The 57671-nt window shown below is 38.4% G+C and carries 47 protein-coding genes and 1 pseudogene (1 of these 48 running past the window's edge); 24 read left to right on the top strand and 24 right to left on the bottom strand.

The genetic code is table 11. From position 1 onward, the window contains the following. Window positions 1-449, bottom strand: partial view of a hypothetical protein gene (locus JI667_RS19030; protein WP_206857875.1) — the 5' portion only. 364 nt of this gene lie to the left of the window's left edge; only the first 449 of its 813 coding nucleotides appear in the window; it begins with the start codon at window positions 447-449; the stop codon falls past the left edge of the window. 26 nt (window positions 450-475) lie between these two features. Beyond that, window positions 476-1381, bottom strand: coding sequence for an endonuclease domain-containing protein (locus JI667_RS19025; RefSeq protein ID WP_206857874.1), 906 nt, complete (start codon window positions 1379-1381; stop codon window positions 476-478). Window positions 1382-1599: 218 nt separating this feature from the next. Here JI667_RS19025 and JI667_RS19020 point away from each other — a divergent pair, with 218 nt between their 5' ends. From JI667_RS19020 to JI667_RS18960, 13 genes are all read left to right on the top strand, one after another. Then, complete coding sequence (locus JI667_RS19020) at window positions 1600-2190, top strand: recombinase family protein (protein WP_206857872.1); 591 nt, start codon at window positions 1600-1602, stop codon at window positions 2188-2190. A 1-nt stretch (window position 2191) separates the two neighbouring features. After that, on the top strand, window positions 2192-2827 hold the full coding sequence (locus JI667_RS19015; protein WP_206857870.1) for a hypothetical protein: 636 nt from the start codon (window positions 2192-2194) through the stop codon (window positions 2825-2827). A gap of 197 nt (window positions 2828-3024) precedes the next feature. Next, entirely contained in the window at window positions 3025-3819 is a 795-nt protein-coding gene (locus tag JI667_RS19010; protein ID WP_206857869.1) for a ParA family protein, read from the top strand. Beyond that, entirely contained in the window at window positions 3791-4165 is a 375-nt protein-coding gene (locus JI667_RS23220; RefSeq protein WP_206857868.1) for a CopG family ribbon-helix-helix protein, read from the top strand. The genes JI667_RS19010 and JI667_RS23220 overlap by 29 nt, the downstream gene beginning before the upstream one ends. A 242-nt stretch (window positions 4166-4407) precedes the next feature. Beyond that, complete coding sequence (locus JI667_RS19000) at window positions 4408-5958, top strand: hypothetical protein (RefSeq protein WP_206857867.1); 1551 nt, start codon at window positions 4408-4410, stop codon at window positions 5956-5958. Window positions 5959-6112: 154 nt separating this feature from the next. After that, window positions 6113-6295, top strand: coding sequence for a hypothetical protein (locus JI667_RS18995; RefSeq protein WP_206857866.1), 183 nt, complete (start codon window positions 6113-6115; stop codon window positions 6293-6295). A 65-nt stretch (window positions 6296-6360) separates the two neighbouring features. Then, window positions 6361-7266, top strand: a complete 906-nt coding sequence (locus JI667_RS18990; RefSeq protein ID WP_206857865.1) for an McbB family protein — start codon at window positions 6361-6363, stop codon at window positions 7264-7266. Then, window positions 7259-8080 (top strand): hypothetical protein, encoded by an 822-nt coding sequence (locus tag JI667_RS18985; protein ID WP_206857864.1) that lies wholly within the window; start codon window positions 7259-7261, stop codon window positions 8078-8080. The genes JI667_RS18990 and JI667_RS18985 overlap by 8 nt, the downstream gene beginning before the upstream one ends. A gap of 6 nt (window positions 8081-8086) precedes the next feature. Further along, window positions 8087-9115 carry a YcaO-like family protein gene (locus JI667_RS18980; RefSeq protein WP_206857862.1) on the top strand — a complete coding sequence of 343 codons (1029 nt, stop codon included), beginning with the start codon at window positions 8087-8089 and terminating at the stop codon, window positions 9113-9115. Between the two features lie 11 nt (window positions 9116-9126). Next, on the top strand, window positions 9127-10254 hold the full coding sequence (locus JI667_RS18975) for a YcaO-like family protein (RefSeq protein WP_206857861.1): 1128 nt from the start codon (window positions 9127-9129) through the stop codon (window positions 10252-10254). A gap of 26 nt (window positions 10255-10280) precedes the next feature. Beyond that, on the top strand, window positions 10281-11036 hold the full coding sequence (locus tag JI667_RS18970) for a hypothetical protein (RefSeq protein WP_206857860.1): 756 nt from the start codon (window positions 10281-10283) through the stop codon (window positions 11034-11036). 11 nt (window positions 11037-11047) lie between these two features. Then, on the top strand, window positions 11048-11782 hold the full coding sequence (locus JI667_RS18965; protein WP_206857859.1) for an ATP-binding cassette domain-containing protein: 735 nt from the start codon (window positions 11048-11050) through the stop codon (window positions 11780-11782). After that, window positions 11760-13028 carry a M16 family metallopeptidase gene (locus JI667_RS18960; RefSeq protein ID WP_206857858.1) on the top strand — a complete coding sequence of 423 codons (1269 nt, stop codon included), beginning with the start codon at window positions 11760-11762 and terminating at the stop codon, window positions 13026-13028. The genes JI667_RS18965 and JI667_RS18960 overlap by 23 nt, the downstream gene beginning before the upstream one ends. 131 nt (window positions 13029-13159) lie before the next feature. On the opposite strand, the gene JI667_RS18955 is transcribed toward JI667_RS18960, so the two are convergent. Then, window positions 13160-13786 carry a VC0807 family protein gene (locus JI667_RS18955; RefSeq protein ID WP_206857857.1) on the bottom strand — a complete coding sequence of 209 codons (627 nt, stop codon included), beginning with the start codon at window positions 13784-13786 and terminating at the stop codon, window positions 13160-13162. Between the two features lie 626 nt (window positions 13787-14412). On the opposite strand from JI667_RS18955, the gene JI667_RS18950 reads away from it, so the two are divergent. Then, a complete protein-coding gene (locus JI667_RS18950) occupies window positions 14413-14580 on the top strand; it encodes an aspartyl-phosphate phosphatase Spo0E family protein (RefSeq protein WP_206857855.1) in 168 nt (55 codons plus the stop codon). Between the two features lie 347 nt (window positions 14581-14927). On the opposite strand, the gene JI667_RS18945 is transcribed toward JI667_RS18950, so the two are convergent. From JI667_RS18945 to JI667_RS18935, 3 genes are all read right to left on the bottom strand, one after another. Continuing rightward, the gene (locus JI667_RS18945; protein ID WP_206857854.1) at window positions 14928-15563 is read right to left on the bottom strand and encodes a hypothetical protein; all 636 of its coding nucleotides are present in this window, start codon (window positions 15561-15563) and stop codon (window positions 14928-14930) included. A gap of 273 nt (window positions 15564-15836) precedes the next feature. Next, a complete protein-coding gene (locus JI667_RS18940) occupies window positions 15837-16337 on the bottom strand; it encodes a hypothetical protein (RefSeq protein ID WP_206857853.1) in 501 nt (166 codons plus the stop codon). 383 nt (window positions 16338-16720) lie between these two features. After that, complete coding sequence (locus JI667_RS18935; RefSeq protein WP_206857852.1) at window positions 16721-16900, bottom strand: hypothetical protein; 180 nt, start codon at window positions 16898-16900, stop codon at window positions 16721-16723. 1137 nt (window positions 16901-18037) lie between these two features. On the opposite strand from JI667_RS18935, the gene JI667_RS18930 reads away from it, so the two are divergent. From JI667_RS18930 to JI667_RS18905, 6 genes are all read left to right on the top strand, one after another. Then, a complete protein-coding gene (locus JI667_RS18930) occupies window positions 18038-20548 on the top strand; it encodes an MBL fold metallo-hydrolase (RefSeq protein WP_206857851.1) in 2511 nt (836 codons plus the stop codon). Beyond that, window positions 20545-22119 carry a hypothetical protein gene (locus JI667_RS18925; RefSeq protein WP_206857850.1) on the top strand — a complete coding sequence of 525 codons (1575 nt, stop codon included), beginning with the start codon at window positions 20545-20547 and terminating at the stop codon, window positions 22117-22119. The genes JI667_RS18930 and JI667_RS18925 overlap by 4 nt, the downstream gene beginning before the upstream one ends. Continuing rightward, window positions 22112-23902 (top strand): Hsp70 family protein, encoded by a 1791-nt coding sequence (locus JI667_RS18920; protein WP_206857849.1) that lies wholly within the window; start codon window positions 22112-22114, stop codon window positions 23900-23902. Before JI667_RS18925 ends, JI667_RS18920 begins: the two co-directional genes overlap by 8 nt. Before the next feature lie 63 nt (window positions 23903-23965). After that, on the top strand, window positions 23966-25630 hold the full coding sequence (locus JI667_RS18915; protein ID WP_206857847.1) for a HEAT repeat domain-containing protein: 1665 nt from the start codon (window positions 23966-23968) through the stop codon (window positions 25628-25630). 12 nt (window positions 25631-25642) lie between these two features. Next, a complete protein-coding gene (locus JI667_RS18910; RefSeq protein ID WP_206857845.1) occupies window positions 25643-27025 on the top strand; it encodes a hypothetical protein in 1383 nt (460 codons plus the stop codon). A gap of 111 nt (window positions 27026-27136) precedes the next feature. Beyond that, entirely contained in the window at window positions 27137-28033 is an 897-nt protein-coding gene (locus JI667_RS18905) for an HNH endonuclease (protein ID WP_206857844.1), read from the top strand. A gap of 577 nt (window positions 28034-28610) precedes the next feature. Here the strand turns inward: JI667_RS18905 and JI667_RS18900 are convergent. Beyond that, window positions 28611-29114, bottom strand: a complete 504-nt coding sequence (locus tag JI667_RS18900; RefSeq protein WP_206857843.1) for a hypothetical protein — start codon at window positions 29112-29114, stop codon at window positions 28611-28613. Between the two features lie 251 nt (window positions 29115-29365). Then, window positions 29366-29809, bottom strand: a complete 444-nt coding sequence (locus JI667_RS18895) for a JAB domain-containing protein (RefSeq protein ID WP_206857841.1) — start codon at window positions 29807-29809, stop codon at window positions 29366-29368. A gap of 744 nt (window positions 29810-30553) precedes the next feature. Here JI667_RS18895 and JI667_RS18890 point away from each other — a divergent pair. Together JI667_RS18890 and JI667_RS18885 are read left to right on the top strand one after the other, a co-directional pair. Then, a complete protein-coding gene (locus tag JI667_RS18890; protein ID WP_061810470.1) occupies window positions 30554-30868 on the top strand; it encodes a hypothetical protein in 315 nt (104 codons plus the stop codon). A gap of 493 nt (window positions 30869-31361) precedes the next feature. Then, a complete protein-coding gene (locus JI667_RS18885; protein WP_206857840.1) occupies window positions 31362-33713 on the top strand; it encodes a cold shock domain-containing protein in 2352 nt (783 codons plus the stop codon). A 119-nt stretch (window positions 33714-33832) separates the two neighbouring features. Here the strand turns inward: JI667_RS18885 and JI667_RS18880 are convergent, their stop codons facing one another. The 5 genes and pseudogenes from JI667_RS18880 to JI667_RS18860 all read right to left on the bottom strand — a co-directional run bounded on the left by JI667_RS18880 (window position 33833) and on the right by JI667_RS18860 (window position 42671). Beyond that, a complete protein-coding gene (locus JI667_RS18880; protein ID WP_206857839.1) occupies window positions 33833-36988 on the bottom strand; it encodes a type I restriction endonuclease subunit R in 3156 nt (1051 codons plus the stop codon). Between the two features lie 23 nt (window positions 36989-37011). Beyond that, complete coding sequence (locus JI667_RS23215) at window positions 37012-38241, bottom strand: restriction endonuclease subunit S (protein WP_206857838.1); 1230 nt, start codon at window positions 38239-38241, stop codon at window positions 37012-37014. Beyond that, a pseudogene (locus JI667_RS18870) lies at window positions 38231-38575 on the bottom strand (N-6 DNA methylase); the annotation flags it as partial. The gene JI667_RS23215 and the pseudogene JI667_RS18870, both read right to left, overlap by 11 nt. A 195-nt stretch (window positions 38576-38770) precedes the next feature. Then, complete coding sequence (locus JI667_RS18865) at window positions 38771-40507, bottom strand: GTPase (RefSeq protein ID WP_206857837.1); 1737 nt, start codon at window positions 40505-40507, stop codon at window positions 38771-38773. A gap of 13 nt (window positions 40508-40520) precedes the next feature. Beyond that, window positions 40521-42671, bottom strand: a complete 2151-nt coding sequence (locus tag JI667_RS18860; RefSeq protein ID WP_206857834.1) for a GTPase — start codon at window positions 42669-42671, stop codon at window positions 40521-40523. A gap of 286 nt (window positions 42672-42957) precedes the next feature. On the opposite strand from JI667_RS18860, the gene JI667_RS18855 reads away from it, so the two are divergent. Both JI667_RS18855 and JI667_RS18850 read left to right on the top strand, forming a co-directional pair. Continuing rightward, window positions 42958-43515 (top strand): recombinase family protein, encoded by a 558-nt coding sequence (locus JI667_RS18855; protein WP_206857883.1) that lies wholly within the window; start codon window positions 42958-42960, stop codon window positions 43513-43515. A 114-nt stretch (window positions 43516-43629) separates the two neighbouring features. Continuing rightward, entirely contained in the window at window positions 43630-43944 is a 315-nt protein-coding gene (locus JI667_RS18850) for a hypothetical protein (RefSeq protein ID WP_206857830.1), read from the top strand. Window positions 43945-44575: 631 nt separating this feature from the next. Here the strand turns inward: JI667_RS18850 and JI667_RS18845 are convergent. From JI667_RS18845 to JI667_RS18795, 11 genes are all read right to left on the bottom strand, one after another. Further along, a complete protein-coding gene (locus JI667_RS18845; RefSeq protein WP_206857828.1) occupies window positions 44576-45109 on the bottom strand; it encodes a hypothetical protein in 534 nt (177 codons plus the stop codon). Between the two features lie 16 nt (window positions 45110-45125). Continuing rightward, the gene (locus tag JI667_RS18840) at window positions 45126-46163 is read right to left on the bottom strand and encodes a lysozyme family protein (protein WP_206857826.1); all 1038 of its coding nucleotides are present in this window, start codon (window positions 46161-46163) and stop codon (window positions 45126-45128) included. Window positions 46164-46251: 88 nt separating this feature from the next. Then, window positions 46252-48282 (bottom strand): CD3337/EF1877 family mobilome membrane protein, encoded by a 2031-nt coding sequence (locus JI667_RS18835; protein WP_206857824.1) that lies wholly within the window; start codon window positions 48280-48282, stop codon window positions 46252-46254. Window positions 48283-48293: 11 nt separating this feature from the next. Continuing rightward, the gene (locus JI667_RS18830) at window positions 48294-48725 is read right to left on the bottom strand and encodes a hypothetical protein (RefSeq protein ID WP_206857822.1); all 432 of its coding nucleotides are present in this window, start codon (window positions 48723-48725) and stop codon (window positions 48294-48296) included. After that, window positions 48725-51175: an ATP-binding protein gene (locus JI667_RS18825; RefSeq protein WP_206857821.1), complete on the bottom strand. Its 2451-nt coding sequence runs from the start codon at window positions 51173-51175 to the stop codon at window positions 48725-48727. Before JI667_RS18825 ends, JI667_RS18830 begins: the two co-directional genes overlap by 1 nt. 15 nt (window positions 51176-51190) lie before the next feature. Continuing rightward, the gene (locus JI667_RS18820) at window positions 51191-51580 is read right to left on the bottom strand and encodes a TcpE family conjugal transfer membrane protein (RefSeq protein ID WP_206857819.1); all 390 of its coding nucleotides are present in this window, start codon (window positions 51578-51580) and stop codon (window positions 51191-51193) included. Beyond that, a complete protein-coding gene (locus tag JI667_RS18815; protein WP_206857817.1) occupies window positions 51577-51807 on the bottom strand; it encodes a TcpD family membrane protein in 231 nt (76 codons plus the stop codon). Before JI667_RS18815 ends, JI667_RS18820 begins: the two co-directional genes overlap by 4 nt. 5 nt (window positions 51808-51812) lie before the next feature. Then, on the bottom strand, window positions 51813-52841 hold the full coding sequence (locus JI667_RS18810) for a conjugal transfer protein (RefSeq protein WP_206857815.1): 1029 nt from the start codon (window positions 52839-52841) through the stop codon (window positions 51813-51815). Beyond that, window positions 52838-54802 carry a type IV secretion system DNA-binding domain-containing protein gene (locus tag JI667_RS18805; protein WP_244668397.1) on the bottom strand — a complete coding sequence of 655 codons (1965 nt, stop codon included), beginning with the start codon at window positions 54800-54802 and terminating at the stop codon, window positions 52838-52840. The genes JI667_RS18810 and JI667_RS18805 overlap by 4 nt, the downstream gene beginning before the upstream one ends. Next, window positions 54768-55559 carry a hypothetical protein gene (locus JI667_RS18800; protein WP_206857813.1) on the bottom strand — a complete coding sequence of 264 codons (792 nt, stop codon included), beginning with the start codon at window positions 55557-55559 and terminating at the stop codon, window positions 54768-54770. The genes JI667_RS18805 and JI667_RS18800 overlap by 35 nt, the downstream gene beginning before the upstream one ends. 1252 nt (window positions 55560-56811) lie before the next feature. Beyond that, window positions 56812-57671, bottom strand: an 860-nt coding sequence (locus JI667_RS18795) for a primase C-terminal domain-containing protein (RefSeq protein WP_206857812.1), incomplete at its 5' end; no start/stop codon positions are given.

Below are 57671 nucleotides of genomic sequence, written 5' to 3'. Positions count from 1 at the left end.
AGATCTTCAATATACTGTTTAAGATTAATGTTAGAATATATGGATATGTTTTCAACAACCTTTTCACTTATAATATTTAGAAATTCACCGGCTATTGATTGATGCTTCTGAGAAATAGGAGGTTCAAGCATGTATTTTTCTGATTCCAATACATTTTGAATTTCTTTTTCAGTTAAACTATCTGTACAGTTTACGAATAAAATATCCACCTCTAAATTTTCCAATTCCAGAAGCTTTCCATATACTAAATTACGTGCTTTTTCTAACACTAACTCATATTTTCCATTTTTATATAGTAAGGCAAATTTCATTTCATCTAAAAAATTGGAAAAACTTAAATCGAACAATGAATCTTCTTCGTTTGATATTAAAATCTCCTCACTGTATTTATCGTATTTATCTTTAATATAATTTTGAAGATAGCCAAAGACCATATCAGTTCTATTCATTCAATCCCCTTCTTCTTTCTTTAATGTTATACTCTACTTCTGTAAAACTTTAACATATGAGGTGCAAAAGGAAGGACTACTAAACTGATTTCCTCCTTGTTGCTTTTGTATAAATAATTTACTTCTAATAACTGATTATTGATTAAACTTCTTATCTGATCTTTTTTTCCTACAAAAACACAAAATCCATCTTTTGTTGTATTTTTAATAATAAACCAGAGTAACTTTTTATCTGGAATCGATAATGCCTTAACCTTTCTATAATAAACCTCCTCATCCAATGGAATCTTCAACCCCTCGTCAAGTTCAATTAAATCGTTACCCTTCTCCAAATGATTTGTAGTCTCTTTGAGTCTTATCTTTGAATTTCTTGAATTACTTGAAAAATTAACATTCAAGTGAAATTTATTGGAGTTCTGAAGGAACTCCACCCTCTCTTTATAAAGAATGTCTTCAGGTATTTTTGTAGGTATATTTACTTTTTTTCCAGTATATTTACTAAAAGGTCTTTTGCCTTTGTAAAAACGAGAACTCTTTCTCATTAAAATCTTTTGCTTTTCTGAGTCCAACAAAATTTTTCGCTGCGTATCATGCTTGAGAGCTGTATTTAGTTGCTCGATAGATCGCTGGATCTCTTTTAAACATCCGTCGATATTGTGTCTAATCTGATAACGATTAAAGCGTAGAACATCTTGAAAATCATTGGTTACAGTCCATAAATCCCTCATTAAATCCTTATACCATCTATGATTTTGAAAATGATGAGGGCCATCACATTCCACTACAACTTTACAGAAATCTCCATACACTACAAAATCAAACTCATAATGTTTGTTACCTTTTTTTACATATACTTGTTCATCAAAGAAAAAGCCCTTTTCAAAAAGTGCCTCCCCCATAATAATCTCTAATTCAGTAGCTTGGTAAGTCATGTTTTCCCTCCATGAACTAATCAGGTATATTTTACCACAAAGTACAAGACCCCAATTAAAGTATCAAGGAATTTACTAATTATTGAAAAAATAATGGCCTCCCCTTTTATACCAATAGGGTCTACTTTATTGGAACGCTATATAAACCATTCTCTGAAACTGGTACAATCAGTGTTAGGGGTGTATCAATAGACTTGTTTCAAAAAGGAGGGTGAAAAATGAGAAAAATAGGGTATGTTCGAGTAAGTTCTGTAGATCAAAATCCAGCCAGACAATTAAAGCAGCTAAACGAAATTGGAATGGATATTATTTATCAAGAAAAGTTATCCGGTGCCACCCAGGAACGACCGGAGCTCCAAATGATGATGAGCTCTCTTGAGGAAGGCGATACCATTTTTGTTACAGACCTTACTCGAATAACCAGAAGTACACGGGACCTATTCGAGTTAGTGGACAACATTAAAAATAAAAAAGCCAATTTAAAATCATTGAAAGATACCTGGCTTGATCTATCTGAAGACAATCCTTATAGCAATTTCCTCATGACAGTTATGGGTGGAGTAAATCAGTTGGAAAGAGATTTAATCCGAATGAGGCAACGTGAGGGGATTGACCTTGCTAAGAAAGAAGGAAAATATAAAGGCCGGGTTAAGAAATACCACAATAATCATGCTGGAATTAATTATGCCGTAAAGCTTTATGATGAGGGGGAAATGACAGTAAATCAAATTTGTGAAATTACCAGTGTTTCTCGTTCTTCTTTATATAGAAAGTTAGACCAATTAAAGAAAGAAAGTCTAGGTGAGTAAAATGAAAAAATCTAAATGGACTTTCTTAATAATAGGGATAATGATTGTAATTTTTATGGTCCCGGTCTTTGTTAATGCGCTTATGTTTATAGAAGGCGGGAATGTAGCTGGCGACGAAAAAACTTGGATAGGCTTCTTAGGATCATTCATTGGAGCCGTGGTTGGAGGTATTATATCTGGTGTACTTACTCTTTATGGCGTTATATTAACTATTCAAAGACAAAGGGAAATCGATTTCGGTTATAGATATCCAAAAATGGCTCTTCATGGTAAGAAGATAAAAGATCAAATGGAAGAGTTTCAAGTGAGGCTAAACAATTATTTTCTTAAGGAAAAGACGTATAGGCACATAAGAAATAAATCTATATCCATTCAGAAAAAATCTGATCAATTATTAGAATGGTCAGCAGAAATCAGCGGAGAAGCTTTTATTAATGTGAATTCCTTTTTACAGCTTCTTAGCCAGCTGGAATATAAGTTGAAAGAGGCAAACGGCATTGAGGATGATGAAGAGTCCTCCTTGGCAATAGATCGTGTTATGAAAGAATACAAATCAAGTGTTAATGAAATTTTGAAAACACATTCAAAAATAATGAACACACTGGCCAATCAATATTACAAAGATAAAATTTTTTAATGTAGTAAAAGGTACATTTTCGTACATTAAATCCATTTCTCCTGTTTCTATATATAGTCTTCATCTCTAGATCATTTATATAAAATAATCACTTGATATTATTGTTTTAATTAACATATACAATGACATATGTTACGATAATGATAACGTATTAAATACATAGTCAAGTTATAATATATTGAAAGAGGTGTATTCAATTGACGGCCAAAATAGTGACGTTTGGAATTAGTAAAGGCGGCTGTTCTAAATCGACCAGTAGTGGGATTACCTCCTACCTCTTGAGTCAAGAAGAAAAAGTGTTGGCCATTGATATGGACGGCCAAGGTAATCTGACAAGCTTTCTCACAAGCGAATACGATATCTGTAATGTATTTGAAGAAAGGACCATTTTAGAAGCGATTATCAATGAAAATGCGCGTCCCTATATCATCAAGATCAAAGAGAATCTGGATTTGATTCCAGCGAACGACTTTCTCGCTACCCTGCCCCGTAGAATGTATGAGAAGGGATTAAAGTTAGATGCTTTACAAAAAGCACTGGAACCGGTGATGGACGATTATGACTGGATTATCATCGATACACCACCAGCTTTATCTGAACAAACAGTCATGCCGTTAAGTACATACTCAGAAGCAGGAAGCTATGCCGTGGTTATGTTCGATGGATCGATGTTTGCGTACTATGCGATTCCAAAGTTCTTGGAAATCATTGAAGGAGCGAAGGAACGCTATAATCCGGCTTTACAAACTGCCGGGATTTTATTCTCCTTGATTGATGCGAGAGCGAAAGAAAATGAAGTCATGGAAGAATCCATTGATGAGGACTACCCTAGCCTAAAATTCAATTCGATTATTCGCCGGAAAGCAGCGACGAGACGTTTAGCGATTTCAGGGTTTGAAGACAATGCTGAATTAAAGAAAGCATTAGAGTATTACATTCCGTTTGTAGAGGAGCTGAAGGAACGTGTCCAACAAAAACAGCCTCAAAGATAAAATTAAAAAACCCAATCCTACTCAAGCCTTCTTCAACTCGTATGACGACAAAGAAAACGATAGTAAAGAAGACAATAAAGACGTAAATGATAACATTGAAAATAACAAAGACGAAACATATGTTAACAACAATGATAAAAATGAAGATGATGATTATTTACGTAGCTTGGCTGCAGGAAAAAAAGCCAATAAGAAAAAAACGAAGAAAGTCTTTACCTCTTTTTATATGGATCCTGACTTAGCCACAGAAGTCGATAAGATTGCTGCTCGGGGGCAAAAAGGGGATAAATCGAAGCTGATTAATCAAGCCATTCGGAAGTTGTTAGAGGAATATGAGGTACTTTAGTTTACTTAAAAGGATAATATAGCTTTGTTGAATAATGAAAAGTCGTTTCCTGTTTTTTAGGAGTCGACTTTTTTTGTTTTGTTTGACACTATTTCAACTATGTTTAAATGCGATAAATCAAATAAGGATAAATTGCTAATTAACTATTGAAATTTTATAACTTTAAGCATAATCAGTCTTAATGAAGTTAAACTGTGATAACATTCTAGTATAAAATTACCAATTTTAGGAGGTTTTTTAGGATGAAAGGGAAAATGAAAACATTGGGTATACCCTTGTTACTAATGACGCTATTTTTTGGAGGAGTCATAATTCATCAAATGATGTCAATGAAACAATTACCACAACCTAATTGGAGCCGTTCACTGCCAATGGATTTAAAATTAGAAGACCGTCCCCAATACTTTTCGATAGACAAAGAACTATTTACCAATAGCGAGGGAAAAGTCAAACACTACACTATCAGTAAAGACCTTAAACTCCAAGAAAAATCACCTATCAATATTAAAGTGAAGAGAGGGGATGACTTTTGGACTAACGGATCCACAAGCATATATTTAAAAGATGGTAAATTACTTGTTTCCAAAAATAAAGTCACAGATGTTATTGCGAGTAACGTTTCTGATTTGTCAAGTGGGGTAAATGACGTATATTTCTGGTCGGGAAATATCCTGTATTATTGTAATCCAGACAATTTTTCTACAACAAAAATCAAAGAATTCCAATCAGACGTTCTTGATGTTTCAATCAACAAAGAAGGTCAAGCAGTGGTAAAAACCCAAAAAAATGATACTCAATCCCTTTTGTATTACATAGATAATTCACAAAAAATCATAAAAAATCCATTCGCATTAGTAAGCAATGAAACTAATAAGAAAGTTGAAGATATTGCATTTATAGAAAATAATAAAAATCTAACAGTATTCTATAGCGAAGAGATGCGATCACAAGGAATACTATCCCACAAAATTTTCAAATTAGTTACCCCAATAAACGAAATTGGGAACGCTTTGATAAAGCCTGATGAAGTAATTGTGACCAACGAAAACAATGGTTTTAAAATAGCTAATCCACAATCTGTTGAATTTGTTAAAATTGATGATAAATCCATGGTTTTAATTTCAGGGGAAGGGCAGAAAATTGGAGATAACAACACTGTTAGCCTATATCTGTCACCATTCACCGATGAAAATGTGTTAAAGGCAGGGGTGATTACCACCACTAAAGAATTTGCTCTAAATCCCTTAGTGATTAACAACAATAGCATTCTTTGGTTTAATTTTGATGGACACACCAACGAATTGTACGGTGCTTCACAAAATAAGGATGTAATCTTAAAAAGCACAAAGTGGAATGAAACAAACGTGAAAGAAGCCTTCTATAACGGCATTGTCATGATTGCTAGTAGTGTTATCACAATCTTAACTTCTTTTTATTGGATGATACCTTCTCTCTTTCTATTAATCCTTCTTTCTTTCTTCCAGCCAAATAGTTTTGAAAGAGAAGGAATTAATATTTGGGAATACATCTCAATTATTTTATTTTTAATGATGCCTCTCACCTATATCAGTAGATCCATGAATGATTATTTTTATTATGTAGCACCAGAATATCTTACTTTTTCAGGCAGCAGTTATATTATTTTAATAGTAATTAGTATAATTACTGCTGTGATTTGGAAACTAGGTCGAGACCCCGAATGGGGAACCTTCAGTGGGGCTTTTTATTTTATGATTGTTTATACGTTGTTGTTTGTTTCATCGGTTGGATCTTATTTCTTTAATATTTTTTAATGGTACTTTTAGCAATCTAGCGCCTCTATTAGGCGCTTTTTTAATTACCAAATATACTAATAATTTCAAATAAATTGAAAATATGCCTAAAAGAATAATTTTTCCATAGAAAAATGTGGTATATTTTCCTTGTAAGACAAAAGGAGGAGAAAAAATGAAATTAACAGACGTAAAGCACCAAAAAACAACACCAAAGTATGAAAATCCAACGGGACCAAGCAATAGTTTCGGATCAGGGGCTACTATTGGACTACAAACGATGGATTCTTCACGCAATGACACGTACTGCTGCTGCTGTACATATGCATGTGGTGGAGCTGTAAACAAAGCGAAATAGTAAAACTTCTAAATGGGTGCAGTATACTGCACCCATTTAGTCAATATTGGAGTGGAGCAAAAGCAATGAATACTAATACAATGAACTTACAAAAAGAAAAAAAATACATACTAAATCCATATGTGTACTACCTTCTTGACGATAAAGAAATGGTTCTACAGAATGCTCAAGGAGTGGTCAGAATTCATGAAAACCGACTGAAGGATTTCATAATCGAGTGGGATACGTTCGGTTCAATGAATGTGCCTATCGATGAATTAAATTCGCGCTTCGGTAAAGATGCTGAAGATGCCATCCATTTCTTGAAAACATACAATGTAATCAAAGAGATTCCTCTTCCAAATTTAGAAGTGAAGAAGATAAAGATATATTCAAACCATTCTGCTATCGAGCAGCACCTACAGAATATACTCAAAAAAGATTATGGAGAAATCATTGATATCGAAAGTCATCTAAATGATGACTTAAGTGCTAACGAAATAGAAGTAGATGAAGGCGATTTGATAATAGTCTTTTTAAATCCTTATAATAAGACGTTAGCAAAAGAAATTCGAAACCGTGTATCAGGTATTAAAAACGCTTACTTAATGTTTAGTTATGTCTATAATTATGCGTTCTATATAGATGCTTTGTATAACTCTTTTCTAAAATCACCTTGTCATATTTGTCATATGTCATACATTGAGTCTCAGTTAAGAATTGATAATCAAGGGAATACCACTTACCAACAAATGATTGACAGTCTATATACGGAAGATCCTTATTTTAAGGTGGAGACTCCTCTTACCCAAAATCATCAATACAACATAGTGACTCAGTTAGTCAACAGAATCAGTAAGGTTATTATGCTAGACGAAAGTCCCGTCGTATACTCCGAAGCGTTTATTGAAAGCAGTATGTTTGATATTTCTACAAAGAAAATGAGAGTGGATAATCCAATCCATTGGGAGCTATGTGATTGTTATGAATAAATCAGTCTTTTATGAAAACACAAGGAAAAGAATTAATTGGGATATCCTTCAAGAACGTGCTTTATCAACAGAAGTATTGGATAAAGTAATTAAATTTCATCAGTCTGGTTCTTTTTTCAGAAGTAAGAAAATGGAAAGCACCTTTATAAGTCACGATATTATGTCATGGCTCGAAAAAGTTGAATATACTGATATATTACCCGATGTTTTCGAAGAGGAAATAAAATTTGATGTAGATCCAACCTTAAATGAGGGTAGTACATATGATTATGATTTGAATTATCTGTATCAAGGTCAAGATATTATCCAAACGATGCATAAAGCCTTTGGAAGAGGAGAAAATTCAACCTCAAAAAGGTATCCTTCTGCAGGGGGACTTTATCCTGTTATTCCTTTACTGTTTGTTTTTAAGGAAAACATCGTAGAAGATATTCCTGTTCCTGGAGTATATATGTTTAATCCTTATACAAGCTCAATTTATCGGATTAAATCATTCACTGAAACCACTTTAAAAGATCTCAAGGTGGCAATATGCTTAGAAGAAGATTTCGTTTCTAACGTAGCTATTGCCTACTCAATTGATCTACGTAGATCCGTTACTAAGTATAGAGCTAGAGGTTATCGTCATTCACTTATAGAAGTCGGCCTAATGGCTCAAAGCTTCAGAGAGAGTCTACTGGAAGAAAATGTGGGGATGGGAGATCTATGTTGGTCAGGGTTCAATGATAACGCCCTCACTCATATGGCCGGATTGAACGTTAGACTAGCTCCTATTACGTTATTACAATGGTTCGGAAAAGCAAATTTAGGATGAGCGACAATGCTATTTGAGACGATTTTTCAGAATAATTTTAATAAGCCAGATTCCCTTTTTATATCTAGCAATTACTATCCATCCTTTACTAAGGTTGGATTTATTATTAAAAATGGTTATGCAAGTCCGAATGGAGCAAATGCTATTGCCCCTTCCAAACAATTATCGGTAAAGAAAGCATTCTCTGAAATACTTGAAAGAAGGAATCTCCTTCTAGGGGGTTCTGTATCCAAAGAAGATAAGGTGCCAACATGGGATATAGTCGGTAATAAAAGCTCTTATTTACCCTATGAATATACTACCTATCAAACTGAGGGACCGTTTCCTTCTGACACAACTGGTACGGCTACTCATTTTAATAGTATAGATGCTGTTGAAATTGCTGTAAAAGAACTACTTGAAAAAAACGCTTTATTCTTATTCTGGTATGGCAAAGTCGGTAAACGATTGGAGATCAACTCAGATATACTGAACTTAACCATTCACAAACATTTAGAACGAGAAATAGATGATTTGAAAATGTTTGTAAATACCAGCTTTGGCCATTTAAAAGTAGTCTTTACCATACTGTTAAAGAAAGGATCCATAATCAGTTGCGGTATTGGTACCTCTTTCTCAATCGAAGAGGCTATAAAAAAATCCTTAGAAGAATCCTACATTCTAAAATGGCAAAAAGAATTCAATAATATTCTCAGTTTGGAATTTATGAATGTAGCACCAGATACAATTAATCATGAATCCCAAATGGAATACCTTGAACATCTATCTCAACTACCAATCTATACTAGACAAAGTGATGACGAAGTAAACTCTGGAATATATCCATGCATCCCGTCATGGGTGACGAATATGCATGTGATTATGTTACAAAATAAATTGTATCCATCTTTAAAGTGTGTCAAAGTTTTTTCAACAGACTTATATAATCACGTACCCCTTCATCAATATATAAAAGCTACACAAAAAATTAACATACAGACTATTAACCTTTCTGAATCAGAAATATTGTCGATTCCAGATTGTATTTTCATTTGAGGTGAAACACATTGTACAAAATCACAAAAAATGGCACTCCGTTCTTGATTAGTGAATTGCGCGTGCATCGCTCCATTTTTCGCGATGCACCCAAGAAAGTCAATATTACTCCATCTTCATTAGAAGGAATAAATGGAGGTGCCACACATTTCCAAATAGACAGAGTACTGAAGGCAGCATTAGGAGAACACATAGAAAGAACTTCACTATATATTAATGCAGGAAATTTCAAGGAAGAAAACATCCCTGCATTGAATATTACAACGATGGAACCTTCACTAGTCCCAGTAAAAAATGTACTTCTTTGCTATTATTCAAAATTATTCAAAGAAAAAATTGATATGACCGTGGACTACAATGATTCTTGCGGAGTAGCGTCACATATTCATTCATTCCCTACCATTAATTCAGCTTTTTTAGAATTCTTCGAAAGGCAGTCATTCGTCCATAACTGGCTCACTCAATCAGCTGGTAGACTTATAGATAACACCACTATTTCAAGTCCTGGAATAGTAAGCTTGATGAATAAAGCATCGCAGTTCGTTGACGATATTTACTTTTTTGATATTTCTATACATCCTAAAATAAAAGTAATCCTTACCTTGGGATTTGGCGAGAAGTATATGGCAATGGGGCTAAGTGCTGATTGGGTATTGGAGAAGGCCATGATTTCGTCCCTCGAAGAACTCTTCCAATTTTTCGGAACAAGTGCGAATAAACATTTTTTAGGGCCCGAAGATATTATTTTTAAAGGTGAAACTTACGAGGGCAATGCACTAGAAGATTCTCATTTCTATTCAAATTATTTCTTTAAAACCTATACTCCACAGAAGTTAAAAGAAAGTTATGCATACTTATTTAAAAAATCAACACACTCTATTTTTACTAATGAGTCGTACCAAGAAAAGAATTTCATGCGTGATGTTAAACAATTGGCAAAAGAGCTTCAACTGGATATCAATGTAGTCTTTATACCCTCCGTTATAAAAAATATACCAACAAAAATCGTTAAAATACTGGCTACTAACGGCTATCCACATATGTTTACTGAGTTAATTGATCCTTACAACTCCATTCTACCTAAAGTTCTTGGACAGAACGATTTTCCCAATCAAGGAAAGTCTATTCCATTCCCTTAAAAAAGCAGAGAAAGGAACATATAAAAATGATTAAACGCAGTTTTGAGTTCTTTCTACTCTATAACAAAGAAGTTTTCTACAATAAAATCGCTTACCTGTGGACATTACTCATCCCTCTCGGTCTTATGATTATTAACAATCGTTCTTGGATTGCATCCCCACCCTCTATAGAAGAGTATCAAACCACTTTGTTCTTTTATTGGAGTTTTATGATTCTTATAACTGCCACCAGTGGGGTCGGTATCGCTCTACTTATTGTAAGAGATAATGGATTCTTAAAAATGTTTAAATTCATTTCTGGAAGTAAGATGGCTGTCATTTTAGGAAAAATGGAATCTCAATGGTTTTTTATTTTTGTTAACCTATTATTTTTTAATTTGGTGACATCGTTACTATTCCATCAACCCGTTTTTCACACATTAAGCATTGCATTCCTGGTAGCATTGATTGTTCCTCTTCCTGTGTTCTTTTTGTTTCTATGGATTGCATCGTTACCACTGAAATCTGAAACTATTGCTCCCGTCTTTACATTGTTGATATTTCCTATGATTTACGCAGCAGGTTATATCCAAGAAATCTCCAATCCGATTATTTCCTTTTTTGCTTGGCTAAACCCAGCAAGTCTAATTGTTAATACTTCATCGGTAATTGCAGGTTTAGTTTCAAATTTACAGATTAATACACTACCCTTACTATCAAGTCTCACAGGTATATTATTCTGTATTATAATTGGAAACATTTCTTACAAAATGATTGGAATAACCTCAAAATCTGCACGTTAGGAGAGTTTAATTTGAAAATTGATTCCTTGACACACTTATATAAAAAACAAAGTAATCCTGTGTTAGATCACCTATCCATTAATTTTGACCCACATAAGTTAAATGTCATTGTTGGTTTAAACGGTGCTGGTAAAACCACATTGTTAGATATCCTAACAGGAGCATTACATTCAAACCATTATCAGCCTTTTTATAAAGAAGAAGAAATTGTTTATCAGTTACAGGGAACTCCTCTCCCCTCCATCTTAAAAGGGAAGGATATCATACGGTTAATCTTAAAATGTGATTCAACGGCTCCCTTTGACACTATAATGGAAAAGTATTATGCCAACTTGAATCATAGAGAACAAGAGTTAATAAAGCGCTTATGGACGATAAACATGGGAGATATGTCAGTAGGCGAAAGAAGATGGCTTATCATTAGGAGTATTTGTCAATTAAACAGAAAACTATATATCTTTGATGAACCCACGGCAGGTATTGATCCCGACGCTAGAAATAATATCATTAATAGCATCGAAAAGTTAGTCGGCAAAGACAAAATCGTCATAATGTCAACTCATATTCTACATGAATTGGAATTCACTAATTGTAAGATTCACTTCCTTCATAAAGGAAAGATCTTATTTGAAGGCTCTTATCAGGCATTTATCAGTCGCTATCACACTAAGAATCCTGATATCGCTTTCCAAAATTTCATTTTAGAACATGGAGGAGAACAATATGCAAAAAATTTGTCTTCCTAACGGGATTCGATTACTGCTAGATAATGATGCTAACGTGAATTCAGTTTCTATCGGAGTTATGTTGAAATTAGGCAGTAAACATGAATCTCCGGATTTAAACGGCATTGTTCATTTCTTAGAACATATATTATTTAAAAATAAAAAAGATGGCGCTTATTATAATTCATCCATAGAAGAAGTTGGCGGAAGGTTTAATGCTTTTACTGGTAAAGAATTAACATGTTTTCACCTTCAGATATTAAAGGATTATGCAGTAGACGCTCTGAAATCGGTATGTGATATGGTATTTTCCTATAACATTTCAGAAGAAGATTTCGAAAATGAGAAGCAAGTGGTATTACAAGAAATCTACCGATACCAGGATGATTCAATGGAACAAGTAAAAATACAATCTTTAATCAATGCATTAGGATCTTGCTCACACACTCTCGATATTTTAGGATCTGCTCAAAACATATCATCTTTTAGTTTTGACACCGTAAAAGATTTTCACAAGAATAATTACGATCCAGCTAATGCTGTAATTTCTGTTTCAGGGAACTTAGATTCACCTGAAATGTCAGCAATAGTAGATTTTTTGACAAACATACCGCATAAATCTACTACTAATTTATCCGTTCCAAGCACCATTGAATTTAAGGGTGGGTTTGATTATACGCAAAAAAATAATCAGCAGTCCCATTTATCCTTTATTTATCCAGCATTCACAGGCGACATACAAATGAAAGAGTACTATTCATATCTTCTGTTAAACCATTTAATTGGAGGCGGACGAACCTCAAGAATGAATCAGTTTCTAAGAGAAAAACAGGGGTTAGTATATAGTGCCTATTCACAACCAATAGTTTTTGAAGAAATTGGATTACTTCGCTTGGTTGCTTCTACTAGCGATCAAAATTTAGAAAGAGTAATTGAAACTATCTTTAAGATAGTTAACAGTATTAAAGAAGGTGATATAACAGAAGAAGAATTTACACGCAGTAAATTAGCGATAAAAAGCGATCTTGTCTTTTCGAATGAAAACACAGTAAATCGCATGTTTTTCTTTGGCCAAGAGGAGCTTCTAGGAACGTATAAATCCTTTGACATAAAAAATATTCTAGAGTGCATTGATGGCATCTCCATGAAAGACGTAAAAGAAAAAGCGAGTAAAATGCTTTCAGAAAAATGTTCCTTAGCTGTAGTCTCTAGTAGAGAAAATTTGTCAAATCCACTTATTGATATGATACCTACCCCTTCCTCCTAAAACATCAAATCTTTTTGGTATAGGGGTAATTGGATTTTACTTTCGATATACTCCAATTAACAGGGGACCAACGTTGGTTCCCTGTTATCATGCCACATGGAGAATTATTAACATCGATCACCATTTTGTGACTATCCTGAGAATTTTTCGTGTGATTGACTACTTATTAACTTTGAAATATGCACAAATCCATAAATTGACAGTCCCGTGAGTCCCCAATTTAGTATTTGCCTAACTACTATCCCCTCATCGAAAGCATCGACTCCATATTTAACAATCAACACGATTTTAATCGTTGCGATTAAAACATCTCTTAAAGCAAAGCCAAGAGTAATGAGATTAAAAATAATGAATATTTTCTTTTGGTAAAATATCTCTTTGAAAATTTTACGATCTTTTCCTTGCATCTCAATAAAATCAAGAGAAAAATACAAAAAAAGTGGCTTCTTAATTAAGATTGTCACTAAAAAAAAGAATGCTACAGCATAAGAGTAAAGAACATCATTCCATAATAACTGAATGGCAGTGCCGGAAAGAAATCGTATTACGGTATCGATAGTCAAATTAAGTATTATAAACAAACCAAATAAATTTAATTTTTTCACTAAAACAAATCGAATAAAACTGTACGCGATGCCAGGAAGAGAAGATACCAGCATAGTATTATAATCGCCTAGATACTCTCTAAAAACATTCCATATAACAATAGGAAAGATAACATAAAAAAACAGGTCAGAAAGAATAATTTTTTTTCCCATACATTCACACCTTTACTACTAGAAGAATATTAGTCCAAAAATACGCATGTTTAACTTTCTTTTCCATTATACTCCTTCCCCCTTCAAAAATGTCGTTGCAATTTGTAATATAAAATTTCACTTTATTCATTTAGTTTCACGTTTATATTTATTTGCCTATCTTCTCCCCATATCACTTATAGAGACATTAACAGAAGTGTTAGAGCTAACAATGAGCACATCTTTTCTAACGTCAATATAGGATAAATTAACAATAACATATGTATTAACATATAGATTATTTTCAATTTTAATGTTATTTATAATGCAAAATTAATGTATATGCTGTTTTTAATGTAATTTAAAATGACAAATATATAACCATGAACCGAATGTTATTTATATAATCCATCTTTCTTCTAGATCACTTGAAACTTTTCACTTAACCCTTCTTAAAAATTCCACCAGGATCGCCTCCCCATTTATATGTATGTGAATTTGTTTTCAGTTGGAGATTTAGCGCTTGATAAAAAATCCACGAATATAGTTGAATGATGACTATTTTTGGAATGAGTTTAGATTTCCAATTCTTTTGTCGATTTAACCTATAACCGGATACCTTAATAAGAAAAGGAGACTTTGTGAACATGGACGATTCTTCCGTCAATCGGAGCTTAAATGACCAAATCCATATTTTAAGAATGAAGATGGTTTCCATTGGTACTCAAAAAGGGTTCACGGACCCTGAGACCGTTAAGTACAGTGAAGAACTAGACAAACTAATTCTTCTCTTTCAATTAAAGTACAGCAAATAGATCCACTCTTCTTGCTTGAATCGCCTGTCACAAAAAGGAAATGCACCTTTTAACATTCCTTATGGTATTCTATAGATAATGTGGCAAGGGGATATACTCTAATAATGTCTGGAACATTTCAATGCGAAACAGTTATATACAACAATAATAACATATATGTTGTTGTTGAAATATTAACCATTATTGAATCATTATCCCTAGGACAGTTCTATACTGTCCTAGGGATAATGATAGATCCCCGCATTAAACTCTCTAAACTAAAAAAAGCTCACCTTAAGGTGAGCTGTTCATCAAATTTTTTCAATTGATCTGTTCCTCCTCAACGATCCTCCATGGGTCAGAGACACTCACGAATACCTCTCCAGCCACTTCGAAACCATTCCTTTCACGTCCCCTGCTTTTCCCTTCTTATCTTGAAAAATGAGATCAAGCAGTGTGAACCATGAAATTTCCTCATTATACGGATTGTTTTTATTAATGTATCTTAACACCTGCTTCAGCTCCTTCATCCTTCCTTCATCCAGGTGTTGTTGTAACGATACTTTTACAAAGGCATTTAACAAGTTCACATTTCGGATACTGGCATCCAGCAGCAAGGCCGTCGCCTTCGACGGCGTGACATCCAAAGCAGAGGACAGGGTGTAAATGTCTTCATAAGACTCTTGCGTGAATCGGGCTGTGATCCGTTCATTTTTTCCAGATTGATATTTCCGCTGCAACGACTCCCGTCCCCAATCCCCTATATACACGGTACTCATGAACTGATAATCACGCCTGAAATGCTGTGACAGGTGTTCGATGACTTTTCTCGACCTTAACCCCTTTTCACATAAAAGGACCGCCACATCTTTCACAGGCGTGTTCGTAATATAAGACAAGCTATAAATGCAATCTTTCAGATTGCAAGAAATTGTCGGCTTAATGTCGCGTTTTGCATCAGATCTTTTCTTTCTTTTTTTTATCAGTACGCCCTCTTCGCCCATAGACGCTACCCCTCTTTCCCACATTTTTACTTAGGACAGTGTCAAAGTGTCCTAGACTTATTGTTATATATATGGGGCATGGGAGGGAGCTATGTATATTTTTTTGCAACCTTGTCCATACTACTAGTAAGATTCATAGGAAAGGGGAAAGAAACATGCCGATGTCGAAAGAAGAAGCGAAAAAACTTGCCAAAAGAGCCATCGAGCAAAGTAAAAAAAGGGGCATTCCTTTAAACACTAAAAAGAAAAAGCAGGGGTAACGACCTATCTTTATCATTCCGGTAACGGCTTCGGTTCCTGGATAACCATCTTTTTTGAAGCAGATTCTTCCGTTTTAACGGCTAATTTTTGAATATAGGAGTCTGTTAGTTTAAAAGGATAATAACCTAATCGCTCCCGAACCAGATTTTCAAGGACAAAGCATTTCCGCGTGGCCCGTTCATACTCCTTAAAGGTATACTGTTCGGCTTCGGCAAATTCATTGGCTCCCTGTTTCATCGCACGGATAAAGGTACATCTCTGTTTATAAATGGTCGCCCGTTCCTCCCGTGCCCACTTCAACAGAAACAGGAGCTCGACCGTAGACAATCGCATCAGTTCTGGAGTGGATTTCTTGATGTCTGAAAGAGTCGGTTGGGACTCGGGTAGAAACTGTTTTCGCTGTCCATTCTCTTGTATATCTTCATAGGGGATTTTCATTTCACAAAAGGCACAGTAACCAAAATCCAGGTCGGAAGAGCTAACTTCACTCCCACAATAGGGACATTTTTTCATTGTCGACCATCCTTTCCACAAAAGATATTAGTAAGGACTTCTAAATGTGTCGATTACCTTCCATTTCCGATTCCTTTTTTGTCAGACGGCTTTATTATAGGAAATATCAAGACCAAGTTGAACATCTAAAGCAGCCTGAAGGCTGCAACCCATCATTAAGAGATTTAAGTACATAAATATTATAAATTTAATATATATGACAACATATATGTTATCTACGTTGTTTACATTAATTATACTGTATTAAATATTGTCATTACATTGTTAACCCTATAGTTCCATTATCCCTAGGACACTTACGTTCTGTCCTAAGGATATTGACCGTTAAATACTTTCTGAAAACCAAAAGGCAAGCCTTAAAAACATCCTTAAAACAACTTAGATTAAATCTTTTTTTCTTCATCTAGACTATGTGTGAAATCGATGAAGTTCGCAACGTGATCCCGAAATAATTTTTCTCTTCTCGGAGATTCTTCCGCCAATGTGACGATAAAATGAAAGATCTCTTTCCACTGCTCATCGCTTCTCATAATCCTCAAAACGGACTTTTCAAATTCATTCATTCATTTCACCTTCTAATCAATTATTCTCATTTACTCTTAACTTAAATCACCCGTGTTCACGTTGACAATATTATAACAAACCTTTCTGAAGTAAGGAGATATGAACAAACATAGTTAACATTGATATATATGTTATTGTTAACTATGTTTTTGTTTGTATTATCCGATTTCTCTATATGACATTGTAATGAATTGGAACATCAAGCAAAGTAATTCTTCTATAGAATAAGATACTGCTTGCAAAATCTATTGATATTTGGTCTTTTCTAATGCTTTGTTTTTGCCTTCCGTTTTTCCACCTATGTACTTGTGCTGCGGGCAAATCACCCATTTAGGGATTTTTTTCCCCCTTTTGACGTGGAGAATGAACAAGAAGCACAGGCAGATGGTCAAGGGAATAGCACAAAAGGTTTTTTGATGGTGTAACTTGTTTTTATCAAAAAACCTTTTTGCCCCTTGACCGGCTGACGATCCGACTTAGCTTCCAGCAGGTGGAGGGCATGAGCCTGGGAGGCTCGGCCTGCTGGAAGGTTAGTGCGGATTGCGTAATTGTACGATTCGCAGCGCAAAAGGATGGAAAAACACAAAATAAAAAGCAGCCGGATGGCTGCTATCTGATTTGAACTTTGTGTTCTAAAGCTTTTGGATCTTCAGAGTCGTTCACTCGTGAAGAAATGCAATGGAACAAACAGAATGTTGATCTATGGCTTCCTACATGCTTTTCGTAGGGAACCATAGATCTTACAGACTGTTGTTCGCTTGGATTTTAGAGGGAAGCGAGATGCCATAGAATGTTAGGGTGCGCGCTCTTTGCAGCCTTACAGACTATGAGCAGACCCTTTTGTGGGCTCTCCAAAGAGAGGGAAATTACGTTTTTTATTTTATCTAATACCGATAAGGAACTACTAAACGTTATTTTCTTTATCGTACAATTCAGTTGGGACGAAACTCCATTTTCTTTCCTATACTGAAGCCTCTCTTACAAAAAAATTTAGGTTCGACACAATTTTAGGTTTTCATTCCAAAATATGTCGATTTATATACATATACTACTATAGTTATAGTACAATTATCACTGCACACTTCAAAAAAATTACATAATAGAAGGTGTAAAGTTCTTATGGAAGGAGGCTCATAATGAATACATCTACTCCAACTCATTTTAGAGAGGCGTTATTCCTGGAAAATAGGGGCTTTTCAGAAGAGGCAAAGAAACACTTTGATCAATTGATACCCAGCCTCCATTTGTTAGACGCACCCTCCCTGACTGTTGTAAGTCGTTTCTATGATTCAATAAACGAGTTCAAAGTCGTGATGAAATCTGCCAAGTTAGGAATCTCAAAAATAGGTGATATCCGGGAATTGTCGCCCCTTTTTATATACGCATGGGAACAGGTTAGCCAAGACGTTAGTCAACTGGAGTGGTTACTGAAACAACCAGGTTTTGATCATTTGCCAGTGGAAAGATTGATCATTGCGAGGCATCTGTTCACACATGGGAAGGTAGACAAAGCCTATATGCTTTCACTTGAAGTCGCTGAATCCACTGAGCGCGAATTTCGTGAAAATCCAAGTGGGCACGAATTCTACATACATGCGTTGTTAAATCTTATAGAAATAGAGTATTCCTTTAAAAACTTTACTCAGGCAAGATTTCACTTAAGGAAACTAATCTACCTTAATAAGGATCATATGACGAGAATTCAGGATATCGCTTACTGGGCTGCTGTTCTTGATGAAATTGGAAATTTCGTTTTACGTTCAGATTGGAACGATCTCAAACTTGATTTAGCCGGTGATGTCTCAATCATTTGCCAATTTTATTACCAATTATCTCAGAATTCCCTTACTAAGAATTTGGTCGAACAAATAAAAAATAATCCGTTCCAAGATGAGCTATTGGAAACAAAAAGGAATTCTTATCTATTCCTTGTCAAAAAATTAAACAACGAGGTTGGATGGTCTGAAGGGATTGAAAAAGCTCACTCAGAGGCACCTGATGACTTACTTACATCTCTTTTATATTCGGATTATCTCAAAACCAATCGTCTAGAAGATGTAAAAGAATATTGGAAACAGCAATTCCCTAAACACGCCGATCGAACGGAAGCCGTTAAAGCGTATTGGCATAGTTCTAAGAATGTAGATAAAAGTCATGTGAGTTTAGAAGATGTCAGTATTACTTTCTTTGGGGGCGGTGAAAAAATAGGGGGAACGTCTATTTTAATCACCGTGAAAGATAGCCATCTGCTGTTAGACGCAGGTATGCATTTACATGAAGAATCTATTTACCCGGATTATTCTCCATTACATAATCAAAACCTTTCATTAGAAGACATAGATGCTTTACTGATTTCACATGCTCATATGGATCACACAGGAGCTGTGCCATACGTTCACAACCAAAGGAAGGACCTGCCAATATATGCAACGGGGCCGACAGTCAGCCTAATGAAGTTATTGTTAAGGGACACGGTTCGAATAGGAAGAGAAACGTCTTCCGATATTTACAGTGAAGAGGACGTACAAAATGCTTTATTATCCATTAAACCCGTGGAATTCAACAAAACCTTCACTGTGCCTTCCAAAGAAAGCGAATGGAAAATTACCTATTATCCATCTGGCCATATATTAGGTGCTGGTGCGATTCACATTGAGTTTGAAGGGGTTTCTATTTTATTTACAGGTGATTATTCCATCGATGATCAAAAAACGGTAAGGGGATTGTCCCTTCCTGATGATCTTAAAGTAGATGTGTTGATTACCGAATCAACATATGGCTTTCTCCCAACAAACGCTAGTATAGATCGAACCCGTCAAGAAAAATTATTTATCGAATCCATAAACCGCACGATGGATAAAGGCGGGAACATGTTAATTCCAGCTTTTGCGCTAGGGAGGGCACAAGAGATCATCCTCATTCTGAAACACGCCTTTAAAGAAGAGAAGTATCTTCCTTTTAATCTGTACCTGGACGGCAGGGTAACGGATGTATGCAAGGTATATGAAAGATATTTAAAACAAGGCTCATACAGAAACTCTGCATTTCATCAGAATAGCGAAGAATCTCCATTTTTCAGTGGCGGTGTCCAGGCAGCTCAAGAGATATATTCTAATCGCCGTAACAGTGACTTTCAATTTGATGATTTTATAGAAGGCTTCATCTCACAAGGGAATAACTGTATTGTTGCAAGCTCTGGTATGCTCGCAGAAAACAGCGCTTCAGCCCGATATGCAGAACATTTGATTGAAGAAGAGCGTAACGCCGTTTCCTTTACTGGATATATGGATGAAGAAAGTCCTGGGCACCACGTGCTTAAATCCTCTAAAAACGGAGTATCGGATAGGGTCAAAATAAATGGAAAAGAAAAAGAATTGAATGCAAAAATCGAGTCTTTTAGATTGTCAGCCCATGCAAGCCGAGAGCAAATTCTGCAACTCATTTGTGATTTACAGCCAAAACAGGTTTTCCTGATGCACGGAGAACACAATAAGAAATATTCACCAACCCAAACGATTGTTGGCGGAGAAAAAATTTATCCGACATTGATTGATTTGTTGGATGTACTAAAGCCTGAAATTGACGTCATACCCGCTTATAACGGAGAAAAATATTACTTGGATAAGAGAAGCAAGGAGGAACTATGAATACACAAATGCAGGTACTAGAAGCTGTCTTAAAAAAACACGGAAAAAGAGAAAACGAACTATTCTCAAGTCTCGAGAATGTGAAGGAAGATACCTTTAAAAATGAATTAGCACGTTTGAATCTATCAGATTATAAACAACGGGACTCTTTTTATTGGGAATTACAAACAATGGTGGAAGCCTGCGTAGCTGAACAAGGTGGAGCAGATGATAATGAACGGCTGGCTGAAGCCATTGTTGAAGCTTGGAATCAAAAAAAGGATCCCAAAATAGATCAAGCACTAGCACTTAGTTTCCTTTATCTGACGAACCAAAAATTTCCCAACTCCAGAAAAGCATTTGTCAGCGTATGCGATGGTGATATACGTAGTTACAAAGCGTTTAACAACAAACCAAAATTATTTTTGGATTTATTAATTCGATTTTTAATTTGTCTAAATGGAAAGCCTCAGCAACAGATTTTATTTAAACAAGCAGATGAAATAATGACACTTCTGTTTGATGAATCCTCTAACTGGGATTATCGCGAATCTATTAATCGATTAGGATTTAAAGGGGGAAAAGGCCTCATTTTCGGTAAAATCAATGCCTATAAGAAACAAATTGGCCTGGAGAACCTTGTTTATGCAGAGGGAATGAGCTCAATCTTAAAAGACGTGATAAGTGATAGTGAAGAATCAGAGGTTTTAACCTGGATAAGAGAGAAGCTAACTTCTTCAAGAGATGTTATTCAGAAACAGGATACAGAAGATGAATTCCATGTAGATGACCTTCTAGGTGAACATATTCCCGGAGTGCACACACCGAAGTTTCAGACAGCCGGAAAAGAAGAAGCTTCAATTCAATCGGTTGAGATGGAAGAAAAGTCCATAATCCCCGAAAGTGCTGAGCCGCAATCGAAGGAACCTTTAGTGAATGAGCCAATAGGCAATGATGAGACTCAAAATAATAGTCTCAGCCATTTGGTTCAACCTGAGATAAATTCTACTCAAACGGAAGCAGATAGTAATATTACAGCCATGTTGGAACATGCACTTGAATCTGTGCAAACCGTTTTAAACCAAGCTTTAGCAGTTTCTAAACAAGAAGTGAAGAAGCCGATTCAAGCCGAACAAAACAAATTGCAGATTGCAGAAGATGAAATTGACCGATTAAAAGTAATGCTCGAAAAGGAAAAAGAAAAAGTTTCTTTAGCCGAGGAAAAAGCATATGTGAAAATCCTTAATGCCATAGGTGGGGAAAACGCCAACTATCTTTTGTCTGATTTATTTGAAGAAAGTCAAGGACATGCTCCCTCCAACCCTCATATAAGTGCAGGTAGACTCATCAATCTTTTTTCCAGTTTGAGCCTGGCGATTGGTCTAGAAGAGCATAGTAACGGTTATGAAATCGGTAGCACTTTTTCAATACACAAGGATCAACTTATTAAAAACTTCCGGATAGACGGGCCACTTTTAAGCTCAGATGAAGTCATTACGGTGAAATTATTAAAGTATGGATGGTCCATTAACGGACAGGTTGTCGTACAACCTCTTGTAACAGAAATAAAGGAGGAAAAAAAAGATGAATAAAAGATATATAGGCATTGACCTTGGAACGACGAATTCTACGGTGAGTGTGGCAAACCTAACGGTACGTGGCGACGTGGAAGCACAAGTATTGGATGTAGCGCAAGTGGATGAAGGCGGAAACTCTATTGTACAGTATCCATCTCTTCCATCCGTCCTTTATATAGACGATCAAGGGCACCCTTATGTTGGCCGTTTTGCCAAGCGTATGAACGGGGTGTATCCAAACAGGGTGATCAAAGAGGCGAAGCGTCACATCGGAGAAGATGTTTCATGGGATATCGACAGTGAAAATGTACGGCCTGAAATGGTATCTTCGTATGTTCTAAAGATATTAAAGGCTCAAGCTGAGGAATACTACGGCGGGGAAAAGATTGACGACGTGGTAATCACCATCCCTGCCAATTTTAACTTTCAACAACAACAGGCTACCAAAGCTGCTGGGGTCCTTAGTGGATTCGATAAAGACGGAATTCATATGATTCCCGAGCCAACAGCTGCGCTTATAGATTTTCTTAATGAAGAGAAAAAGTTGGATCCTACAGCGCGTCGGTTAAAGCTTGAAGGCGGTAAAAAGAATTTAATGGTTTTTGACCTCGGTGGAGGAACCTGCGACGTTTCTATTTTACAAGTAGGTGAAACTGAAAATGGCGGAATCGATATTCAGGAGCTATCCATCTCTCAATATACTGAGCTGGGTGGAATGGATTTTGATAGAAAAGTTGTAAATGAATTGATGAAGAAATTACTGAAGAGTGTCGGGATGAACTTCAAGCAATTAAAGGAAAAATACGATAAGAAGGATATTCTACGCCTGTGGGAGAACTTACTGGATTTCGCCGAAAAAGCGAAGATGAGTTTCAGTGCAAAGATTGAAAATCAACTTCGTACACAACAACTTGATTACTTCGAACATAAAGAGAGGTTTGATAACCTTTCCTATCGTGAAATGCTTTCATCCCAATTGCCAACGGATTTAGTGACTACATTATCCATTACCAAAAAAGAATACGACACGATCATTGAAGATTTACTATTCAGTGAGAAAAGCAAGCAGGGAAAAAACATTGAAGAACCGATATTAAATGCCCTGGAACATGCAAAGATCGGTCAGATGTCATTAAAAGATATTGATGGCGTATTTTTGGTAGGTGGGATGACGTATTATCACACCGTCCAAGAACGAATTTACGATATTTTCAACCGTCGAATTAAGCCAATTAAGTCGATCAATCCCATGTTTGCAGTTAGCCGAGGTGCTTCAGTGTATCACCATCAAATTGATCGTATTAACTTCAGGTCAAGTGATCACATTTCTGTTTCGGATACTGAAATTTCAAGTCAGGAGGTTGTGTTCACGAACACCATCCCAAATAACGTCTACATAGATGTGATTGGAGCAGATCCTGTAGCACTACTTGAAAAGGGGACAAAATTACCTTTCGAGCGCATTATTGAAGATCGTTTCATTGTCACAGGACCAAAGGGATCTAAGACGGTTAATGCAATGCAGCTGGAATTGTTCACTGCGACGTCAGCTAAGTCGATTCATACGAAACAATTAAAATCAGCCACTGTTAACTTTAAAAATCCTGTTCCGGTCAATTCAAAATTGGTATTGAAAGTAGACTGTAACAACGAACGTGAGGTATCCATCAAAGCTTGGCTAGAGTCAGATGAAACACAAATGATTGATGTAAACATAGGCTCCCACGAATTCACAGCTGAAGAAATTGAAAGCTTAAAAGAAAAGCAAGCAAATATCAATAAAATCAAACAAATTTAGGGGGCTGAAAGCATGTCAGTACAAGATCGAATGTCGGCAAGTATCCTGCAAAAACTAACAGAAATGAAAAAAGAACTTCCAAAAAGCGAATTGTTATATGAGAAGGACGTTTTTAGTAAAGAAGATGAGGAGCAAATTCAAGAAGAATTGCTGAGACAGGCGGAAAAAGAAGAGGAGAGTGATGGAATAGATGATGACTTTTTTTCGTCGTTATCCGGGCCATCACAAGAAGATGGAAACGAGAAATTAGTAGAAGTCGTTTACCTTGGACGAATAGGCTATGTGGACATTTCATTTGAGAACTTAGACCAAGACATGGATGAACGAGAATACAGGGAGATTTTGAAAGCATTGGAGGTGATGGCATACAACGAGGATGTTCAAATGCGAAGAGACGCTTCAAAAGAAGTAGAAAAGTTTGGAGAAAAGGCGATTACAGTTATCTTTAGAGAATGTCGTAAATTCGACATTTCAGATGAACCACGAAAAAATGAACTTGTTCATTTATTAAGTCGCCTGACAGCAAGAAGTTATAAGGGCCGCAAAATCTTGAAAGCTGTTTTGGAGAAAGCCAACAGTTCACAGCACATTGCGCTATCCATTATGGGAGCTGGGGCCGTTCGAGAAAGCGAGGCGGTACCTTCCATACTGAAACACATGGTAACACCTGATTTCTTTTCAATAGGGATGGAATCTCTGCTGAAAATTCGGGATATTAATAGCGTTGATCCTCTTATTCAATTAATCATGAATTTAGACGGGAAGCGTAATGATCTTATCGACCAAGCTATCCATCTAGCTCCTCGTTTTGCAGATTTTGGTCCAGAAGCAGTCAAGCCCGTTTTTAACGCATATGTAAATAATCAAAAGAAATCGGTCCGTCCTATTTTGACTAGGGCCCTACGTTCTTTTAAGGAAGATGCAATACCGGTACTTTCTGAGGTCTTAAAAACAGAAACCGATGATATGAAACTCACCCCTATATGTATTACTCTTGGTGCGTTGAAAATGCCATTCTCCAAAAACTTACTGGTTGAAGCATTTAAAAAGTATCCGGCTAAAAGAGTAAGCATCATCCGGGGGCTCAGTCACACAAGAGACCTTGCAGTCCTACCGGTATTGATAAAAGAATTACAGACAACACCTGATATCAGGATGAAACAAGAATGTCTAAGAGCTTTGTCCTATCTCTCAGATGCTGACAAGAGCTTGATTCCCATTGTAAAGCCCTATTTGAATGAAAAGAGAAACCGACTTTATTTAGATGCCCTTAACTGCTTGGTACGCTTAGGAGACCAGGAAGCATTTGATAAATTTGTAGATATTTTGATTCACGGGGAAGAAGGGGAGCAATATGTTCTCCAAAAGCATTTACCTACAATGTCATTCACATTGATTGTCAAAATGGCTGAAAAAATGCTTACATGTCCGGATGATAAGGCCATCCTTCTTGTATCAGCTTTACAAAACGCGAATATGCTCCCTAGAGAGGTTGGACCGATCCTACAGAAAAAACTGAACCAAAATCCAATCCCTGCATTAAAGTTGGAAATCTATCGACTGATCGGAAAACACGTAAATAAAAAACGTGAGGTCTTATCGCAAGATGTTCTTTACCAAGCCAAGCAGGAGGAAACGAATCCTCGCGTGGTAAGGGAACTTGATCAAATAATTGATAACATGAGAAAAGAAAAGGGACGAATTTCAACAATCCGGGAGTCAGTATAGGGGGAATGTCAGGTGGCTGGTAAAACAAGAAAAAGAAATGGAAGTAAACCAAAACGATTTCCTTACATTGAAGTAGAAGGAGTAGAGAGCCGTTATTTAGATGCTGCTTTAATGCATAGTTGCGAAAGTGACGGAGCACTTGAATACTCTTTATCTGACGAGACTAAGTTGCTTAAAAAATCGGGGATCACTACCCAATCCCTCAAGATGAAACAATATACGCAAAAAGAGTTGATTGCATTGGTCTCCCCCCACTTATTAGAAAGCTATGATTATTATAATTTTTTGGCAAATATGTGGGAAAACATCCTGAATAAAACGATTAATTATTACTTTGATGATGATTATGTGGACTTCACATTGGAAGACTGGCAGAAGGAAATTGAGGAACTAGTGAAAGATGAGGACATGCCCATATTTGCTGCTATCAACACCCTTAGATTCTACAAAAATGGAGAATTGAAGGAATTAATCAAACCCCTGCTGAATGAGCCGAATCATGTTATACATTTCTATCGCGAAACGGGGATCAAAATGGAAGAATTTGATATTAATTGGGATGAAATCAATGAGCCTGCACTTGAGGAAGCATTCACATTGGAAGAAGAACTGGAGGAAAAGGCATTGGGTAACCGTTCACCAGAAGATACCCTTAAGATGGCAGCCAAGATGATATTAAGTGTCTCTAGCCATGTTTCAGGCTTAGAAGAGGTAGAAGAATTTAAAGAGATGTATGAGGTTGAAAAAGAACAAGTCGTAAATCTACAACGACAAGTAGACGAGCTGACCGCAACCCTGAAATCACGAGATTCAAAAATAAAATCGTTATCAAAAGACAACCGAGCACTGGCGAAGTCAGTGGATTCACAAAATGCGAAGCTTGACCTTCAACAAAAAGAAGTGGGCCGCCTGGGTGGTCTGTTAGGGGAAGTCCGAAAAGAAAAAGAGGAGATCGAGCAAGAAAATTCTATTTTAAATCGAAAAGTCAAGACGTTAGAAAAAGATACAGCTTCCATCACTCAAAAAGTAACCAAAGAACTCACAAAAGAGTTCAATAAAAAATCTCTTCATATACAAGATACTCATGAGGAGAATACAAGATTTCTAGAAAATCAAATCCAAGAATTGCAGCGTATTCTTGAGCAAGAGCGCTCTAGTAGCAATGAACTGTCCTCACAACTCGAGAAGACAAAGGAAGCTTTGAATAGTAGAGAGGCTGACTTGGCCATCGTTGAAAGCGAACGGAATGAATTATTTGAGAAATTGAACAGCATGCCAGTTAATCGTGATAACGGTAAAAGCCGTTCTAATAAAGAGGACGACTTATTATTCGGCTTTGATGAACAGGATATTGAGGACTTTGTTGAATTCGATAACAAACCAACACGAAATTAACCTTCATTCACTCAATGATCTTTTTGGAGAAGGGGAGAACGGGGACTCCTCCCCCTCTCCATTTCTTCACTTTGATAATTTATTAATTGAAACAAGGGGAGAGTGTAAAACATGGTCATATTCAGAGGTCTTGCTAAAACAACCAATGTACTGGTAGGAGGGGCGGCTAAAACGGGAGTCACTCTCATTAGTAAAGCTGTCTCATCTAAACACGAGAATGCAGGTAAGTATGTAGGGGATTTAGGATTCAGTATCATCAATGCTTCAAAAAGAACTCTTGAAAGTGGTGGACAGTTCACGGATGGTGCCATTAGAGCTGGCTATGGACTCGTAAAAAAAGACGAACACTCAAAGCAACAAGGATGGCATGACATAAAGGATTCTACAGGACGGACAGTAAAGGGGATTGGCTCTAGTATTAAGTATACCGTGAAGAGTACCGGAATGGCCTACAGTGGGTTCAGAAGCCATAATAAAGAGCAAATGATGGAGGGTTTGAAAAATCTAGGGAAAGTGGCTGCGGTGACCACCTTCGCAGTAGGGATCGTCGATCTGGTAGATGGAGTTGATATTGCTGAGGCAGATGGAATTGAAACAAGGAATGACCACTTGAACGGATTCGAACACGCTGATACCCATGTACCTTTTGAAGCGAAGGTAATTGAACTTCCTAACGGTGAAGTGGTGGAGGGTACCTTTCCTGTATTTGAATCTGATTTTAGTGTGATGTTGGCTGAAGACGTATATTTAGCAGATGATTACACTCATTTCGGTATAGCGAATGATACATTGTATCAATCGATCCTACAAGATCCAAGTCTAGTTGATAAACTTGGTCTGAATGCAAATGATGTAGAAGCCCTCTCGCACAATAAAACCCCAGAGGGATATGTTTGGCACCATTCCGAGGAATTAGGAGTTCTTCAACTTGTAAATGAAGATGTTCACCAGGATACGGGTCACACAGGTGGACGAACACTTTGGGGGGGTGGGAGCGAGTATCGATAGAAGTTTGTTTGACCTCACATCAAAAACACCCCCAAAATCAGGTTAAATATTTAATCAATCAAAGAGACAACATTAACAATAATACATTTGTCATTGTTAATGTTGTCTTATATATAAATACTATTTTCTTCGATATAATACAGAGCCTTCTTCAAACACTTAATTATTGTTCTACCGTTTTAAAAGTATGACCTTTATAAAGATAAGAACCATTCATGTTTGATTCTACTTCAGGCAAACACTTCATGCAGTAGTAATTCAAATAATGATTGTTTCCCCAACGCACTTCAAAACCATTCGGGAAATTTTTGCCGCAATAATGACAAAGCAATGTATCACCTTCTACCTTTATAGTGTAATCAATTTATCTTTCCTGTTTCCCACTCTTCGTCTCTTAGCATAGGAATCGAAAACTGCCCTTCCATTTCCGTCATTAGACGGGATAATTTCGTTGTCTTCATCTGCTACGACTCATCCGAAAACATAATCTCTTCATATCGTTTGTTGATGTCAGAGAGCGTCACTGTAAATCCTCCGTTCCGTTCCAAATTCCCCTTAGCATTATACGTGGTTACTACTATTGTGCCTGACCCACTCGAATCTTCTCCTGTTCTTCGTAGTTCTGTACGGTCTCCTTGGACCAATACTTGATCCCACCTACGACTAGATCAGGCTGTGGGACCTTCCCTCGTTCCAAATATAGATTTAACTTCTGACGATCATACCGAAGCCCTTGTTCGCTTAAGTAGTCGGCAAACTGACTCATGCTTTTATAATCCGCACCCTCTCGAATCAAGGAATACGTTGGTTTCTGAATCAAATACGTATCCTTCTGAAAGTATTCCGTGATCAATTCTAAGGCAAATTCCAGCCACTCGTTATCAAGGTGACGATACAGCAAACCAATATCAAACGTTTCATTGTCGGGATCTTCAAAAAACCACGCCAGCTGTAAAAATGTTGCTTGAACCTCATCCATTCCCGTCAACGCTTCATGGGCTTGCTTCCTATTTTCATAAGTGTGCATTTCATCATTAAACGTAGGGAATGTCTCAAGTATTCGACGAGTTGCGTTTTTCATGATTCACCCTCCTGTATACTTTGTATACACACCATATCACACTTTGTATACATAGTATACCTGAATGACTTCCAAAAGAAGAAAATCCCCTTTTATTTCAGACCAAAAAAATATTATTGAAAACATCATTAACCATGACATATATGTTATGGTTAATGATGTTTTATAAATTTTCTATAAATGTAAGTCTATATACAAAGAGAGGGGCCTTAGAAATCTCTTCAAAAAAAGGGAGGAAGCCCCCCTTTCCTTTATAAGTGACCTTTTTCTTTCATGCTGTAGAATTCAGCGCTCGCATTGACAATGACGTGATCCAGAACGTCTATGCCTAAGATCCTCCCACACTCAACCAGTCTCCTGGTTACATCGATGTCTTCCCTTGAGGGAGTCACGTCTTGGCTCGGATGTTGATGGCTGACAATGATGGAAGCACTATTGTTTAAAATCGCAGACTTGAACACCTCTCTTGGCATCACGATGCTGGCATTCAGTCCTCCCACATGGCAGCGATGCACCGCCACGATGCGGTTTTTCGTATTGAGACACATCACAAATAGTACCTCCCGGTCATCATCACCGATAAAGTGCGCCGCGACATAAGCCGCATCCTGTGGCGATCGCACCACAAATGTGTCTGTAGCTTCCACTTCCTTGATGACTTGTTTGATGCTTACCACTTCATATACTTTTTCCATTGTTCATCTCTCCTTTCGTTTGAAAGAACCAGAACAATTCGCGCAAACTGGGGGAAGGGCGCGCTCACGAAGAAGCGCGCTTGCCAGCCAGGGGTAGCCAAATCCCATGCTTGACGGGATTTGGCGTTAGAAATCGAGGGAAGCCCAATGACTTAGGGACCGTTAGAAAGGGCCCTTTCCTTTCTTATGGTCCCTTAGCCGACTTGGCTTGACCGATTTCTTTCCCCTGGCGCCCGCCCTTCCCCCTGTCATAAGCGAAGTTGTTACACTGAAGAGAACGAAGGAAGGAGAAGAACACTTCACCCCCTGGCGTCTAAAAAGACCCGAAAGGGGCAGACGCCTGACGACAAGGGCTCGATGCCCGAAGTCGTTACTCGAATGCGATTTTTTCCCCTCTGCACAAGCAGGGGGAGAAAAAGAGCAAACTGGATCGATGCGTAAGCGAGATGCAGTCAATTTTATGGGGGTTCGATGCCCCCATAAAACCGTCCGTTTCTTTCAGAAGCCCTTCAGATAAGGGGATTTCCCTGAAGAAATCGACAGATGAAGGGCGTATGGCATGCAGGCGTAGCCAAAAGCCATCGTCTTGCGAAGGTTCGATGCCTGAAGCAAGGCGACGTTTCTCTAGGAGAAACAGACGATTTCAACAAAATGGAAAATGATTAAAAATTACATAGGAAGTTTAATAAGAATGTCGAATTTAACTTTATAAATGGAATCTCAAAATGAGGGAGTGGAAGAAAAGTGGTAAAATTAATAACAGTGAAAAAAGCAGAGGAAGAAATTACTCGCCTGCAGGAATATATTGACCTCGTGGAATCTTACGAAGTGAACTCACTGGATTCGTGGATCATTAAAGAATATGCGACTACCAATAGCATGAAAGAAATCATTAAAAAGGGAACTGCAGCAGGTATGATTCAACAAAACGGCGAGCCTGTCGATCATTCGTATGTGGTGTCTGTGATTAATGGGAAAGCTTCGGACAAACTTCATCGTTTGATAAAGTCTGGTTATAGGTTAAGGATAAAACCAAGTCAAAAAGCACCTAAGAAATAACTTTCATCATATTAACTTTCATTTTCAATGTTTCAGTTGAAAAGTAATACGATAATTTTTATTTTTACAAAAAGTCGTTTATTAAGTTGGGTGTTTAATAAAAATGCCCATCTTTTTTCAACCTTTCAACCAAGAAAAATCTGATTAGCCTATCACATGTGGAAACAACCGTAGTGAAACAACATGAAATGAATAACAATAATTATAATGTATATTTCATTGTTGTTTTTAACATATGTTAATTTAGAGATTCCCTCTTTTATTTCATCAGGCAAAGTCACTCTTTTCCCCTAGTTATCTCCTTCCCAAAATAGAGCTTCTCAATAATCCTTTAATACTTATCTAAACAGTATAGAAAGCAGTTGTTACCGCCGATAAATAGATTAGGTACGAAAAAATATAATTAAATATTATGTGAATCGAATACAGTCCTCTATCGTAAAACACGAGACAGTAAACTATAGAAGCTTATATTTTAAGGAGATCATGAAAAATGGATACACATACATTGGAAGTAGGACTTATTAAATGGTACGGCGGATATAATGCACAAAAAGAAAAAGAAAATAAATTTGGTTTTTTAGAAAGAAGCAGGCCGAAAGAAGATCTTTTTATCCATGAAACAAACTTGCTTTGTAGCCCTGATGAGCTAAATGAACGGACAGTGGTGGTTTTTGAAGTACGACAGAATAGGAAATCTGGTAAAAACGAAGCAATCAAGGTAAGACAGCCAGATTTTACTCAATCAGAGGATTTACAGGTTTGTGCAAAGAGTGAACATTTGCAAATTTGGATCCAAGCCATTTTCCAGATGGTTGAACAAATAACAACTTCTGACAGTGATACAATAGAATTTTTATTCAAAAAGTTTACAGAAGCACGTGAAAATGGCTATGATCTTACTGGATTAGTGAAAAACATCCCCGATCAGGTTTTTCTTGATTATCAATACTTAATTGAGTTTTTGCCGGTTGAGCGATCTTTAAAAATCATGTCAATCCTCTATTCTCAATCGAATGATGAATCTACAAAAATGGAGTTAAAAGAGAAGGTCAGCGTCAAATTAAAAAATCATTCTCGTTATATTCATTCTTTTCAAAATAAATGGTATGAACTCCCTTCACACGAAGGGGGAGAAATTGAATGGTGTTCGGACGATTACAAAAAAGACATTTGGGACAGTCTTCCATTTACTTTAATAACAGATCAAGAGATCTGGAGTTATGTACCTTATCATAAGAAGTATTCCATTTTATTGAGACGACTCAATTCATCCACAAAAAGAGAAGAATACAACTTAACTTTTGATAAAGTGGTAGAAACAGCGAAAAACGCTCGAACTCATGAAATGATGCCCGATGGTCTAAAAAGAGATAAAAGGATATTTCCTTTTTTAAGCAACATAGAACAAGTGAACATTGGATGGTCGTTAATAAATGAGTTTTGGGACTTAATGAAACGTGATGCCAAAATCAGAGCCGTATTCCGGGCTGCAAAAGAAAATCAGAATTTAGGGATTAGCGATTATCTTCATACGGAAAAAGATTTACTTGTCAAAGCCGTATTGTTATTGTTGGGAAAAAAGCTCGGAAGATCCGCCCCGTTAGGGCAAGTCCATCATTGGATAACGGAATATATCACCGAGGCCGCTTGGAAATCAACTGAACCTTTGGATCTTGGTCCGATACTGCCAGGCTGTTCAGTCTTGTCGAATGTGCAATATTGTGAAGCAAGAAGATGGCCAACCAGAGAAGGTGGCTGGAAAACCAATGAAAAAGGGCAGGAAATAGCCTATTGTCCAAGACAGCACGGCCCCTGCGTCGTAAACACCAACCAGAGTTTAAGAGGAGCACACATTAACGGCTTGCCGGACATTAGCTGGGAAAAATGGACATTGACGGATTTTTTTGAATCGCTTGGCGTTAATCCTACTTCTAATAGCCTTAATCGCAATGATACTTACCTGCTGAAAATTGCTGGGTGGGTGAATCGCTTAAATGAAATCAGGGAACGAATGAAATGTGAGCATTGTGGAAAAACGCTTATCCCAGATAAGAAATATGCGTTTAATCCTGCTGGTTACAATAGTACTGTGGCTCGTTGTCCGGACGGACACGGTACTGGCGTTTATTTTAACCACTGTTCGAATAAAGATTGCAGCCACATCATCGACAGCAGAGAAAGCTCTAACAAATTTGACAGGTATTATATCTGCATCCTGTGCGGAGATATCCCGAAGTATTCAAGAGTGAGTTTTAGTGAGGAAGATCCTTTTCATCATGCTCCCCCATTCACCCCGGGTGACATTTGTCCGAAATGCGGAAAAGAAAAGATGCTCAACCTAACTGAGAACGAGGATGTTAGTGTATGCAGTGATTCAACTTGTAACCATCATATTTATTTAAAAGGAAGGAAAACAAAAAAAAAACCTACCAATAGGCTACCGGTTAAAACAAGGAATTATGTACCATTCCTGAATAGAGACAGGCAATCCTTCGTTAATGAGATCGAATTAAACGATCTACCATGGCTACCTAATACTGAGAGTGAAGCAGTCACCTTTCCGGGGCCAACTGTTTCTGAGATTCAATTAGACAATCACCCTTGGCTTCCTGCACCTGAGAGTAAATCTCATATTCTAAAGCCGCACACTGTTACTGAGATTGAACTAGACGATCTACCATGGCAAACGATTACTGAGGATGAATTTTTAGATTCTGTTGCAACATCAGGCACCCATTACGCTGCAACCCCAAGTTTCAGTCAGTCCTACCGTTGTGACATCTGCGGAGGGGTAGTTGCTAATGACATTTGCACAAACTGTATGTTTGACTGGGATAGTTGATAACATGCATTTACTTGAACATACAAAGAAGGACAGCTAATTTATACAGCTGTCCTTCTTTGTATTGCGTATTATTCAGCTAGAAAATTATGAAGCTTTCAGATGATCAAATCCTAAAACTATCTTAATTCGTCTCCTAAAGGAACAATGACTTCATCTAAGGTTTTTCTCCATTGACGCTTCATTTCTGGTCCGTATTTTAATGGCTTTGCGTCTGGGTGTACGGCTTTATATTGATCAAATTGCTTACTGTTGATGATGCCGCCGATGTTTGGGATTGGATCTGAGCCGATCTCATATTGAACGGCAGAGGAGTGCAGCTCATTTTCTTCCACAAACCAAGTGTTCGCAAAATCTTCAATCGCTTTATGATAGGATTGGGTAAAGAAGCGCCTCTTCACTGCAAAGATATCTTCTTTAATATCAATCTCTTCTGCATCAATACCATTTAAAATGGTATTGTACACGTTTTTCACGATATCTGATTTATTCAACTTTTGAAGGGCTTTTTCAATCTCATCACGAATTCCCTGATTATTGGCTGAATACGTTTCCAGTAAACGGTCTATATAGGTAGAGTCTATATCATAGATCTTAATCGCATTTTCCCCATAGAACTCAATACCCGAAAAATCAGGGTTCTCTCCATCGCCACCTTCTTCCACGAGTGATCCTTTCACCGTGTTGTACACCCCAATATATTCTTCCAAGGTCTTCACCTGTTCTTGAAGGGCCTTTGATTTCTCCATCTCATCGTTGTAATCATCATAGGTCACCAACGCTTCGAACGCATTATTCAGCTCTTGAAAGGCTTTTACGAATTCGATTCGTTTTTCAAGGGAAGAATGCTCATCAATATCGGTAGGGTTTGGTACTAACGTTTGCAATGATTTGTGTGCCTTTTTAAAGCGTTTTTTGGATGCGTCATACGATGGATATACCAGCTTCGATTCATCGTTTTCATTCGAGTATAATTTCGTCGCATCCTGCACGTTCCGTTCCATGGTGGAAGGTTTTCGGAATGTGACGATCAATCCCTTCGATTTACCAGGATAGGTTCGATTCGTACGAGAGAACGCTTGAATAAGGTTTGCATAGCTTAAGTTCCGATCAACAAATAACGTTTGGATGGTCGGGGCATCAAACCCCGTCAATAAACGATCCACAACGATCACAAGGTCGATATGCTTCCCAAACTCCTTGAATTCTGCTTTTTTACGGGCCAGGCGGTTATTGATATCCCCATTGTATCGTTCGATATCTTCAATCGACCAGGCTGTATCATAGTAACCATTGTACTCTTTGATGATTTGTTTCATTTCATCTTGCGTCTCTTTTGAGGTTTCCTCATTTTCCTGTAACGAATAGGTGATCGCAATTCGAGGGAAGTCAGGGTCTTCTATCGTGCGGCCTTTCCGTATGGGATGACCCGCAAATTCATTTTTTATCCATTCAGGATCTTTTGTCATTTCTTTAATCGCATGATAATATCGCTTGGCCATATCAATGGAACTTGTGGTTAAAATGGCGGATTTTTGCGGACGGCCATTTTCAAAATCAAATTTCATGTAGGCGTTATCCGGCCGGAAGATTTTATTGATAACCTTATGAATATGTTCTTCACTTTCAAACGAAGCGTTCGGAATATAGGTTTCTTTCTCTATCCCATCCATCCCATCAATCATTTCGTTAAGCTCATCGTCCGTGCACTCTGCATATTTTTCATTTAGACGCAGTTGTTCAAAGATATAATTGTATAAGGAAGTGGATTCAATCGTATCTTCGTGTTCGACTTGGAATCCCAAAACCGAACCATCCTCTAAGGCGTTTTTAATGGTATACGTATGAAGAATTTCGCCATATTGGTCACGAGTGGTCCGAGCCAATTGACCCTTCGCCTGTTTTTTATTTTCATTAAATATCGGCGTACCGGTGAATCCAAACCATGTTGAGTTCGGGAAGAATTCTTTAATGGCTTCCATTCCTTCTGCACTTAACGCCCGGTGGCATTCATCCACCACAAACACAATATGCTGACCGATCAACTTCTTAAAACGTTGAGATCCGTTCCTTTCTTCCTGTTTTTGAGCAAAGCGCAAAGCAGCCTCCAGCTTTTGGCGCGTCGTGATAATGACGGTATTAGAATTGCTGTCAGATAGGAGCGTCTCACTTAACTTTTTCGAACTCTCTGTACCTACAATTAAGCTGTTGGACTTCGCCGTCCCGGATGAAATACCCGTATTGAACTCGGAGGCGAACTTGGTGAACTCTGTTGTGGTCTGGTTGTCCAAATCTTTCCGGTCAATGATCATAATGGTGCGATCGACACCGGGTTTCCGGGCTAATAGCTTCGTCGACACAAAGCTTGTGAGTGTTTTCCCTGAACCCGTCGCATGCCATACAAATCCAGACTCGTGCCTCATTGCTGATGTGAATAGGGCTTCAATCGCGTGGATTTGATACGGATGCAAGACCATTAATGCTTTATTATCCTGATCTTCACTGACGATTGTATAATTTGCAATCAGTCGATGAGCATCCGGGATATTTAAGACTTGTTTAACAAATTCATACAGATTCTCTACTTTTCGATTATCTGTCGTGCGCCAGCTAAACACGAATTTCTTGTGCATGTCTTTTGGCATCCCATTCGCAAAGTAGCGCGTAGTCTGTTCATTTGAGATCACAAAGAGCTGAAGCGTGGAAAAAATGTTATTCCGAAACAATCCTTCCTCTGCGTATTTCTTGATTTGATTGTAGGCCTGAAATACGCCGTCTTTGGCACTGACCTGTTTCAATTCAATCTGAACAATCGGAAGCCCATTGATTAATAGGGTCACATCAAATCGGCGATCACGACCATCATCTTGTGCCTTTTGTTTCGCAACCTGATGAACAACTTCGTATGTAGAGATGCCGCCACCAATATCCTGATTCGAATATAGGACCAATGACATGGAACCCAGAGATACATCTTCACGTTCAATCGTGATGCGGGCAATTCCATTTTCCCCCTTCAGCCATCTAGCAGCGTCAAAGGGTGTCTGTGTTTTCGATAGCAATTCGTTTCTAATTGCATCAAATTCTTTATCCGTAAGGGGATATTCCCCAATTTCGGATAAGTTATTTCGTGTAATGATTTTCCGTAAGTTCTTCCAAAGGTCCTCTTCCGACTTCAAGTCCGGACGATAATTCCACTGATTATGCCCTTCCCCGAGCACTTCGATCAATCGTCGTTCCACTGCTAGTTCATCATTATGTGCGATCTTAGTCATGTTTCTCCCCCTTTTCCATTCACTTAAACAAACATCTTTTGCAGGAATGCTTTTTTCGTTGCTTTCAAGGCATCTACTTCTCGCTGGCGGAGGGCAATAGTATCATCTAATCCTTTTAAAAAGCAGCTGATTTTCACTTGTTCTTCTTTACTATCCGGCACCATAATTGGAAAATCAGCATATTCCTGAGCATTGACACCAGGCTGTCCAGACCTTTGTGATGTTATATTAATAAATTTTCTATATTTAGAAGTAAGTGTGTTTTGATAAATAAATCCATAATCATATTCAGGTTTAATTCTTGCTTTAATCAAGAATCCTGCATAATATACTTTTCCATCCTTATTTTCATACATATAGGATTTCCCAACACTTGCACCTGTCCTAGCAAAAAGGAGATCTCCTTGATTAAGCAAATAATTTTCAGCTAACGTTAAATCAACATTTGGTGATGTCAAATTTTCCTTTGAGAATTCTCGAGAATCATCGTTAATATCAGTAATCCGAATGTACTTATTTTCCCCATCGAATTCTGTTGAACTTACATTAAGACCATATTGGAAACTTGCAGACATATCACCTAATTTACGAATCACCCAATTTTCAGTAAATCCAGGGAAGCGAACATCCGGTACAGACTCCCCTTCTTTCGGAAACATCTTTTCCAAGAATCCTTGTTTGGTTTGTTTGAGAGTGGCTAGTTCTTGCTGATGAAGAGCGATTGTATCGTCTATTTTTTTGAGAAATTCACCTATTTTAATCTGTTCTTCTTTATTAGAGGTATACGGAAATTTAATGTTTTTAAAGTTTTCAAAGAATAAATACTCTCTTACGCTCCCCTCTGTATTTCTTCTTACCTCTTTATTGAAATTTGGTGATTTAATGAACTGTAGAATAAATTCATTATCCAGTTTATCGCTCATTTTTATCACTACATAGAGTGAGCTTACTATTACAGTGTTATCAAGATTATTGAACGCTATAGAACCAACATTGATTCTAGCCGGATTATATGCAAAATCTCCATGATTAACTAATTTATAAGATGTTTTGTCAAGGTCATCTAGGCGACTTCCATCGAATTGTTCTGATTGTTTGATTAACCCCGATTTATTGCTTACGGAATAAGCTAAGTAACTTTCACCTGCTGTATTTTTCTTCCCAGCCTTAGAAATAAAATCCTTAAATTTACGTAGCTCCCAATCTCCTCTGAATTCAGGAAATCGAACTTCTGGTTCTATTTTACTTTTCACGATTAAACACCTCTAATGCACCCTTGATCCATTCTGCGTTTTCTTCACTGTATTGAAGTGACGAAATCATGTCATATAGGTTAGATTCCAATACTGCTTTTTCTTTACGAATGTCTTTAATACTTGCTCCAATCGCCCCCATATCTACAGCTTCTTCTTCCTCAAACGTATCGACGTATCGAGGGATATTCAAGTTGAACTCATTCTCTTTGATTTCCTCAAAGCTCGCCACGTGGGCATACTTCTCCACATTCTTTCGATTTCGATACGTTTCCACAATCTTATCTAGATTTTCTTTCGACAGTTTATTTTGATTCTTTCCTTTGATAAACTCAATTTTAGTACTTTTAATATATAGTTAAATATGGTTTTAATCAGTAAGAGAAAGAGATGTTTAAAAACTTCAATGGATTGTAATAAGCGTTATTCTCTATAAAATCAATATTTTTGAAGTTAAAAAAAATGGTGAATCAAGAACAAATCTATAAAGATTTCTTGATTCACCTTACTTGAATAACGATCCTAGTGTTTATCCTATTGTTGAGATCTTTTCTCGTATCCTTTTCAGTAAGATTTCCATTTGTGAAAAGGACTGTTCTTTGGATGCTTCTGATTGACGAATTTGTTCCTGCTGTTGTTCGATTATTATTAGCTCATTATTAAAAAATGGCATGATTACTTCTTCAATATTTTTTTCAAATTCTACTCGAATTTCCTTTGCGACCTTACGAAATTCAAAACGTAGATCCGCGCGTGCTTCCCGTAGTTGCTGCTCATGCTTGGTCTCATCATATTCCTCTTTGGCTGCAAAAAATACGTCTAGGACAACCCCTACTATTGAGATGATTGGACCAAGCTTATTGACAAATTTGGTTAGCTTAGTTGCCCCCCATGGTTTAAACTTCACTCCAAATTTCTTTACCACCTCAACAATGGTATCCTTAGACACCTCACCCGCGAATTTCCCCAACTGTTGAAGGGCATCCGGCGTCTTTCCTACAATAGAGTGGGTTTTCTTTCTTTCTGATATGTTCCGTTCTGAAACTGAAGGTCCCTTAGCTCCTTTTGCAAAAAACAATTCAAGGGTTTCTTTTCCTAAAGAGGAGTCTTGGAGATTCGCTAGTTCTTCCTGTAGTAGTTCCAACTCCTTTTCTATTGAATCTTGAACTTTTTCCAGGGTTTTCATGGACTCTTTTTGAATCGTCCGTTCTGTTTCCTGTAAAGCATGATTAATTTCGTCTGTGCCATGCTGCCCGTCTACCTTTCCAGCTACCTGTTCTCCAGCCATGACAACTTGATGCTCCAATACATTTAATTCGCCTTGGATATTATTATGGAGGCGAATCTTCGCAGAACGAATCAGACTTGCTTTTCTTCTTAAAAGTTCGAGAAGATCCCTCTCCCCTTTATTGTCCGTACCCAAATGGTTTAGTGATTTTTCAAGTACCTCAGCCCCCCTGTGCAGTGGAGTCACTAGTCTTGCCGTCATCTGATTCGCCGCAATCAGTCTTTCCAAAGATGCTATAAAGCTGTTGAAATTTGACTTTTCCTCGAGATATTCCTTTTCTTCCAAGTCTTCCTCTTCTAGTTGCGCCTCAAGATAATAGTTGGCGTCAATAAATGAGGTATAGAAATCACTTGGATGATACGGGTCAATTACTTCCAGGATCGTTTTTTCTAGAATTTCAGGCGTTCCTACTTCCCGGCTCATCTTGTTGATTACCAACATCATTTGTCCGCTCCGTTGCATATCAAAAAGCAATTTCCTGAAAAGTGCCCCTCCTTGAGGATTAAAAAGTTCATTGGATACAACAAACACCAATAAATCGGATTTTGAAATTTGGTCCAATGTTTTTTCATCGTGATCTGTGCGGCCGGCATATATACCCGGCGTATCAATGATTTCTACGTTCTCCCACTCATACATTTCTGCAGCATCCGTCATGATTTGAGCACCGACATTAAGTCTTTTATTCCCAACTTGATAGACCTGTACAAGCTTCTTTTCGTTCTCTATCGTCTCATATTTTTTGTGTACGAATTTCGCCTTTGTCAATGAAGCAATTGTAGATGATTTGCCCGCGTTGTATTGACCAATAAATGCAATTCTAAGTTTCTTTTGTTGTCTTTCCTCTTCCAGAAAAATCTTAAATTCAGAAGCTATTTCTTGTATTTCGTCTTCCTTCCATTCAGAGAGGACGCTAACCACTTCTTCCAAAAGGAAATATATTTCGCGGGTGTGTTTTGAAAAATCCAATTCTTCCATTATGATAACTCCTTTAGATAACTTCTATTTTCATATTACAAAGCTTTTGCGCAAGACGTACATTGATTCCATGCTTTCCAATAGCTAAACCTTTTTCTGAATTAGGAATGGTTACCTGAGCAATCGTTTGATCATTGTTATAAATAATCTTGACCTGATTCGCATTGATTTTTGCTGGATAGAGGGCTTTAGCCACCAGTCCTCGAGTGTCGGATTCATTACTTAATAGTGTGATATGCTCTCCACAAATTTTATCAAGCTGAGTCTTGGTGAATCCATCCAAATACCATTCTGAAGGGACAAGGATCTTAGTGGCTATCCCCTGCTCTCTGGCAATGTTTTCAAGCTGAGCTGGCTCACACATAACACCTTCAAACTGTAACAAGTGGGTAAATAAATGCCGGTTCATCTTCTCTATTAATCCGTCCAACTCTACTGCTGTCTCTTTCAAATGATCAGACACCAAAAACAAAGCCCCAACGTAATTTTGTACCTTGGTCATGATTTCATTTTTTTCCGTTTTTGAAATATTTTTATTAAAATGAGCTTGATAGACGTCGATAGTCTTCTTTTCCATTTTTTTTATGTGCTCAAGCAGATTTTGCTTTGCTTCGCTTTTAGCTTTTGTTAGTTTCTTCGATTCATGATTTTTTAAAAGACCACTGAAGATTCCGGCTACTGCACTGACCCCCAGTAGGGTCCAGCCGACCGGATTCCAAATATTTGCTGTCCCAATAAAAACTGCTGTTGAAATCGCTCCAACAGTAATGCCACCCCACTTAACAATTTTACCCATTTGTCCTTTTCGGAAATCTCCCATACTTCTCTGATCAAACTGAATGGATTTCATATCATATTCATACTGCCTTGTAAATTCAGACAAATGTTTTTGAAGATCACTGTAAATTTCCTTCATGTGATTATTCATACTAGCTTCAATGTGCTTGCTTTTTTCCTTAAGTTCATTTTCAAGCACAGATTGGGCTTCTTTTCTGCTGATATATTCTTCCACAAAATAAGGAATCCATTGTTGAAGAGGAGCATACAGTTTATGTATCTGGTGTTCGATTCTCTTATTGCTTTCTGGGATAAACTTATCAAAAAACTTGCTTAGTTCCTCTTTCTTTTCCCTCATTAAAAAGGCCTGGGAGCGAATGATTTTCTGCTCTTCCCATAGCATCTTTTTCAAAGTATCGACAAAGTGAATGGTACTATCGTAAAAGGTAAGAGCCCGTCTGTGTTTTCCACTCCGGTTGACTTCCTTATGAATTCGGTCATAGACCTCATCTAACCTGCTTGCTTCCCAGAGGTTTTCTGAAACTTCATCCCTCTCTTCTCGAGTACTCAAGAATGCGGATTGAGCATGAATCCAGATTACTTCAACATGATTGATATTCAAGTGTTTTTTTACATAACTCCGAATATGGTTGCGATGCTCACTCAGTCGGTCAACGTTGAAAATCTTTTCAGGTTTCTTCAGAAAACGGCGAATTTCTCTTTCATCAGGGTTCCTTGTCTCTGGGTTTAAAAGATTATGTTTCACATTCATGACTACAATAAAAGACTTGTTCAGCTCTTGAAGCTTGCTCATTTCATTAAATTCTCCCGGTTGAACAGCGTCGTCGGAGGTAAGAAACAAGATCATGTCTGACTGATCAAGGACCTTATGTGCCTTATCAGTATCTTCATCTCCCTTGAATGCCTCAAAACCTGGTACATCGAGAAGTCTTAATCCATTCCACTCGTATTGCAGAATATCCCTCGTTGTTCTCTGAGCACCTTTCCCGATTGTTTCGCCTGTTCCTCCAGTTAACGCTTCACGAATAGTACTCTTCCCTGCTTTGGTTCTCCCAAATAAAGAAAGCGTAAAAGAGTTAAGATGCTTTTTCTTCTGATTTAGAGCATCTGTTAGTTCATTTAATCCACTACTTGTCTGATTTCCAATATTATCAACTAAATTTTCAAGCATATAGGAAAAATTGAAATTCTTTGAATCAGCATCTGAGTTCAAGGAATTGGATGTATCGTTCAGTTTTTCTTTAAGATCCACTAATATATGTTCAAGCTCATGTTTGAAATTCATATTTTCTTTATATACTTCTTTAGCTACAGTAGAACATTCCTTAAGTGTGTCCGATGTTTTATCAATAACTTTCTGTGTCATTAATTTCCCCTCAAGTAATTAGATTTTTCTTCCATTTTACCATACACATAAGGTTTATATCGGATAGTCTCTACTATCTATACAATATTTGACTGAATTAATTTTAAGGAGTTGAAAGAAATTACCCTGTCAAAAACCATGGTTTTTGATAGAACACACAAGTAGAGGGTTTTCTTATGTTTTTTTTCGTGATTCTATTCCAAAACCCGTATCAAAAACTATGATTCAAAAAGGGATGTTTATGATATAATTCAGGAAAGAAAAAACATTGAAAGGGATGGATGAGGTGATTATTGGATATGCACGTGTTAGTACTGTCGATCAATCACTGGATATGCAATTGGATTCTCTTCAGGAATATCGCTGTGATGAAATTTTCCAGGAGAAAATCTCGGGAGCAAAAGACGACCGGCCGGAACTAATGCAAGCACTTAGAATGGCTCGAGCAGGGGATACGTTTGTGGTGTACAAATTAGATCGATTGGCCCGATCCACCAAGCGACTCATTGAAATTGCTGATATTTTAAGGGAGAAAGAAGTGGAGTTCGTAAGTATTCAGGATAAGATCGACACGGGGACAGCTGCGGGAAAAGCGATGTTTGGAATGCTTTCGGTTTTAGCTGAATTTGAACGGGATATTATTCGTGAGCGAACGATGGCTGGCCTGAAGGCAGCTCGTGCCAGGGGAAGAAAAGGGGGACGACCGAAGGTGAACCAACAGAAGCTGAATCAAGCAGTTGCTCTTTACCACTCTAAACGAATGACTGTAAAAGAAATTAGTGATGCAACAGGTGTCTCTTCGGCTACTTTATATCGAGCAGTTCGAGCAGAATTTCAACACTAGTTGAACCAATTCAATTCGGGAGTATACAAATATTCAAAAAAACTCAAAAAATGTCCAGTTTTTTTACAAATACTTCCGAAGTGCATTCAAATATATAGGTTAGATGGAAAAATTATGTGGTACAATGAAATTACGAGAAGTGAAACTGTCCTCACACGATCTCCTACGGAAGGAGTGAGGACGTTGGCTCGCAAAAGCAATAATTCCCGAAGCAATACCAACGAATGCCCCTTAAAACGGGCAACAGCCTCTAAAATCCGAAACGAAGGACAAGCAGCAATCCTCAGAGAGATTAAATGGTCGATTTTCGCATTCGTACTTATCTCTGGACTCATTGCTCTAACCTTTTTCGGAGTTGACCTGAAAGATGTCGCTGAAGTGATTTCATCGGCAGATGGACTGGTTGATATTGGTGTAGCTATACCATAACAAACGCTTGACCTTATCATATGGAGTTTCATGGATTTTATGCAGCGTTTTTACCGGGGCTGGACACCCCGGAGCCGCTTTTCGTATGGACTGTGTGTAGGGCAGGGGTGTACTTGAAATGAATTCATCCTTTGATTAAGGAAAAGCATCCAAAAAGAAAGCCCGGTAGTTGGACGACTACCGGGCTTTTTCCTTTGTCTCACACTTGATTTGCGAAAGTGTTCTGAGAACTACTAACTCAAAGTGTGGACTTTTTTCCCTCTTGCAATGTGATACAGACACACACGCAAAATGGCACTTCTGATTAATTGATGTAAGTTGAACACAATTTTCGCTGATGGACGGTCAGCTTTTGGTGCGTTGGCTTTTTAAAGCTTTTACAATAACTCCCTTGATATCAGTATATCACGAAGGCGATAATTGTAAACCAGAAAGTTGCGAAATAACGATTATACCCATTAACAAGTTTTACGTCAATTCAAAGTACAAAAATATATACTTATTTTTTCTTTCTATTATATGTACAAATTACAATACCTTTTATCTCTAAATTTTCGATCTCAAAAATGAAAACTTGAAAAATCTCTTGAAATGGGTTTCGATCTATTTTGACCCACCACCGCTACTGTTCTTATTCACGACCTGTTAATTGTCCAATAAACTCAACATTATCAATTTTCCACCCCTGATCTTCCACATAGATCAGGGACGTTTTAACAATAACCGTTTCCGTATTGGTGACATCATTAAATTCGGTACTTAGATTAAACTCGTTAAAGAATTCTGCTTGCGTTTTAGAGGATTGATATTCAAAAGGCTTTAACCCTACCATGGATGACTTCACCGATTGTTCCGTATCCGGAAGGTCGGTCCCTGAAGGGTGGGTTGCCTTGTATCCTCGATCGGTCGTGAAGGGTTTAATCTTCTTATATCGTTCAGCCGTGGTTTGGTAGGTGAAAAAGTTTTTTAGAAACGCCCGATTTATCTTTAGTGCGTCTGTGTTCTGGATAGATGATAATGCATCGATCTTTTCTTCATAGTTGCTTTGGTTCGCTCGAACGTCTTGCAATTGTGATCGTAAACTGAAGACATATATAATCACGCCAGCTGCAGCAACAAACCCGATCATCAGTAAAATGTAATTTTTCTTCTGGTTTGGTTCCAAACCTTTTCACCTCCCCTTACTGAATCCTTCTAAAACCTAAAAAGGGATATAAGTCTTTCCATTCTTCTACGGAAGAATACGAGGTCCCCTTATGACCATTTGAGTTGATGAATTTTCCATCTCCCACATACATTCCGACATGAGAAGCTCCTGGCTTATAGGTGGAAAAGAACACTAAATCGCCTGGCTTAATCTTGTCCTCCGGAACAGGGATCGTTTTATTGTATTGTGATTGTGCGGTCCCGTATAAATCAATTCCAACTTGCGCAAAAGCATATTCCAGTAATCCAGAACAATCAAAGCCACCTGCTGCGGGTGTTCTTCCTCCCCATATGTAAGGTCGGCCAAGAAACTGTTTCATAATGTTATGGACTTCCTTTACATCAAATGACTGTGTCCCATCCCCTACCACTACAACACTGCCGTTTCCGGCATCATAGTAACGAAGAACATGGTCCACGTAATTGACATCACCATATCGGGTCCACCCGAGTTTAGCAGCCATCATTTGACTGAATTCAATCGCGACTTCCTTTGAATAACCACCCCGTTCTAATGCGTATTCTGTAAAGCCATTTCCAAAGTTATACGATTGTAAAGCAAGGTAAATATCTCCCCCGGCTTGTTTCAATACTTCCGAAAAGTATTTCACTCCGATCTGAATCGAATATTCCGGGTCTGTAATGGTTCCTGGGGGAAGTCCGATGGATTCTGACGATTGCATGACATCTAAATGCCTTCCCCCTGACTCTTGTTGAATGAGAGCCATCATAAGACCTACATATTCACCCACTCCGTATTCTTCAGCATATTTCCTGATAAGAGGTTCATAGCGCAATACTTCAGCTGATACTTGTGCCGATCCTGGGGCTCCCTCTCCTGACATACCTGATTCAAACTGATTGGTACCACCCACGCTAATGGAAACAAACAAAGCGAGTCCGAAAATCGATGTGAGAAGAAGAAGGATACCTGCAATGATCCATGCGAGAGGGTTTTTAAGAATGGCAACAGTTCCGGCAGTCTTTGCTCCTTTCTTCAACACTCCTTGCATACGCTCTCCTTTCTGAAAGCGTCTGACACCATGAAATGAGCCATATAAAGGATCGAACTTTCATTGGTCAGAACGCTTTTCTTCAACATCATTTTCGCTTTTTAGAAGATTTTCTTTTTGGGCCTCTGCTTTCTGATCTCTTGACCTTATCAGAAGGAGGATCCGTATTTCTTCCTTTGAGTTGTTGTTGCGCTTCCCATTGGGTGATATGTTTCGTCGGTTCTCGTGAAGCTGCCGCTTCTCTTTGACTTTCCATTCTTTCTGACGGCTTACGATGAGGGGAGGATTGGTGTTGATTGTTTCCTGATGATCGTTGTGTAGAAGGCGTACGCTCTTTATTGTCTCTAGCCTCTGATGGGTTTGTGGTGTTAGGATTGCGTGCTTCTGAAACAGACCGATTAGATTGTTGGAGAGTCTGAGAGTTGTTATTCTTCTTAGCTCCTTCACCTTTCCCGCTTTTGTAATCATCTAAATTCACAATGGCTGCCCCGGCATTACGTAAAGCTGAACGTGCATGTGTTGTTCCTGATGCCCCTGCAGCAGCTGTGGTTTTTACACCTTTAACCATGCGTTGTTGTTCTTGTTTCTTTCCAGTATCTAATTGTTGAGATGTATTCTCTCCAACTGCTTTTCGATGTTCAGATCGTTGTTGATTATTTGACGCGCCATTCGTAAAACGCTTTTTGCCATCCCCATCCCCTTCTGCTCCTGTCTGAAATCTTTCCAGACGGTTATTAAATTGGCGGTTTTTGTATGCTTTTCCGACCATTCTTTTGGCACTTTTGAACCCTTTTTCTCCAGCATCACCCATTTTGTCAACGGAATTAGTCGTTACTCGTTCGACCATTTGCTGGCCTTGAATCATTCCGGCCGAAGCGACCTCAAATATTTCAGAGCGATACTTGAACAATCCCCATATCGTAATACAGATCACAAAGACCACAAACATATACCCTTCCACTCCGTTTGTCACTTTGACGGATTCGTAAATAAGGGCCACAAGCCCCGTAATAACCGCGATCAAGAGAACCAACCCGGCTTTCATCAGTAACACGCCGACGAGTTTTTTCCCATGATTCAAGGCACTTTCACTATACGAAGGGATTAGCGAAAGGACAAGTGGGATTCCTGAAAAGATCACTAAGGCCAAAAACCATACTTGCAGCAAAAACTTAAAGACGGCTAACAACAAAACAGGAATGGAAAGGGCGATGGTTGATATGATCGTCATGATCAAATAGCCAAATCGTTCCCCGCTGAATTCAGGGGTCATCTGTTTGTTATCAAAGTTAGAAACTTCATCATTTACAATTCTATCTCTTTCCTCACGCCCTTCAGTGGAATAAGGTTTAATGGCAAGGAGTTTATCCACTCGGTTTGGATCCTCACTTATGACATCGGCTTCTTTTGTGGATCCATAATTCAAGAGTAAATACGGACGCTTGACCATCAGATTGAACAGTTGATTTTCTAAAACCGCCATTCCTTCTTTGGCATCATAAGCTGCGTTGCTGTCAAATGCATCCGAACTCACCAGAACGTTTACGGAACTCGCAATTCCTTCAAGCTCTGCTCCTCTGTCATTCAGCCACTTGATATTGCCCGTTGCATTCGAGTAAAACCAAAAAGTCAAAGCCATGATAACCAAAGCACTCAGAATCGCTTTTACGGCATGACCAACCTGTTGATTCACAAAATAACGCCATGCCGCGGTTCCGCCTACAAAAATGATGAACAGGGATAAAAAGGTTCCAGACATCACCTCATAGATGCGCTCACTCATCATCCCTGCTTCACTTGCAATCATACTGATTAAATCAAACGACATAAGCTGATCAATCGAATAAAGGGTAAAGTTCGCAATCGTCTTATTAAATCCCCACATTCCGGAATTGATGGAGTGCAAGGCGATATCGCCAGTGTCTTTAAGGCCGCCTCCAATCTTTGCTTCCATCATGTAGTGATGGAGAGGGTATTCCTTACTTTCCAATGTCACACGTCCTACCGTTTCTTCCTTCTTCTTAACAGTGGTTGAAACGTCATCAGCAAGTGAACCTGTGGGGATTAACAGAAAGAGTACAGCAAAACATAGTCCCAATCCCCGTTTCAGGAATTTCATTTCATCCCTCCTTATTCACAATGAATACATGCCTCCTGTTCAAACTCCTCTTTCACTTCATCACGGTTGATGTCCAGGCTTTTACTAGTATCTACTTTCCAAATATCGGCTTTTTTTCGCAAAACAATATTATCCTTTACTGTATTAGTACCATTTGGATTTTTGAAATCAGGGAAAACATAGTATTGATCTAGCTCCTTGTCATAGTAAATTTCAAAACGTATATCTTCATATTTCAGTCCTGAATCGATTTGTTTAGTAGTTTTGTGTATTTCATAGGAACCTTCTTCATAAATTAATTTTTGTTCTTTATCATAATCCCGATCATAGTTTGCTTTTTCCCACTCATATGCCACTTTTGCAATCTCTTCGGGGGAAGCTCCTTGATTGCAACCCGCTAATAGTGCAATCAACGTAATGAGTGAAATGAATAGTTTTTTCATTAAATGAACGCCTCCTCCGTTTCTGCTCTTCCTCGGTCGTTTTCCTTTGTATTGAAGGCTTGGATCCATTCATCAAACAATACGTCTGTTTGAATTTTGGCTGTACGCCCGTACATGTCTTCCACGATACACTGACCTTCTGTCAGATTTTTCAACATATCCCGGTTGGCTTTGTTATCTTCCATGCCAAGAAATTCAATGATATTCGCTGCCTCTTCGTTCGTCTTTGCTTTAAAAGCAAATTTCGTCCCGATATTTTCTTTGATTTGCGGCTTGTTATACTCATACGTTGACTGCGTAACGATATAAACGGCAGAACGCAAGGAACGGCCGGTACGCAGCAATTCATTAATCAATCGATCACCGGCCCCCGTATTCATCAACATCCACGCTTCTTCAAATATCGTAAGCTTCACGACCGAGTCATCACGGGCAAACTTCGTGGCAAATTTCGCTAATGGCTGCATAAGGGCCACGGCAATATGTTCATCACGGGTGGCTGCCTTTTCTCCCTCGTCTGGAAGGTTTAAATTTTGAATTTGCAAGATATTGACTTGCTCATTAAGACTAATGCCTTCGACGTTCCCCTCAGAAAACATTAACTTCGCAATCCCGTTTGTTCCAATTTCATAGAGGAGATCCCCAACATTTCTGACATCCAGATCGTCAGATTGCTGTAAATACCGAACGACTTTCAAAAGCCCCGGCATGTTTTCTTGTTGGATCACGTGACGGACACCTTTATAAATGGCTGTTTTTACATTTCTTTCGTTGGACTGAAGCTCAGACAGATACTCCAGGACCCCGACGGCTGCGTCCTGTGCTTCCTCCCCTTCAAGAAAGGTAAGAGGGTCAAGTTTCCCTGCATCCTTCTTTTCACTCGAAAGGGTGATATAATGAAAGCTTTCGATTAACTGTATGAAGAAGGGCGCCGTCTGCTCCATTTCGGGCGTCAGTGCCTGTTTGAATTTCTTTTCGACTTCATCCTTGGGGTCTGTCATTAAAACCTTCGCCCCAAAGAAAACCGAATTGAGTAAGATATCTTTTAACAGATAGGATTTCCCCATTCCTGTCGGGCCAGATATGGTGACATGAGGGGAAGAGTATTTGGATCCTTTCAACCCCAAGTGAGCAAGGAATGGATGGTAAAAAACAAGAGATTGAGAGCTTCCCACGCTTTCCCCTTCATGGGATATGTTTTTCCCTAAATAGAAACCGACCGTATTCCCCACTTTGCGTGTCAGGGAGAAAAGGGATTCCGCAAACGACTCAGGTGTAAGAACCTGTTCCCAATCCTCCGCCGCAATCTTGGCTGCCGGTAAAGATTGATGGAACAAGAGGAGTTGATCGGCCAACGGTTGAACGATTTCGATTTGTTGATCCTTGAAATCGAGTTTGAGCCTTCTGGCTCTTCTTCTGACTTCTTCTTTGGTTTGACCATATACAACGAAATGAACGTGCGTCCTGAGAAGTGGTTTCCCTTGATTTTTGATTTGATTTTCCAGGTCATGTAACAGCTCACGCCCTGTATTGATTAAGCTGTCGTCGTCTTCGTTTGCCTCGATGAGTTGAGCATCTTGGTCTCGAAAACGCTTTTTAATGGTATTGGTTTGATTTTCATCATCCTTTTTCTTCTTGTAAATCGTTCGCATATTGACTTCCACCGGAAAATCGTAGGATTGAAATAAATACGCCCATGCTTTATAGCTTAAGTCAATCGGAAATTCTGAAACCGGAAGGAACGCACACCAGGAGTCATCTTCTAACTGTTTAATATGCAGATACCCTGCTTTCCCTGGGTCAAGGATCCCTTCTGTAAGGCTATAAACGCTCCCCTCTCCATCTGGCTGTTCCTGACCCCTGACAAATTGTTGCCGGATGATATAGCGTAATTCCTTTTCCTTGACCCGGTATCCCCCTAAATAGTTGGTAAGGGTCGTAAAGGCCTCTTCTTCCGATTCTTTAAACATATTGACGGTGACATCATCCACCTCATCGCCTCCGAAACCCGCAAGCTTTTGTAAGTAACGGTTCATGCTCTTAAAAGAAGAAGAAAATGTGCTGATGAGATTGTCATCAAGCTCTCGCTTTTTCAATTTCACACCAACAAAAAACTTATATTCTACAGCGTTTTTCACTTCTTCCCGCAGAATATCTTTTGCTCGTTCGGCATAGTACCTGCCTGTTTCAGCGTATTTGCCTTCGTATTGTCCTTGAAGACTGCTCATTCGCTTATCGATATCTACAGGGATCGGGATGATTTTATAATCGATTTCCTCAAAGGCCGCGAACTGCCAAGCCATCCGTTGAAGACGGTTCACAAGATGATTTTCCGCCTCTTGATCATTCACACCTACGGTGCTTTCATGTAATCGATAGTAGGCCCAGGCTTCGTTTTCATGTGTATAAATCACATTTTCCTTATACGATTGAATCGGAAACTGTATCAAAGGAGATTCACCACCTTAATGGAATCGCTCATAAGACTGTGCTTTCTTCGTTTGAGGCTGATAAACGGGCTTATGACTGCTGTAACTGAAGCGTTTCGTAAAAAGATAACGGAAATAACCAATGAAAAAACGATCCAAACGTTTTCCATCCAACCGGCTTTTACAAATGGCGCCAGCCATCAACCATGGTAAAACAGCGTAAAAGGCTAGCTGCAACGTCGTTGGCAACACTTGATTGATCTCCCCTCGAAAGAGAAAAAGAAAACCGAAAATCAAAACGGCTACAATGATCTGCCTGATTTCAATCCCTTTGGAAAAAACGAGAGATTTCTCCCCTTTTCCTATTTTCCATATTTTTAACGGGTACTTGAAAAACTTTCGGTAACTATAGGCTGCTGACCTCAATTCAAACCACCACTTTTGACTTGATTCCAAAGAGCGTTGGCCAGGCTTTCAAACTCCCCTGGATTGGCCACGATCACATAACAGAGAACGGCAAAGATAAAACTGGAAAAGAACTGACCCCATCGCTGCGAGATAAAAGCTCGAACAATCATGACGATCATGATGATGAATAAGACGGCTGCTACCTGACCTGAAGCGTACTCTGTAAGACCTGTAATATCTGGCATGTGAATCATCCTCCTAAAGTATGTTTGAACTCGTGAACATAAAATTTATTGTTCTCTTTGCCCACTACAAGGGTAAACGGGTGTTTCGTCTGTAGTCCCGTATTCTCCTCCTGTAAAAGCACAATCGTTTTCACCAGGTACTGCCCTTTCTCCTCACCATCATAGACAACGAAATCCTCTAATCCCTTGTACTCGTAAAGATCTTTGAGTGTTTCAGGGTTTTCCATCAAGTAAGACATTTCCTCAATGGAATTCGTTGTATAGGAAGTGAAAAACTGTGTAGTAAACTGTTTCATTTCTCCTTCTATTTTTACATTCTTATTGGCTTCATCCGTTCGATCTTGAACGGCAGCGATTCGTGTTTCGGCTGGGAGTGCCTGATAATGAGGTTGTTCGATCACATTGAACGAGTTTCCGTCCGTTCCTAGACGGATAACGATCATTTGTTCTTTCACCCCAAGCGATTCATCTACTTTCATAACCTTTTCTTTCTCTTTTTTCTCTACAACGTTGAAAAGCTCATATTCGATTAGGTACACATAACTGGCTGCATCTTCGTCTACATTCTTCACATCATATAAACTGGCACTCTTCAACACTCGTTTTCCTTGAAACTCACTAAGATTCTCTAATTCTCCCACTTTCAACCCTTCAGCAAGGAAGTTCTCAAGCGACTCCGTTCGTTCTTCTCTCTTTTTTTCATCATTCGGGATATTGATATACGCATCAATAAATTGATTGGCGTACGTTTCACCTGCAGGTGAATTGGCAAAACCCACTTCATTTAAGCGTGCAATCTGTGCGGATGCTTGATCCTGGTATCCGTTCACTTTTTCGTTAAGAAACCCCGTTCGGGCCCATGACTGGAAGGTGAAGAAGATGACACCTGCTACAACCATCCAGAACATCGCGGTGAAGACCATCCTTCCATTGAAACGAGAGGACTTCAAACGTCTTTCATCTTTTAAAACCTTATTCCGCCCTTTATCGGCATTCTTTTTTAGGCCGCCTGTCACATTACGAAAAAAGCTCATTTAATCCCTCCTAAATCTAAGGCATTCCGGACATACACACGACGAAAGTACGTCTCAAAACTGTCCTCTTCTACCATTTTTCGATTAAGAAAAACTTCACCGATTTGCAGGTTTTTAATGTCGCTTGGATTGGCTCGGAATCGTTCCACATTCCGGACAGTGCCCATGTCTGCTTCATAGCTCAAGTGCGGGTATTTCTTTTGAATCTGTTGTGTCACTTCCTGGTCGGAATACGTCCCAAACACTTGGGCGATCCGCTCGGCATCCTTGGAGGAATTGACACGCCCCGTCGCAAGGATGTTGCAATTCGCAATGATTTGCTCGGTCATGATGGGGTCAACGGCGTCGATGTCCGATAACGTTTGAGTGGAAATGATACATTCAAATCCTGCTGATCGCGACTTATTCACAATGTCCACGATCCTTCGATCGCCATAAGCAGAAAACTCGTCATAGACACCAAAAATAGATTTTCGGCCCTTCGCCTGTCTGTGTGCGACTAAACTATTCACATCAAGGATAATCATTTTCCCAATTTTCCGAATATAATCGGCATAGCGACTCCCTGATATACTGAAAATGACGACGTCATTGCGATCGGTTATCTGCTGAAGGTCAATCCCATTCTCACTTTCTACAAACAAATGACCCAAATCAGATTCCAATAATTCTCCTAATTGCATTTTCAGCCGGGTTAAGCACCCTTCTACAACCTCTTCCGTAAATTCATCATCCAGTATTTTCTTAATGCGCTGCATTCCCTCTTGAAGCGTTGTAACGGTCTTTCTCCTCTTCTCTACAACGGTTTTCTTGACCTTTTCAGTCTTTGGTTCTTCTGGAGCGAAAAACCCGCTTAAATCATCGTCTGTGGATTCTGAAGACCCGACCACAACTTCTTCTACTTCTGTTTCGACCTCTTCCTCGATTTCCTTTTCGATACTGTGCTCTTGAAAAAAGGCATTCATATTTTGAACGTTGGTTAATCTGGCAATCGTTTTGAGTTCTCTTGGAATGCTGGCTTCATCGATTAATTTGATCACCAGCTGCAAATAACGAGAGGCAATATCCGTGTAATAAGCGCCGTCTCCTTCTGATGAAAAAGAAAAGAGCGACATTAGTTTATCTCTTGTTTCGGTTGGAGTTCCATTCTTGATGGGGTTATATGTGAGGTCATCCATTTCAGAAAATAAATAAACGCGTCTTCCATATGCTTCACATAATTCTTTAAACTCAAGCATCGATTTCCGTTCACCTTTTCCGTCAACAAAGATAATGGGTTTATCCTGTTGCAATGCGGATTCCATGATGGAGGCAATTAAGGTGGTTTTTCCTGTACCCGTACCACCGGTGGCAAGCATGTGATAGTTTAACTCTTTCGATTGAAGTGCTACACGTTCTTTAAAATCCGTGTAGCCCACAAACACTTCTTTTGAAGGCTTTTCTCTGTACTTTTGCTGCTTCTTGTCCAAAAACGCTATTCTGTTTTTACGAAACGATCTGTACTTCTGTTCTGCTTTTTGCTTTTGTACTTCTCCAGCTTTCGTTGTCACCCGTCTCTTCCAAAAGTACTTCGCAAAGATGAAAAATCCGAATGAGAATACGAATGCTAGTCCCGCTAACATGATATACGACGATATTGTCACTTCAATGATCCGACCTTCATTTAAGAGTCGTTCAATCCCCGTTGATAGATAAGGGATATTCATATCAGAAAGCAATCCAAAATAAGTAAGGATATTCCCGACTTGAAATTGCCAAAACAGAATGACAATCCCCGCTCCCAGTGCTCCATAAGGAAGCCAATTCCGTTTCATTTGGTGAAGAATTGCAAAAATCAACATCCCTGCAAGCATCGGGAGAAAAAACAGTATCCCCGTAATTCCTATCAAGCCGTAAATAACGATATCCCCTATGACTTGGTCCGTTTCAGTTTGCTGTGTGTTCTCCTGGCTCTTCGCCATCGGATCCACTGGTCATCACCTCTTCCCAACGTTCATCTACAACGACTCCAGGGATTTTTCTGACTGAAATTTTATTGGCATTGATCAGTCGTTGCTTCACTTCATTAATCACATTGTATATTTTGACATCATCTGCAAAATACGTCACTTGGTCATAGGAATAAGGCTGATCTTCTACTCTTTCATTTGACAGCAGCTCTTCAAAAAGCTTGAACTTTTCGTTATATCGTTTCCGTTCTTTCTTATTGAGCTCGAGCTCCACCCAAGTGGTGGTAACCTTTCCTTCAGCTGACTTGAAAAAGAAAACGGCGTCAGGGATCCGGTCACGTTTAGCATTATAAGCCCTTAATTTACTTTGATTATCTCCTTCCCCGATCATGGAATATCGAATTTCCCTTTCTGTTCGGTACTTAAATTCAATCCCTTGTTTCTCCGCCTGAAACTCATAAAAGAGAATGAGATCGGTCATGAGAAGTTCATGCTGCATCGTATAAACCGACGCTTTAGTGGGAACCGTGACATTCACATTGGTTAAATTCCTGGCTTCAAGCGTCCCCAGGTAAACCCCCACCTTATGAGCAATTCTTTCATGTTTTACATATTTCCGATCCTCTAATTTTCTTAACCGACGATAAACCCGATGAATATTGGGTTCTCTGAATTTCAACATGATCTGCTTCGCCGTCACCATGCCATTCCTTAAAATAAAGGTCATATACTCCACATCTTTTTCTTTTAATGAAGTGTACTTTAACATCGAAAACATCATCCTTTTTTAGCAAATATAGGAATCACTCTCCCTTTTAGCAGTTTACCAAAGTAGAAGCTTATTGTATAAATGAAAAACGACAACAATACCACAAATAAAAACGTAAATAACTGAAAGAGTTTAGCAGCCAACCAGATGACAGCCCCATATAAAATAACCAAAACACTTAAGTAAGCATGCAACCATTTACTCACCCCTGCGAACACCAACACCCCCTTACATAAATAAAAATCACATTAAATATTTATACACCAATGAACAACCTTATTTCACCCTCTGATCCTATCATTCTTAATTAGTTGATTTATTTTTCTTTCTTCCTCTGAACATTTCCTTGACTCTTTAATATTGAATTCTTTTCTTGATCTTGAACTGATTTTTTTCACTAGAACTTACTCACTCGAACTTATCTTTTGGCCTTCTGCTTTATCACTTGAACCCTCTTCTTTCCATCATATACACTTCCAATTACTCTCCCCCCCAACACACATTGGATTGGCTCCGGCTTTATTGGAGTAGTAGAAGACCTCGTCGTATCATAAGGTACGTTGATAGGGCGAGGTCTTCTACTGTTTACGGAAATCAACAGGAGCCAATCCGCCCTTTGTATATATGGGTTAGAAGTCATTTTTAAACCGCAAATAAAATATACATTGATTAACTTTTCATTTACGTAATTAAATCCCTATTATTTACGGAATATTTAAATTATTTACAGTTTACTATACGTACATCTGTTTGGCTATGAATGTAAAGACAATTCGTTCCATATGCCTACTTCCTATTTTTCCCATGTGAGTAATTTACCATAAATATTCCATTTTAAATGGCTCCTTCTTACATGGAAAACGACCTTATTCTCTTATTAATCATTTAATTGGTAAGCTTTAAAATACTAAACATCCACCAAGATCAAGCAGCCAAATTATAATATTCTATCCCATAATCTGATTAATAATCGTCTAAGAACTATGTATACAGTATTAACGTAAACACCACTTGGACACTGACCAAGCATTGAACATCATGGCCACCAATACACATAATTTCTCTTACTCTTAAATTTAACTGTAATCTTCAAAAGTAAGTGACACCTATACAAATAGCGAAAAGATATAACGAGAAGTATAGAGCCAATGAAATAAGAGTAAATTCATCTAATCTAGTATTCTGTCATAAACATTCTAAACCTCGGACGAAGGATACTATAGATATGTATTGGCAGACTGGCTTATTTATTTCAACTAGTCATTTTGATCGGAGGTGAGGCTCCAGATCGATAAATGAGATCGACTTCATGGGTCAATAATTCCTCTTCAAAATCTGGGATGTCCTTCACACTGACAGACTGATTGGAGGTTGGAAGTAACTCTGCAAAGGTCATTTGGGCATGCTGAATACGCTTCTTACGTTCATGTAACAGGCTTTTGAACAAAACGGAGCGACTGGCCACCATGGTGACAGCATTACGGCCACGGCCAATCGTTCGCTTGATGATCTTTTCAGAACGCTTGATAACCTCCTTAAGCGTGGAAACAGCCATCTTGAATCTTTCAGCAAGCCTCGTCAAAGAACCCTCGAAAAATGGCTTTTCTGGGCTTGTACACGTATCAAGTTTCGCTAGTATATCTTCTTCTCTTTCATCGTAGTGAGATCGCACCCGTTCCTCCCGCGGTTTCTTAAACTTATACCACCCTTCTTTTCCTTTGAACGCTGCCGATCCATCCGTCCATAGTTCAAGCAGCCCTTCCACATAAGAGCGCTTCGCTCCTTTATACTTCCCTGAATAGGCACTCTTAAGGATTCGCTCAAACTCACCTTTTTTCAATGGGTGTTCCAAATTACTGTTAAACTGGTCCAGTTCGTCATAGGCTGCCTCTAGTGGCCGTCCAGATGCATAATTGGCGATTGCAAGGGTGAAAAGGGCGTTATTACGGCTGGTACTGTGATGACCGCGCTCAATATGAGTGGCACGAATGAGGGCACGGTACCACTCGGAAAGGGTCTGGTCACTGACGGAAGCCTGTCCCGGGTAAATGACATGAAAGGCTGCTTTTCGTTCCTTCTCTTCAAATTGTTTGGACCACGACAGCAGTAGAC

It is taken from the genome of Bacillus sp. NTK074B (genome assembly GCF_017303375.1).
Taxonomy (GTDB): domain Bacteria; phylum Bacillota; class Bacilli; order Bacillales; family Bacillaceae_B; genus Rossellomorea.
Note: the sequence above shows the minus strand (reverse complement) of the source record. Positions and strands in the feature narration are given on the sequence as shown.

What these genes read in the sequence shown, in the direction of transcription:
- JI667_RS18945 (WP_206857854.1), bottom strand. Translation starts at nt 15,563, where the DNA reads ATGGGCGAAGAGGGCGTACTGATAAAAAAAAGAAAGAAAAGATCTGAT.
- JI667_RS18980 (WP_206857862.1), top strand. Translation starts at nt 8,087, where the DNA reads ATGCTATTTGAGACGATTTTTCAGAATAATTTTAATAAGCCAGATTCC.
- JI667_RS18940 (WP_206857853.1), bottom strand. Translation starts at nt 16,337, where the DNA reads ATGAAAAAATGTCCCTATTGTGGGAGTGAAGTTAGCTCTTCCGACCTG.
- JI667_RS18930 (WP_206857851.1), top strand. Translation starts at nt 18,038, where the DNA reads ATGAATACATCTACTCCAACTCATTTTAGAGAGGCGTTATTCCTGGAA.
- JI667_RS18805 (WP_244668397.1), bottom strand. Translation starts at nt 54,802, where the DNA reads ATGGCGAAGAGCCAGGAGAACACACAGCAAACTGAAACGGACCAAGTC.
- JI667_RS18955 (WP_206857857.1), bottom strand. Translation starts at nt 13,786, where the DNA reads ATGGGAAAAAAAATTATTCTTTCTGACCTGTTTTTTTATGTTATCTTT.
- JI667_RS18800 (WP_206857813.1), bottom strand. Translation starts at nt 55,559, where the DNA reads ATGTTAAAGTACACTTCATTAAAAGAAAAAGATGTGGAGTATATGACC.
- JI667_RS19000 (WP_206857867.1), top strand. Translation starts at nt 4,408, where the DNA reads ATGAAAGGGAAAATGAAAACATTGGGTATACCCTTGTTACTAATGACG.
- JI667_RS18830 (WP_206857822.1), bottom strand. Translation starts at nt 48,725, where the DNA reads ATGAAAAAACTATTCATTTCACTCATTACGTTGATTGCACTATTAGCG.
- JI667_RS18960 (WP_206857858.1), top strand. Translation starts at nt 11,760, where the DNA reads ATGCAAAAAATTTGTCTTCCTAACGGGATTCGATTACTGCTAGATAAT.
- JI667_RS18900 (WP_206857843.1), bottom strand. Translation starts at nt 29,114, where the DNA reads ATGAAAAACGCAACTCGTCGAATACTTGAGACATTCCCTACGTTTAAT.
- JI667_RS18880 (WP_206857839.1), bottom strand. Translation starts at nt 36,988, where the DNA reads ATGACTAAGATCGCACATAATGATGAACTAGCAGTGGAACGACGATTG.
- JI667_RS18815 (WP_206857817.1), bottom strand. Translation starts at nt 51,807, where the DNA reads ATGCCAGATATTACAGGTCTTACAGAGTACGCTTCAGGTCAGGTAGCA.
- JI667_RS18995 (WP_206857866.1), top strand. Translation starts at nt 6,113, where the DNA reads ATGAAATTAACAGACGTAAAGCACCAAAAAACAACACCAAAGTATGAA.
- JI667_RS18865 (WP_206857837.1), bottom strand. Translation starts at nt 40,507, where the DNA reads ATGGAAGAATTGGATTTTTCAAAACACACCCGCGAAATATATTTCCTT.
- JI667_RS18860 (WP_206857834.1), bottom strand. Translation starts at nt 42,671, where the DNA reads ATGACACAGAAAGTTATTGATAAAACATCGGACACACTTAAGGAATGT.
- JI667_RS18905 (WP_206857844.1), top strand. Translation starts at nt 27,137, where the DNA reads ATGGTCATATTCAGAGGTCTTGCTAAAACAACCAATGTACTGGTAGGA.
- JI667_RS18840 (WP_206857826.1), bottom strand. Translation starts at nt 46,163, where the DNA reads ATGCAAGGAGTGTTGAAGAAAGGAGCAAAGACTGCCGGAACTGTTGCC.
- JI667_RS18810 (WP_206857815.1), bottom strand. Translation starts at nt 52,841, where the DNA reads ATGAGCTTTTTTCGTAATGTGACAGGCGGCCTAAAAAAGAATGCCGAT.
- JI667_RS18950 (WP_206857855.1), top strand. Translation starts at nt 14,413, where the DNA reads ATGGACGATTCTTCCGTCAATCGGAGCTTAAATGACCAAATCCATATT.
- JI667_RS18925 (WP_206857850.1), top strand. Translation starts at nt 20,545, where the DNA reads ATGAATACACAAATGCAGGTACTAGAAGCTGTCTTAAAAAAACACGGA.
- JI667_RS18850 (WP_206857830.1), top strand. Translation starts at nt 43,630, where the DNA reads ATGTGGTACAATGAAATTACGAGAAGTGAAACTGTCCTCACACGATCT.
- JI667_RS19020 (WP_206857872.1), top strand. Translation starts at nt 1,600, where the DNA reads ATGAGAAAAATAGGGTATGTTCGAGTAAGTTCTGTAGATCAAAATCCA.
- JI667_RS18835 (WP_206857824.1), bottom strand. Translation starts at nt 48,282, where the DNA reads ATGAAATTCCTGAAACGGGGATTGGGACTATGTTTTGCTGTACTCTTT.
- JI667_RS18935 (WP_206857852.1), bottom strand. Translation starts at nt 16,900, where the DNA reads ATGAATGAATTTGAAAAGTCCGTTTTGAGGATTATGAGAAGCGATGAG.
- JI667_RS18985 (WP_206857864.1), top strand. Translation starts at nt 7,259, where the DNA reads ATGAATAAATCAGTCTTTTATGAAAACACAAGGAAAAGAATTAATTGG.
- JI667_RS18915 (WP_206857847.1), top strand. Translation starts at nt 23,966, where the DNA reads ATGAAAAAAGAACTTCCAAAAAGCGAATTGTTATATGAGAAGGACGTT.
- JI667_RS18990 (WP_206857865.1), top strand. Translation starts at nt 6,361, where the DNA reads ATGAATACTAATACAATGAACTTACAAAAAGAAAAAAAATACATACTA.
- JI667_RS18970 (WP_206857860.1), top strand. Translation starts at nt 10,281, where the DNA reads ATGATTAAACGCAGTTTTGAGTTCTTTCTACTCTATAACAAAGAAGTT.
- JI667_RS19015 (WP_206857870.1), top strand. Translation starts at nt 2,192, where the DNA reads ATGAAAAAATCTAAATGGACTTTCTTAATAATAGGGATAATGATTGTA.
- JI667_RS19025 (WP_206857874.1), bottom strand. Translation starts at nt 1,381, where the DNA reads ATGACTTACCAAGCTACTGAATTAGAGATTATTATGGGGGAGGCACTT.
- JI667_RS18920 (WP_206857849.1), top strand. Translation starts at nt 22,112, where the DNA reads ATGAATAAAAGATATATAGGCATTGACCTTGGAACGACGAATTCTACG.
- JI667_RS18885 (WP_206857840.1), top strand. Translation starts at nt 31,362, where the DNA reads ATGGATACACATACATTGGAAGTAGGACTTATTAAATGGTACGGCGGA.
- JI667_RS18895 (WP_206857841.1), bottom strand. Translation starts at nt 29,809, where the DNA reads ATGGAAAAAGTATATGAAGTGGTAAGCATCAAACAAGTCATCAAGGAA.